Raw genomic sequence first — 57,671 nt, forward strand, 5'->3', positions numbered from 1 at the left:
CGTTTACGTCTGTCCAATCCAGCGTTTAAAACTGTTTGGGCGCTGCCCCATTCACTGGCGGAAGAGGGAACGCATATTAGCGAGATTGCCAAGTATTGTCGGGCCAAAACCAAAGATGACAACTGGCATGAATTTATTGAATGGGTAACCGGATTTTCCGAACAGCGTGATGCGGCATCCGGCCGTATCTATTTACAGGATGATCATATTCTTGATTTTGCTTTTGCTCCTTTGCCGCAAGGACAGGTAATGCTGACCTTTGTCGATGTGACAGCAAATGTGCGCTATGCGCAAACACTGCGCCAGAATAATGAGCTGCTGTTGGCAACCGATATATTGCGCAATGATTTTATTCAACATGTCTCCTATGAACTGCGCACGCCGCTTACCAATATTATCGGGTTCAGCGATCTGATGAAAACGCCCTCTTTCGGAACGTTGAATGAGCGCCAGCGCGAATATCTTGACCATATTGGTTCGCAGTCGATGGAATTACTCAATATTGTCAATGATATTCTGGATTTGGCGACGGTTGATGCGGGTATCATGAAGCTGCATGTCGAAAAAATCGATATTAGTGATGTCATGAAGTCATCAATGGCACGTTTTGAAGAGCGGTTGGAAATGCGCGGCGTGCATATCAAGCGTAAAATGGCTCGTAATCTGCCGGAGTTTTACGCCGATAATGCGCGGTTGCGGCAGATTCTCAATAATGTACTTTCCAATGCCGCTGATTTTGCGCCACCCCAATCGACTATTGATTTTACCTGTGAAAAGGATGGGGACCAGATCCTGTTTTCGGTTCATGATAATGGTTGCGGTATTCCCGATGATATTTTGCAGCATGTGTTCAAGCGGTTTTCATCGCATAGCCATCACGGAACTCGGGCTGGCGCCGGATTGGGTCTTTCAATCGTCAAGAGTTTTGTTGAGTTGCATGGCGGAAGTGTAGATATAAAGACCGGTGAGGGACAAGGAACAACCGTTTGTTGTTGTTTTCCGCTTGTCCCTGTTGTGCATAGTGCATCGGATAGCCGTGGTGTGGAAAAATCGCATGAGGGTACAGAAGCTGATGAAGAGGTGCAGTCATGACGATGGATATATCTCTTTTTCTGGCGGATGAAGAGGCAACAAAACATTTAGGAGAGGATATTGCCCTTGTCTTAAAAGCCGGTGATGGCGTGGCACTGGTTGGTGATTTGGGCGCAGGCAAGAGTACGTTGGCGCGTGCCATTATCCGCACTTTGGCCGATGATGATAGTTATGAGGTGCCTAGCCCGACTTTTACATTGGTACAACATTATGACGAATTGTATTTGCCGGTCGCTCATGTTGATCTTTATCGCATCACCGATGCGGTTGAAGTGCGTGAACTTGCTTTGCAGGAATATCTGGCGGATGGTGTTGTATTGATTGAATGGCCGCAAAAGGGAGATGGCTTTTTGCCGACTCTTTCCTTGCGCATTGAGATTAATCATGAGAAGGCAGGGCGTCAGGTCATAATTAGCGGTCATGACGATGCTATCAAACGCGTGCAACGCAGTTTTGAAAAACGTCGTTTTTTAGAAATAAATGGACGCTGTCATGCGAAGCGGCGTTATTTGACGGGCGATGCGTCGGCGCGTTCCTATGAGACCATCTGGCAGGGTGATTTTTGTGAAATTCTGATGGATGCACCTAAGGTTGTGCTGCAGGCGAATGGTCAGGGTGACTATGCACGGACAGTCCATCTTTCAACCGATATCGGGCAATTTGTTGCCATAGATCGTCTGCTGTTGGATCAAGGTTTCAAGGCACCGGAAATCCATGCGGTTGATTATGATGCCGGTTTGTTATTATGCGAAGATCTGGGACAGACCGGCATTCGCGATGAAGGTGGTGCGCCGATTGTTGAGCGCTATCTTGAAAGCGCTGCTTTTTTAAGTGTTCTGCATCAAAAAGAATGGCCGCAAACAAAGAAGTGGGATGATCTGGAATGCCGGCTGTTTGTTTTTGATGAAAAGGCGATGGCTGCTGAATTGGCGCTGTTGATGGATTGGTATAAGCCTTATCAAGGCGGAAAAGATGCAAGCGAGGCTGAAAAGGTTTTTTTCTTCTCGGCATGGGCTCCCTATTTCAAACAGATGTCTATGGCTGAGCAAAGTCTTATTTTACGTGATTTCCATTCACCTAATATTTTATGGCAGGATGCCAAGACGGGTGTTGACCAGATTGGTGTTATCGATTTTCAGGATGCGATGATTGGTACAACGGCGTATGATATGGTTTCATTGGCGCAGGATGCACGTGTGACCATAGATGAAAAGACCGAGAATGAACTTGTCGCCCATTATGGGGCTTTGCGCCAAGCCGGTACGCCTGATTTTAATATGGAAGCGTTCCGTTACCAATATGCGATTGCCGGTGCGCAGAGAGCATCAAAAATAATGGGAGGATTTGTTCGTTTGAAAATACGCGATAATAAACCTGTTTATATGAACCATCTACCGCGTATTATTGACTATCTCAAACGTAATCTTTCACATCCCCGGCTTGCATCTTTGCGCCATACCTATCAGGAATTGGGGGTGATTGACTGATGTCGATCTATCCACCCAAACAGGCGATGGTTCTTGCTGCCGGTCTTGGCACACGCATGCGGCCATTGACGGATCGTATCCCCAAGCCATTGGTTGAGATTGCCAGTCGCAGCCTGCTTGATCGCGGGCTGGATAATCTCAAGAAAGCTGGTGTTGAGAAGCTTATTGTCAATATCCATCATCTGGGACAGCAGATTGTCGAGCATCTTGAAAAGCGTAATGATTTTTCAATTACCATATCGGATGAACGTAGCGAATTGCTCGATTCTGCCGGTGGGGTTGTCAAAGCGCTTCCCTATCTTGATGATGCACCTTTTTATATTCTCAATGCCGATACATTCTGGATTGACGGATATCGCTCGACGTTGTTGGCAATGGCCGATTTTTTTGACGGTGACGGCATGGATATGCTGTTGATGACGGTACGGCGTGATCAGGCGGCGGGGCCGGAGCGTGGCGATTTTCTGATGGATGACATGAGACATCTTGTCAGAGCGGCAGAAAATATACCGGAGGCCGTTATTTATGCCGGTGTTATCTTGACGCATAAGGCTGTTTTTGCCGGTGCACGGGCTGAAAAACATTCGCTTAATCTCTATTTCGACCGTGCTATTGGTCGAAACCGGCTTTATGGTTTTCCGCTTGAAGGACATTGGTATACAGTCGGGAACATGGAAATGATTACCCATGTTGAAGGGTTGCTTGCCGAAAGGCAGGAAGCATGACAAAAACACGCCTTTTTTCAATCCCGCCGGGTGCAGCATTTCTACCGACTTTTATCGAAGCATTGCTGGCGGGGGAAATTATAGAAGATTTTATACCGGCACAGGATAATCCGCTTGCTTTGGCAAATATGACAATCTATGTGCCGACACAACGTGCGGCCCGTGCACTGCGCTCAGGTTTTGTTGAACGTCATCCGTTACAATCAAGCTTTTTACCGACAATTCGTGCGCTTGGTGATGTTGATGAGGATGAGAATTTTTTTTCGTTCCATAGCGATATCGGTTTGCAATTGGCGCCGCCCATTGATGTTTTTGAACGGCAGTTGATTCTGGCACGATTGATCCAGCCATGGCGCGAAAATCTCCCCCATCATGTGCGTTCGGTTTTTGGCTCGGAAGATGTGACCATTCCGGCAAGTGCGGCTGATGCGGTCTGGTTGGCTGCTGATCTTGCCCATCTGATTGACGAGATGGATCGTGAAGAAGCGGATTGGAAAAAGCTTGTCGATATTGCCCCCGATGATGTTGCCGAATGGTGGCAGGTGACATTGGATTTTCTGACCATTGTCGGCAATGTCTGGCCTGGTATATTGAAAGAAAAGAAACAGAGCAATCCGGCAGCATGGAAAACCCGTGCGTTGCATTTGGCGGCAAAACGGATTGCAGAAAATCCGCCGCGTGGGCCGGTTATTGCACTTGGTTCAACCGGTTCTGTACCGGCAACAGCGCTTTTGTTGAAAGCGATTGCTGATAGTCCTCGGGGTGCAGTTATTCTGCCTGGTCTTGATCGTGATATGGATGGCAGTGCGTGGCAGATATTGGGTTTTGCTGATCGGGATCCTGCCCTTTTTGGACATCCGCAATACGGCCTTAAAAAATTGTTGGATATTATCGGTGTCGGGCGTGATGATGTTATTCATCTGGGCCATGTATCGAAACCAAAGCGCCAGCGTGAAAAATTGATTAGTGAAGCCTTGCGTCCAGCCGATGCCACCGATCAATGGGCAGCATTAGGGCATGCGGATGATGAAGGTGCTTTTGACCATATTGCCTTGGTCGAGGCTGCCAGTGAGCGGGAGGAAGCATTGGCGATTGCTTTGGCACTGCGTCAGGCAATTGAGATGCCGGATAAAACAGCGGCTCTTATTACCAGTGACCGGACATTGGCGCGCCGTGTTTCGTCAGAGTTGAAACGTTTTGGAATCGAGGCTGATGATTCAGGTGGGCAGCCATTGTTGGAATCATCGCCATTAATATTAATGCGGCTTTTATTGTCGGTGGTTTTTCAGCCCGGTGATCCGGTTGCTTTTCTATCACTACTCAAACATCCTTTGGTAACATTGGGGCTGGAAAGAGCGGATTTGCGTGAAAAGGCAGAACGTTTCGAACGGGTTTTCCTGCGTGGTGGTACAGGAAATATATCAGTGCTTGAGCTGCATGACTTTATTAAAAAACGGCTTGAGCGTATCATGGCGGATTCTCGTCTGGCAGCCCATGCAGAATTGCCACAGGCCGTTGAGGAAGCGCAGGAACTGGTTGGTTTGTTGATCGTTGCTTTGGCGCCGTTGATTGATTTTGCTAATAAAAAGGCTGTTGTCAGTGTCAATGAAGCTGTCACATCAACCGTTGCAACGCTTGAAAATGTCAGCCGCAGTCATAGCGGGTCATTGGATATACTTTATCATGGTGAAGCCGGACAGGCCTTGATTGCGTTGATGCGAAAATTATTGGTCCAGCAATCGCAATTTACATTTAATACCGATGAATGGCCTGATATAATAACCGCGTTATTGGCAGGGCAAGCCATACAAAAGCGTGGCCGCGGCCATCCGCGATTGTTTATATGGGGCGGCCTGGAAGCGCGTTTGCAAACTGTTGATACGGTGGTTATCGGGGCTCTTAATGAAGGCCGCTCACCAGCGAGTGGGCGTAATGACCCGTTCATGTCGCGAATGATGAAAATGTCCATGGGGTTGGAACCGCCCGAACGGCGTATTGGTCTTGCCGCCCATGACTTTCAGATGGCAATGGGCGCCGACAGGCTTATCTTGTCTCGGGCTTTGCGTATGGATAATGCGCCAGCCGTTGCATCACGCTGGCTGCAGCGTATTGAGACGGTTTTGGGATCGGTTGCAAGTGCTGCTTTGCGCCAAAGGGGGCGTATCTATCTTGATTGGGCGCGACAGATCGATCAGGCTGCTGATCGCCCCTTTGCCCTCCAGCCTTGTCCGCGTCCGCCGCTTGCCAGCCGTCCGTCGCATTTTTCAGTGACCGAAATTGAAACCTTACGGCGTGATCCTTATGCTATTTATGCCCGTCGCATTTTAGGGCTCAAGCCTTTGGATGATCTGATTCGTGCGCCATCGGCTGCCGAGCGTGGTACGCTCTATCATGACATTATCGCCCATTATGTCACGTCGCAGGATCAAAAAGGCACGCGCAGCGACTACGATTATTTGATCGAGATTGCCCGCGCGCAATTTGATAATATGCAACTTCCACTGGATATCGAGGCTATATGGTGGCCACGCTTCAGTGTTTTGGCCAAGAATTATCTGATATGGGAAAATGCCCGTTCGGTTAAAACGAAATATGCTGAAATTGGTGCTTCTCCTGTCATGATTGGTGCAACGGATATCACGCTTTCAGGGCGGGCCGACCGTATTGATGCATTATCAGGCGGCGGGGCCGATATTATCGACTTCAAGACCGGATCATCGCCTTCATTACCACAGGCGGCCCATCTTCTTGCGCCACAATTGGCGCTTGAAGGCGCACTTTTGCAGCGCGGCGGCTTTGCCGATTGCGGCGCAATGACACCGGACGATCTCCTCTATGTCCGGTTGACATCGCGTGGAGAGGTCTATCAACAAAGTGTGCCGAAGGCGGCAAAGAAGTCAGCCGCCGAGCTTAGTGAAGAATCATGGCGACGTCTGGAAGAGCTAATCACACTTTATAGCGATGAAAGTCAGGGTTATCTGTCGCGGGCTTTGCCGATGGTTGTTTCTTATGAAGATGATTACGAACATCTGGCGCGTGTTCTGGAGTGGTCATCGGCGGCCAATGCGGAGGTAGATCAATGAATAGCCGCATCATTCCTGAACGGGCATTGATGGCTCAAGCACAAGCTGCTGACCCTGAGCGCAGCGTCTGGGTGTCTGCTAATGCCGGATCGGGTAAAACCCATGTTTTGACCGAGCGTGTTATCCGTTTGTTGATGGCCGGTACGCCACCGGCGCGCATTCTTTGTCTTACCTATACCAAAGCGGCGGCGGCTGTTATGCAGGCGCGAATTTTTGATCGTCTGTCACAATGGACATCAATGGATGATGAAAATCTTGGACGCGCGCTTAAGAAATTGGAAAATAGCCAACCTTCACCGGAACGGTTGAAGCAGGCACGGCGTCTTTTTGCCCATGCATTGGAAACGCCGGGTGGACTGAAGATACAGACCATACACGCTTTTTGTGAAGCTTTGCTTCATCAGTTTCCGCTGGAAGCCAATATTGCAGGCCATTTTGAATTGATGGATGACCGCATGGCGCAAGCCATGATGGACGAAACACGTCGTGCCTTGATTATACGTGCTTATCAAGGTGAGGATGAAAAGCTCAATCGTGCATTTTCGATACTGATTGAAACTGTTGGCGAGACGGGTTTGACGGCTTTGTTCGATGCCGCTGTTGCCAATCGGCAGGCGCTTAAGAAGTTTTTGGCGGCTTGCAGCAACAGAGTGGATACTTTGCGTACACTCTTTGGTCTTGGTGATAGTGTTGATAGGCAGAGTCTGATTGGGTCTATTCAGACAGAGGCGTTATTATCTGCTGATCAGTGTGCATTATTTATGACGCATGGCGGGGCTAAAAGTCGTGAACTGGTCGCGCTGCTGGATAGCGTTAAAAATGCGCAAGACAATGATATGATTATCGCTCTTGCCCAGAAAGCCTATTTTACGGCGGCCGGTGAACGGCGCGGCTTAGCCCAGATTGTACCGAAAGCCTTGCGGGAGGCATTCCCGGATGCTTCTGTTTTGTTGGAAGAAAAACAGCAACGGCTTGAAACCTTGTTCGATCAGCTTAAAACCATTGAGCTGATTACCCTTAACGATCATGCCTATACACTGATTGATAATCTGCTTTTCCATTATGAACAGCAGAAGAAATATAAAGGGTTGCTGGATTTTGATGATTTAATCTATTCCACTTTGCGGCTCTTGAAACGGCGTGGTGCCGGTCAATGGGTACAATATAAGCTTGATCGCGGCATTGATCATATTCTGGTAGATGAGGCGCAGGATACAAGTCCGGCGCAATGGGAAATTGTCCAACTGCTTTCAGGCGAATTTTTTGTCGGCAGTGGACAGCGTGATGTCGAGCGCACAGTCTTTGCCGTTGGTGACGAAAAACAGTCGATCTATTCTTTTCAGGGGGCTGCTCCTGAAGATTTTGCGGCCAATGGGCGGGCTATTAGAAAGCGTGTTGATGCGGCCGGGCGTATTTTCAGTAATATCAGGCTCGATTTTTCTTTCCGCTCGACCCATGAGGTGCTGTCGGCTGTCGATCAGGTTTTTTCATGTGAGGAAAATTATAAGGGACTTTCTGCGGAGCCTGAAAAAACGGTGCATGAGGCTATTCGCAAGAATGAGCCGGGAGAGGTCGATATATGGGAAGCTTTTTCACCCGAAATAGTGGAAGAGCCTGAAGATTGGCGCGTACCGGTTGACCAGTTGCGCGCACCGGCTGTGCGTCTGGCTGAGACGATTGCCGCAACTATTGCAGGTTGGCTGGAAAAGGGTGAACCCTTGCCGGGACAAAATCGGTGTATGCGGGCCGGTGATATTATGATTCTAGTGCGCAAGCGCGACCAGTTTGTGCCTGCACTTAACCGTGCACTTAAAAATAGGGGCATTCCGGTTGCTGGTGCCGACCGGTTGCAGTTAACACGACATATTGCGGTTCGTGATCTTATGGCTTTAGGGCAGTTCGTTTTGCAGCCACAGGATGATCTGGCGCTTGCCGGTCTTTTCAAAAGTCCGCTTTTTGATTTGACTGAAGATGATCTTTTCAAGCTTGCCTATAAACGTAACGGCACATTATGGCAAAGTGTGCAGGCGGCAGCATTAAAAGGAGAAACCGCTTATCAGTCTTTTGTTGATTGCCTGACCCATTATCGGAAAATAGCCGATCAGATGCCGGTATTCGAATTTTACAGCAATATTTTGAGTGCAGATGGTGGACGACAGAAATTCTTGGCGCGTCTTGGTTCGGAAGCCAGCGATGTATTGGATGCTTTTCTTGATTATACATTGAGCGTACAACAAAACGGTCTGCCCGGGTTACAGAATTTTTTACAGGTATTGCAGTCGGAAAATCCTGAAATTAAGCGTGAACTTGACCAGAATCGTGAAGAAGTGCGCATTATGACAGTGCATGCGGCCAAGGGTCTTGAGGGCGCAGTTGTTTTTCTGGTCGATTCTGGAAGCCGTATATGGAATAGCCAGCATGAGCCGAAAATGGTGATGATCGGCGCATCATCGCAGGCCGTACCGGTATGGATACCCAATAGCCGGTTGAAGGTACAAAAATGTGCGCTTGTGATTGACGCGCTGAAAGAGCGTGCGCAAGAAGAATATCGCCGCCTACTTTATGTCGGTATGACCCGTGCCGAAGACCGCCTTATTGTTTGTGGCTATCGTGGGCAAAGACCGCAGGAGGAGACATGGGCGCCGATGGTGCGGACAGCACTTGAGCCGATCTTGCAGGATGCTGTGTCACCTGATCCGGCAATTGCCGCATGGCGTTATCAGCGTGCCGATATGCCGCCTTTTAAGGATGAAATGGCGGTTGTTGAAAAATCCGCAGCATTTTCTTCTCTACCTGATTATTTTCTTCATCCGATGCAACGTGAAGATGCACTGCCGCGTCCGCTTAATCCGTCAAAGACCTCTGTTTCTATCGAAGCGGATGCGGAAGAAATAACAGATCGATTATTGATATCACCGGTTTTATATGATGTGGCCCCTGCATCATCAAAAGCAATGGAGAAGGGTAATGTAATCCATGCGCTTTTACAATATTTGCCGGATATTGCGCCTGATCAACGTCGTGTACGTTTGCGCCAATATGTCGGGCAGGTATGGCCGCATGCTGATATTGCGGTGATAGATGATATAGAAAACCATGTTATGCGGCTCTTGGATGATGAGCAGTTGCAGCCTCTTTTTGTGGATGGAGCTCGTGCAGAAGTCTCTATTATGGGGGTTATTGACTGGGCTGGGCGAAAAATTCCGGTTTCGGGGCAGATCGATCGGCTTGGTGTCACGGATGACCGGTTGATTATTGCTGATTTCAAAACCGGTTATATGCCAAACAATAAGAATGAGGTTCCTTTCGTCTATCGGGCACAATTGGCACTTTATGCAGCTTTATTGAAACCGCTTTATCCAGACAAACATATAGAGGCTATGTTGATTTATAGCCGTGGCCCACGTTTCTTCTGTTATGATGATGCCGCTTTACAGACTGAACTGGATCAATTGGCGTTGCCAATAGGCCGGTCTTGATACGTTTCTTATTAAGACAGGACTTGACGAAAGCACTGATGATCGCCACATACAGGGGCAGATTAAATATATTTCAAGGCCGCTTGCTGGCAAGTGATTGAGAATGTGTTATAGAATGATCAGGTGATGGAAGCATGTGTATATGTTATCTGTGACTTGAAAACGTAAAGGATGAGGGTTTATGGCTACCATCAAAGTGGATACGAATAATTTCGAGAGCGATGTTTTGAAAAGCGCTGAACCGGTTGTCGTGGATTTCTGGGCAGAATGGTGTGGTCCGTGCAAAATGATTGCACCTTCATTGGATGAAATCGCCACGGAAATGCAGGGGCAGATCAAGATCGCCAAGATCAACATTGATGAGAATCCTGAACTGGCTACCCAGTTTGGTGTGCGTTCCATCCCGACATTGCTGCTGTTCAAGGATGGGGAAGTTGCATCCAATATGGTGGGTGCGGCGCCTAAGAGCCGCTTAGCGGACTGGATTAAAGGCGCTCTTTAAATAAATATATTGCAAATGCGTAAATGATAGACAGCCGGTTATTGACCGGCTGTTTTTATGCGCGCCTTACTTTAAAGCCAATCGTAGATTTGTTGATGGAGGTTAAAAACCTTCGTCGCTTTTGATGTTGTTGGTTTATTGTGGCAGTGTGCCATTTTCGAATAGAATAGTACCTGCCAGATAGAGCGAACCGGAAATCAGCAAGCGTGCATCGGGTGTATTTTTGGCGATTTGTTGCAGTGCCTGATCGATTGTATCAAATGATGCGGCTTTTAAACCTGATTTATTGATTGTTTCTGCCAATTCTTGCGGGGGAATGCCTGCATCGCTTGAATTGACCGGAACGGTATAGACGGCTTCAGCCATGCCTTTGAAGGAGCTAAAATAGCCACCGGCATCTTTGGTGTTGATCATGCCGGATAAGAGGATGAGCGGCTTGGGATCGCGTTGATTAAGCAAGCGCATAGTTTCAGCGATCATCATGCCAGCATCGGGATTATGCCCGCCATCCAACCAGATATCCATAGTTTGGGGTAATCGTTTAACTAATTTTCCGGTTGTGAGATGTTGCATACGGGCAGGCCAGCTCACGGTATCCATTGCTTGTGCAATGGATTCTTCATTGATATTAAAGCCCGCTTTTAACACGGCTTCTATAGCGGTTGCAGCATTGCTGATTTGATGGTGGCCAATCAAATGCGGTAATGGCAGATCCATCAGCCCGCTGTCATTTTGGAACGCCATGCGGCCATGTTCTATAAAGCCGGTGAAATCTTGCCCATAAATGGAGACCGGCGCTTTGACACTTTCCGCTTTTTGGCACAAGACAGCAATTGCGGCATCTGTGCGTTGTTGGCCGATAACAACAGGGCATCGTTCTTTAATGATTCCGGCTTTTTCGAAAGCTATTTTTTCGATTGTATCGCCAAGAAAAGCAATATGGTCGAGTGAAACGGGCGTGATGACACTGACAGCACTTTTATTGATAACATTGGTGGCATCAAATCGCCCCCCCAGTCCCACTTCCAAGATGACCGCATCTGCGGGCTGTTCGGAAAACAGTAAAAAGGCAACGGCACTTAAAATTTCAAAAACAGTGATTTTTTGACCTTGGTTGGCAGTTGCAACGCGGCGAATAGCATCAGCAAAGAGGGTGTCGTCAACGAGTTTTCCGCCGCCTTTTTGGCCGATACGATAACGCTCATGCCAATGAACGAGATGTGGTGATGTATGAACATGGACATTATAGCCCGCTGCTTCCAGAATAGCCCGACAGAAAGCCGATGTGGATCCTTTGCCGTTGGTTCCGGCAATATGGATGACGGGCGGCAAACGGTCTTGTGGGCGACCGAGTCTTTCCAGAAGCGCGTATATGCGTGTTAGCGAAAGATCAAACCCCTTGGGATGAAGGGTCATTAGATCATTGATGAGCGTTTCAGCTTTGCTTGCCGTCACAGTCTATTTTGCTCTTTCACGCAGCCTTTTGTGTGGCCGGTTTTTTCATCATGATTTTCAAAAGCCGCGCAATGGTCTCTTTCATTTCAAGACGTGAAACCACCATATCGACCATGCCATGTTCCTGTAGATATTCTGCGCTCTGGAAACCCTCCGGCAATGTTTCACGGATAGTCTGCTGGATTACGCGTGGACCGGCAAAGCCGATCATTGCGCCGGGTTCTGCAATATGGATGTCACCCAGCATGGCATAGGAAGCCGTTACGCCGCCGGTGGTCGGGTTGGTTAGCACCACAATATAGGGAAGTCCGGCTTCTTTCATCATTTCAACAGCAACAGTGGTTCGTGGCATCTGCATGAGTGACAAAATACCTTCCTGCATGCGTGCGCCACCTGAAGCAACAAAAAACACCAATGGGCGTTTTTCGGCAATAGCTGTTTCAAATCCTTTGATAATTGCCTCACCGGCAGCCATGCCAAGCGAGCCGCCCATAAAGGCGAAGTCTTGCACGGTGGCAATGATCGGCAGGCCTTCAATTGTGCCGCGAGCATTGGTAATATCGTCATCGACTCCTAATTTTGCACGATAGTCTTTCAGGCGGTCGATGTATTTCTTTTCATCGCGGAATTTCAGCGGATCGGTCGTAACTTTCGGATTTTCGAGAATTTCATAAGTGCCATTATCGAAAAAATGCTTCAGCCTGTCTTTAGTAGGAATGCGCATGTGATAGCCGGAACCGGGAACGACAAACTGGTTATTCTCCAGATCCTTGTGGAATACCATCTCGCCGCTAACTGGATCTTTGATCCAGAGATTTTCCGGCATATCACGCTTTCCCAGCATCGAATTGATCTTCGGGCGGACATAATTGGTAATCCAGTTCATGTCGTTTCTCTCTTTTTAACTGTTAATCGCGTGCCTGTGAGACACCGCGTGCAAGGGCTTTGACAATATTGGTCGCTGCTAGAACCGCATCGCCTGTGCTTTGTCCCTTTTCGTCAAGGGTTGAGGCAATGGCACTAACAATGGCCGAGCCGACGACAACGCCATCGGCATTTTTAGCGATTGTCTTGGCTTGTTCTTCCGTTTTGATACCAAATCCAACCGCAATTGGCAAAGTGGTATGTTCTTTGATGCGTTTTACTGCGTCACCGATTGTGTCGGTATTGGTAAGTGCTGTACCGGTGATACCTGTCATCGATATATAATAGACAAAACCGGATGTGTTTTTTAACACAGTGGGCAGACGTTTTGCATCTGTGGTCGGGGTTGCCAGACGAATGAAATTAAGTCCTGCGGCCAGTGTCGGTAGGCAAAGTTCCTCATCCATTTCCGGCGGCAGGTCGACGATCAGCAGAGCATCGATACCGGCAGCTTTGGCATCTTTCAGAAACTGTTCAACGCCATACACATAGATGGGGTTGTAATAGCCCATTAAAACGATGGGTGTTGTGTCATTGGATTGGCGGAAATCAGCGACCATAGACAATGTTTTTTTCAGGGTCTGGCCGCCTTTGAGCGCACGCAGACCTGCTGCCTGAATGGCTGGGCCGTCAGCCATGGGATCAGAAAAAGGCATGCCGACTTCGATGATGTCACTGCCAGCTTGTGGTAATGCTTTCAGGATGGAAAGCGCTGTTTGATAATCCGGATCACCGGCCATCATATAGGTGACAAGCGCAGGGCGGTTTTGGGTTTTGAGGTTTTTAAAAGTAGTATCGATACGTGTTGTCATTTTGTCACCTTACATTTCCATGCCGAGCAGACTGCCAACGGTGTGGACATCCTTGTCGCCACGTCCGGAAAGATTGACAATAATGATCTTGTCCTTGGCCATTTTGGGTGCGAGTTTCATTGCTTGTGCCAGCGCATGCGAAGATTCAAGAGCAGGCATAATACCTTCTATCCGTGTTAGATATTGGAAGGCTTCAAGCGCTTCATCATCCATAATCGGTACATATTTAACGCGGCCTGTATCCTTGAGCCAGGAATGTTCAGGTCCGACACCAGGGTAGTCAAGGCCGGCAGAAACCGAATGGCCTTCGATAATCTGGCCATCAGAATCTTGCAGCAGATAGGTGCGGTTGCCATGTAGAACGCCGGGTGAACCTGCCGTCATTGAGGCACAATGCTCAACGCCTTCAAGCCCGCGTCCGCCTGCTTCGACACCGATAATTTCGACCGATTTATCATCAAGGAAAGGATGAAATAGGCCGATAGAGTTTGAACCGCCACCGACAGCCGCAATAATCGTATCGGGAAGACGGCCTTCACGCTCCAGAATTTGTTCTCTGGCTTCTTGTCCAATGACAGACTGAAAATCACGTACGAGTTCCGGATAAGGGTGTGGGCCAGCGGCTGTGCCAATGAGATAATAGGTGTCATGGACATTGGATACCCAGTCGCGCAGGGCTTCGTTCATGGCGTCTTTTAACGTACCATGACCGGCGGCAACTGCGTTGACTGTGGCGCCGAGTAATTTCATACGGAAGACGTTGGGTTTTTGTCGCTCGACATCGGTTGCGCCCATATAGACGGTACAAGGTAGGCCAAAACGTGCCGAGACAGTGGCGGCGGCCACACCGTGTTGGCCAGCACCGGTTTCGGCGATGATGCGGGTTTTTCCCATGCGTTTGGCCAATAAAATCTGGCCTAGGCAGTTATTGACCTTGTGTGAGCCGGTATGGTTCAAATCTTCGCGTTTTAAATAGATTTTGGCGCCGCCCAGTTCCTGTGTCAGCCGTTCGGCAAAATAGAGTTTGGACGGGCGTCCAGCGTAATGGGTAGAAAGCTCGGCGAGTTCACGTTTGAAAGCGGGGTCGTTCTTGGCGTCATTATAGGCCTGCTGCAGCTCAAGAATAAGTGGCATTAGTGTTTCAGCAACAAAACGCCCGCCATAGATACCGAACATGCCTGTTTCATCAGGGCCCGTCCGGTAGGAATTTAGTTCAACCGCTTTTGTCACCCTTAATCTCCTAAATCTTGTTCCGCTTTGCGTACAGCCGCAAAAAATTCATCAATGCGCCTTTTATCTTTTATGCCTGGAGCCGTCTCGACACCAGAAGAAATATCAATGGCGCGCGTATGCGTTTTAATAAGCGCTTCACCGATATTGTTGGCATTTAATCCACCCGAAAGCATGTATGCTATCGTTTCGTCAAGATGACGCAGCACATTCCAGTCAAATGATATACCATTTCCACCGGGAAGATCGACTCCTTCCGGTGCTTTGGCATCAAAAAGAAATAGATCGGCAATACCCTGATAGGGTGTAATGGCGGTAAGATCAGCCTTCTCACGGATAGCAAAAGCCTTAATCGTGCCGACATTGTAGCGTTTTTTGATTTGCGTTACACGCTCAGGGCTTTCATGGCCATGAAATTGGATGATGTCGGGTGCCATTTCACGCATGATTTCGTCAAGAAAGGCATCATTTGCATCAACGGTTACCGCCACACTTTTAGCATGGTCCTTGGCAAGATGACGCAGAGGGGCAGCCTCTCTAGGAGAGATATTACGGGGACTTTTTTCAAAGAAAATAAAGCCGATATGGCTGGCACCATTATCAAGGGCTGCTTTGACACAGTCGTGTGTTTTCAGTCCGCATATTTTAACATCTGTTTTCATGAAAATTGTTCTTTCATAAAATGATGGCAAAGTCGAGTTCAACAATAAGTCAGACAGTTATGGGCGGCTTTGCGCTCAACTGTTTGTGCAGATGCGTCATAAGGGCTGCAGCAAAAAGTGGCGAGGCCAGATTAAGAACAGGAACAGAGACAAAGATTGCAATGACAAGGCCTGCACAAAAAACCGTAAAACTATGCTGTCGGTAAAAGGCGTAAGCTTCGTTTTCTTCACGTAGTCGCATGGCGGCAAAAGAAAAATATTCTCGCCCCAAAAGATAGCCATTGATTACATAAAAGGCGACCAGATTGATGCCGGGGACGAAAAAAAGCGCCAGTGCAATCGCGTTTCCGATGAGACTCAAGAGCAAAAATTTCAGTGAAATCACTGTGGAGCGGCCGAGTGATAGGGCTTTTCCTTTTGGATCTGTTGGATAATCTTCACATTCGATGACTTCGGCTGCATCATCAATAAAGAAGCCGCCGATGAGCGCTGTAATCGGGGCAATCAACAAAGCCATGACAAGGGCCAATCCGAAACTGAAAATAATGAGCCCTATGAAACCGATCCAGCCGACCCAATCCGGCATGCCGGGCAGAAAGGATAAAATCCATGGAAAGACAAAGCTTAAGAAAAAAGCGCGTACGGCAAACCATAATAGGGCCAGTACCAATAATGTCATGGCGAGCGATTTCCATAGCATGGAACGATAGGGTGGGGTGAAAAGGCGCTGAAAAGCCATGGAGACAGAATTTAAAATCATGTTGGAGTAAATAAGAAAGTCGCGTATAAGAAACAAGATGTTTTTACAGGTTCTAGCTATTCTGTTTCTTTGTCGCTAAAGGAAAGGCAGCGTGGTTAAAAAGGGAGCGCTGGAAGATATGGCAAAGTTTGATGTATTGGCGGTTGGCAATGCGATTGTTGATGTCCTTGCCCGGGTGGAAGAGGATTTTCTGGTACAAAATGGCATTATCAAGGGTGCCATGAATCTGATTGATGCGCAGCGTGCCGATTTCCTTTATAGCCGTATGGGACAGGCTGTCGAAATGTCAGGCGGTAGTGCAGCTAATACGGCTGCTGGTGTGGCCAATCTCGGTGGTAAAGCCGCCTATATGGGCAAGGTTGCTGCTGATCATTTAGGGCAGGTTTTTGCCCATGATCTGCGTGGCCAAGGGGTTGTCTATGATACGCGGCCGCTTGAAAGCGGGGCTTCAACAGCTCGTTGTATGATTTTCAATACACCCGATGGCGAACGTTCGATGAATACCTATCTTGGGGCCTGTGTCGAGTTTGGGCCTGAAGATGTCGAAGCATCAAAAGTAGCTGAATCGAAAGTAATCTATTTTGAAGGTTATTTGTGGGATCCACCACGCGCCAAGGAAGCGATGCGTTTGGCTGCAAAAATTGCGCATGAAAATATGAATGAAGTAGCGATTACGCTTTCTGATTCCTTTTGTGTCGATCGTTATCGGAATGAGTTCCTTGAACTGATTCGGAGTGGTACCGTGGATATTGTTTTTGCCAATGAGGCTGAGCTTCTATCGCTTTATGAAATGTCGTCTTTTGATACGGCAATGACAGCAATACGTAATGATGTGCGCAATTTTGCCTGTATCACGCGTGCTGAAAAAGGGTCTGTCATTATGAAACGTGAAGAGACCTTTGCAGTCAAGGCCTATCCGGTCGAGAAGGTAGTCGATGCAACAGGTGCCGGTGATCTTTATGCGGCTGCTGTCCTTTATGGTTATACCAACGGTATATCGTTTGAGGATAGTGCCCGGCTCGGTTCATTGGCCGCTGGTGCCATTATCCAGCAGATTGGTCCGCGCGCACAATTTTCGCTGCGGGATATGGCGGTTCAAGAAGGTCTTATCAAGGCCTGATCAAGGGTTCAGTACGCTGGTCAGATAGGTCATCATTTCAGAAAATTCGGGAAAGATATTATCGGAACCTTCGGCTGAAAATTCGCGGATGGTCATGACGCTATCTTTCTCATGATAAACTTCATAAGAGGTCGAGAAGACTTCCACTTCGATGCTGTTATTCGTGTCAATTTCCCAGAAGAAGCATAATGTTGGAAAATAGCCGCGTTCCAAGGCGTCTGGCGGGCGAATGGTTTTGCCAGCTGCAAAGACGAAATGGGCCGTATTGTGCAAGGCTTCCTGATCAATTGGTTCGCTTGATTGGTTATCAATTTCTTTTAAACGTTCAGGGATATCGGACCAGTCTATCATGATGGAATATTTTTTCCGTTCAGTATGGTGGCAATTTTTTGTGCCAGTTTTTCGGCAAGTTGAACTTTATCCATTTCTGGCCATTTTTCAATGCCGTTACGGCTTAAAATGTGCACCTTGTTTTTATCGCCACCCATAATGCTGGAGCCATCTGGATTGAAGGAAACATCATTGGCAATGATAAAATCGGCGCCTTTTTTATCAAGTTTCTTGCGGGCATTTTCTTCAACATCAAAAGTCTCCGCAGCAAACCCGATTACTAGTTTCGGGCGGTTTTCGGCATGACCGATGGAGCCGAGAATGTCGGGGTTTTCAACCATTTGCAAAGTAGGGGGAGCCTCGCCTGAGCTTTTCTTGATCTTGTTGGGGGCTTGTTTTGCTGTGCGCCAATCGGCAACGGCTGCCACAAAAATACCGGCATCGGCAGGCAGTGCGGCGTCAACAGCGCGTTTCATCTGCTCGGCTGTTTCAACGTGAATGGTCGTTGTCCCTATTGGATCGGCAATAGAAACAGGGCCGGAAACAAGGGTGACGTTTGCACCCAGTTTAGCCAATGCCGCGGCGATTGCATGGCCTTGTTTGCCGGAAGAACGGTTAGCAAGGTAACGTACCGGATCAATGGGCTCATATGTCGGGCCGGATGTGACAACGATATGTTTGCCTGCAAGAGGCCTATTATGGACGCCCAAAATATGTTCTACCGCGGCAACGATAGTAGATGGTTCACTCATGCGCCCACGTCCGGCTTCATTTTTTTCAGCCATTTCACCACTTTCGGGGCCGATAAAGTGATAACCATCCTGTTGAAGTGTCTTGAGGTTGCGCTGTGTTGCTACGTTCATCCACATGGCCGGATTCATCGCCGGTGCCAATAAGACCAGAGCTTTTGTTGCTAGCAGAATGGCGCCTGCCAGATCATCGCCAATTCCATGGGTGATCTTGGCCATACGGTCGGCCGTAGCGGGTGCGACTATAATCAGATCATGGTCACGGGCCAACCGGATATGGCCGATATCCTGTTCGTCCGTGCGTGAGAAGAGATCGGTAAAAACATGGTTGCCTGAAAGGGCACCAGCCGCCAAAGGGGTGATAAATTTTTGCGCTGCCTGTGTCATGACAATGGTTACTTTGGCTCCACGTTCACGCAGGCGACGGATGAGATCAAGGCTTTTATAGGCGGCAATACCGCCGCCAATGATCAAAAGAATATTTGTTGATTTCAATGATTGCGCCTGAGATGGTGTCGCAACATATGATGCTAATAGTGATGAAGGCGGCTTGGATAAGAGGATTCGTACTTCTTCTTCCATGGATCGACCATTTTTTGCTGCTCGAACACGTAGGGATTCCTTGACATCTTCCGGTAGGTTACGAATAGTGATACTAGCCATAATTGAACTCAATTGATTGCAATGCAATCAATATAATTCATTTGTTGCTTTTGTAAAAGAAGGATCAGAGAATAATTTTGATCGTAACGGCAATGATACACAGAGTGACAATCATTAAGGCAATGCGTTGCAAACGTTGATTCTTTTTATTGATTGCCGCTAGTTTCTTGATGGTGTCATCATCAAGGCGCCATCCATTTTGCGCCTGATCATGTAAATCTTGGGCTATGTGTTCAAGACCTTGCACCATTTCTGGTGTTTTGCGAGCCAAGGTAATAAGTGCCTGTGCCCCGTCGCGCATATCTTTGGCAAAGCCGACTGGCCCCATATTCTTGATCATCCATTCTGATACAACGGGCTCTGCGGCTTTCCACATGTTGAATTGTGGATCAAGGGTACGGGCGACGCCTTCCACCACGACCATGGTTTTTTGCAATAGTAGCAGTTCCGGCCGCGTTTGCATGTCAAAAAGTTCGGTGACTTCAAATAGCAATGTTAAAAGCTTAGCCATAGAGATGGTCTGTGCGGATTGGCCGTGAATCGGTTCGCCAATGGCGCGATTGGCTTGGGCAAAGCTTGCTACATCATGAAAGCGCGGTACATAACCGGCATCGAAATGGACGCGGGCTACACGCATATAGTCGCGATTTATAAAGCCGTAGAGAATCTCGGCGAGAAAGTATTTTTCCTTTTTGCCAAGTCGTCCGGTGATGCCGAGGTCAACAGCAACAATACAGCCCTTTTCATCAATGAAAAGATTGCCCGGATGCATGTCGGCATGGAAAAAACCATCACGTAATGTATGGCGTAAAAAAGATTGCATCAGTGTAACAGCCAAAGCATCAAGATCGAAACCGGCATCTTTGATAGCCTGTGTTTCTGACATTTTGATGCCGTCGATCCATTCCATGGTTAGCACATCGCGGCCTGTGCGTTCCCAATCAACTTCCGGTACCCGAAAACCTGGATCGTCCTTGATGTTTTCATCCAATTCGGAAAGGGCTGCCGCTTCAAGGCGTAAATCCATTTCGATTTTTGTGGTCTGGGCGAGATTTTCAACAACTGATACGGGTCGTAGGCGACGGGTAAAGGGAACGTAGCGCTCTTGCGCTTCAGCCACCATAAAGAATCCTTCAAGATCTTTGGCAAAACGTTGTCTGACACCCGGCCGCATTACCTTGACGGCTACTTTACGTAAAGAACCATCAGACTCGCGTACCGTTGCCGGATGTACTTGTGCCATAGAGGCGGCAGCAATCGGCTCACCGAATTCAACAAAGAGATCGTCGATTTTGCGGCCTAATGAATTTTCAATCTGGGCAATGGCGGCATTTTGTGGAAAAGTGGCGACACTATCTTGCAGAAGCGCTAGATCATCAGCCACATCCCGTCCGACAATATCGGGGCGGGTGGCCAGAAATTGGCCAAGCTTGATATAGGATGGACCAAGCTTGTTCATTGCCCGTGACATATTTTCTGATCGCTGGGACTGTTTGGCGCGACGACGTGCGACAAGACCTGCCATTTTATGGCCCAGTGCGGGTAATCCGCTCAGGCCATCGGCAGGTAGCGCACTCAACACCCCTTCACGCGCCAGTATCCAGCCGGCACGTATGAGGCGCCATGAAGCGGTCAGTTTCGACATGTCAGATTTTCCAGCCTGAGTGCATGGCGGCAATGCCACCGGTAAGGTTGCGATAGGACGTGCGCGAGAAACCGGCTTTCTCGATCATGGCCTTGAAATTATCCTGACTTGGAAATTTACGGATTGATTCGACCAGATAGCGATAGGAATCGGCATCTCCCGCAATCATCTGTCCGACACGCGGGATACCGTGGAAGGACCATAGATCATAGACCTTGTCGAGAATTGGTAATTCTACTTCTGAAAATTCCAGACACATAAAACGTCCGCCCGGTTTTAAGACGCGGAAAGCCTCTGCAAGTGCCTTGTCGATATGTGGCACATTGCGGATACCGAAAGCGATGGTATAGGCGTCGAAGACTGCATCATCGAAAGGTAATTTTTCAGCATTGGCTTCGACAAAACTAACATAAGGATCAAGCCCTTTTTTGATGGCGCGTTCCTTGCCGACTTCCAACATCGAACCATTGATATCAAGAACAGTAGCGTTAGCATGACGGTTTGATGTTTCAATAATCTTGAAGGCAATATCACCGGTGCCACCGGCAACATCCAGTACTTTCCAACCATTGATATGGGGTGGTGAAAGCCATGCGACAAAGGCATCTTTCCAAAGGCGATGCATGCCGCCCGACATGATATCATTCATAATGTCATATTTTTTGGCAACAGAATGAAAAACCTCGTTGACGAGGGTTTGCTTTTCGTTCTCGTCGACTTGTTTGAAGCCGAAAGAATTTTCCATACCACCTTTTGCGCCGACGCGCTCGGATTGCGCTGACATTTTATCTGCCTTTCAATATTTTCTTATTTATTCCCTAAACCAACTTTGCTCTTTAGGGAATGACAAATGGTGAAAAAGGTAAATCCATGTCGCTTCTTTCTTCACCTGAGACGTGGTTTCTGTCTTAATAGGCGTATAAGGAGACCAATTATGACTGTGAACGTCGTTACCCACCCTTTGGTTCAGCATAAATTGACAATGATGCGGCGCAAGGAAACGTCAACCGCTGAATTTCGCCAGTTAGTGCGTGAGACCGCCCTGCTTCTGGGATATGAAGTGACACGTGACCTTGAATTGGAAGAGGTGCGGATTGAGACGCCGATGGAAAAAATGGCCGCGCCGGCCTTGAAAGGCAAGAAACTGGTGCTGGCATCCATTCTGCGTGCCGGCGAAGGTCTGTTAATGGGAATGCTTGATCTGCTACCATCGGCGCGGGTCTGCCATATCGGTCTTTATCGTAATCATGATACATTGGAAGCGGTCGAGTATTATTTCAAGGCACCTGAAGATATTGCCGAGCGGCTAACCATTGTTGTTGATCCGATGTTGGCAACAGGTAATTCGGCGATTGCTGCCATTTCTAAATTGAAGGCACATGGTGCCAAGAATATCCGTTTTGTTTCTATTTTATCGGTACCACAGGGGATTGCGCATTTACAGGATGTCCATCCCGATGTTGATATTTATACGGCTTCCGTTGATCGTGGACTGGATGAAAACAGTTATATATTGCCCGGCTTAGGAGATGCAGGAGACCGTATGTTCGGGACAAAATAAAAAGAGGTTCTATGAACACTTTTTGCTGTTTGTTATGTTTTTTGAAAAATGAGTATGGCTTGAGCCTAATATGTTGTCTGCATCAGGCTTAATGAGTGAGCTGCATCTATATACGTCATTATTTTTTGAGGTTGATACAAAGCGGATTGGGTAATGGTTGATTGGATTTTTACAGCCGGAAAGATTTCCTGTGCGTTATCTATATTCTGATGGCTTTATCTTATATGGCTATGATTGTTTGAAAGGTTTGACGGTTTATAGCTGTGATAAAATAACACGCAAACCACCAAGTGGGCTGGTATCCAATTTTAAAGTCCAGTTGTAGGGGGTAAGTACATCCTGTGCAATGGCAAGGCCCAGACCGGTCGATGATGAGCGTTCATCATAACGTACGCCGCGTTTGAGTGCATTTTTGCGTTGTTCCTCATTCATGCCGATACCATCATCATCAATAATGAGCTGTCCTTTTTCCATGCTGATTTTAACGCATGATCTGGCATATCGTGCGGCATTCTCTAGAACCGGACCTAAGGCTTCGGCCATATCGGAACCATCAAGCGGTAATATTGCATTTTTATCAATTTGCATTTCCCATTCCAGCAATTCGCCATGCGCTGTATTGTGTAGGACACGGATAAGTTGTTGGGCCAGATCATGGATATTGCAGGAGACAGCATTTTTTTGTGCGGCAATTTCTGCGCGGGTGCGTGTCAGTTCACGATTGATCTGCTGTTCAAGTGCATGGCCGAGATCACGTAAATGGCTAGCTTCTGTGCAATGGCCGTTTTTTTCCAATCGTGCTGCCTGATTGCGCAGGGCAGCCAAGGGAGATTTCAGGCCGTGGGCTAGATCAGCGGCGCGCTTTTCTGCTTTTGTAATGGCATCGCTGCGGACATCAAGCAGGTGGTTGATGGTGGTAGTCAGCGGTTCCAGCTCTTCATAATTCTCAACTTCCATCCGTTTGTCGGGTGTGTTGAAAAGCTTTTCGACATTGCATCGTAATGATTTTAACGGTTTTAGCCCAAACTCGATTTGAGTTATAAGCAAAATGATAAGAACAAGCCCCAGAAGCGTAAGGTAAAGGCCGAGATCATAGGCAAAATCGTTACGGGCATTGTCTAGAATCCGGTCGGCCAAGGCGGCTTCAATTTCGATAGGCCGGTTCTCATCATGTGATCCAAGATTGATATGGCGGGTGACGATATAATAACCATCGTGCCGTCCTGATCTACTTTGTTGGGGTAAATCCATATCCCAGAGTGAGCGTGACCGTAGGGTATCATGATTGGCCCCGTCTTTTATCCGCCAGTAATAGCCGCTAAGCGGTATATCAAATTGTGGCGACAGACGGTTGGCTGCAAGATGAAGTCGACCTTCTTCATTGACGAGTAGTCCGGCCGCAATGGCATTGATGTGGGCGTGAAGTTCATCGTTATAACGCCGTTCAATATGGCGTTCGAACAAAAATGTAAAACCGGTCCATGACAGTATAAGAGCGATGACAATGGCAAGAACGCCGAGGCTGATTTGTCGTAGACGAAGTGAACGAGTGTGCTTCATGAGCCGCTGCACAGTCGATAGCCGAAGCCGCGCCGTGTCTCTATATTGTTGGCACCGATCTTGCGGCGTAAGCGCGTGATCAGGGCTTCTAGTGCATTGGGATCACGCGAATCGACATCGCCATAAATATGTTCGACAAGTTCGAAAGGGGTTACAATGCGATCATGATTGAGGGCAAGAAAATGGATGAGACGATATTCGAGTGCCGATAAATCCACTATACGCCCTTTGAGCAAAACCCGCATCATTCTTGTATCAATAAGCAGATCGCCCAGTAGAATTTGTGGATTGGCTTTACCTGCGGCCCGACGGATCAAGGCGCGCAACCTTGCTATAAGTTCGGTCATCTCAAAAGGCTTGGGGAGATAGTCATCGGCGCCAGCATCAATACCTTCGACGCGTTCCATCCATGTGCCGCGTGCAGAAAGAATAATGACCGGCACGGTGATGCCGGCTTTGCGCCAGAGTTTCAAAACGCTAAGGCCATCCTTGACCGGCAGTCCGAGATCCAGAATAATGCCATCATAGTTTTCAGTTTCCCCCATAAACCATGCTGTGTCACCGTCACCTGCTTCATCGGTTGTAAAGCCGGCTTCTGCCAGAGCCATCACCAGATCATGGCGCAAGGTTGTGTCATCTTCGACAATAAGAAGTTTCAATCATCCACCTCGATTTCCAGAATTTTACCGGTTTTAGCATCTATTTCGACTTCACGGATGGTGCCGCCAGCGTCAATAACCTTGAATTCATAGATATAGAGGCCGTCATCACGATCAAATTTGACCTTTATTACATTGTTGCCGGGAAGCCTTTTTTCAAGAATGGCAATCATATCCTTGAGTGGACGTATCTCGCCGCGTGCCAAAGCGCGCCTTGCCGCTTCCTGATCGTTGTCGGCAATGGCTGCGAAAGATAAAAGCCAGACGATTGATAAAGTAATAGAAGAAACAATAAGAATACGCATATATGCATTATGCCGGTTTTAAGCTGACAGAATGCTGACAGGACATATCCGATTGCTGTCAGGAATAATCTGCCATAAAGGATTTATTGAAAACTGCAAAGGAGACAATCATGTCGATGAAAACAATTCGTATTCTGGGTTTGGCCATTACAACGGCTGCCGTTAGCCTTCCTGTTCTTGCCGGCACGGCTTTTGCCCAGTCGAATGATCGTATTTCATGGTCGCAATTGACTAAAAAGCTCGAGGAAAAAGGTTATCATATTCGCGAACTTGATCAGAAAAACGAAGGCTGGAAAGCAGAGGTGATCAAGGATAACCAGAAACTGGATCTGCGTATTGATCGACAAGGCAACATTGTTCGTGAACAGAATGATGACTAGGTCTAGAGCCTAGACATCTGGCCGATTTTTTGTTTGATAAGGCGGTTGATGATGGCATTTTGTGACCACATATCTTGATCGTTTCTGGGACGGCTTTTATGATTATTTTTGATGATGGTTTCATCTATGCTGGCTGGATAATATACAGAATAGCATATAAATCATGAAAGCTGTCATCAGCTTGTTGGCAAGTGCCACCCTCTTCTATAAAGAAAAAGAAGCAGGATCAGATTATGAAGCTTTATGTTATCAATCTCGAGCGGTCAAAAGACAGGCTTGCCCATATTACCCAGACTTTTTATGAATGCGGTCTGGTGTTTGAACGCGTCGATGCTGTTGACGGGCGGGCACTGGACGATGAAGAGTTTGCCCGTCTTACTTCTGAGCGACGTTGGGAAAAAAAACTGACCCGTTCAGAAGTCGGCTGTTTTTTAAGCCATCGTGAGTGCTTGCGCCGGATCATGGAAGGGAATGAGCCTTATGGGGCTATTTTTGAAGATGACATCAAGTTGTCACCCAATGCCAGTCGATATCTCAAGCAGTCTGACTGGATTGCCGGTGGTACGGATATGGTCAAGCTGGATACAGCACAGACTCGTTGTCTGGTCAGCCGTATAGGAAAAATAGCCCCAGATGGTCGCAAGCTGGTTAAAATCTTGAGCAAACATTACTGTGCCGGCGCTTATATTATTTCAAAACAATGTGCGCAAAAATTATATGCGCTTACCGAATATGCATGGGCACCGATTGACGAGATATATTTCAATCCCGATTGCAACGTGATGAATGATTTGTATATTGAGCAATTATATCCTGCATTGGCTGTGCAAGTGGGCTTGACCAGTACGATTCGTGCCGATGAACAGCAAAAACTAGAACGTGTTTCATCGTCTTTACCCTTTTATAAAAAAGTAGGCCGTGAGATTAGACGGGCGAATAAAAAACAACAATTGGTTAAAAGATTTTCTGGTTTTGGCCGTTTCAAATGGGGAGAAGTCCCGTTTCGTTGAGTTTTTGTTGGCTACAAACCTCTGCGCGTAGGTTGCATATCAGCTATGCAATATTGTTGATTGTTGTCGGTGAGGGTCTCCTATAGAAAGACAATCACTGAGCCACTCCTCCTCCCAGGCTCAGTAGTTGAATGCAGCACTCCTCCTCCCAAAGCTGCATTCGGAATTGAAAGGCTGCGCACCTCCTCCCGCGCAGCCTTTTTTCTTTTCTGCCTTTAAAAATTGAATAAAACCAAACTATGCAGTTTTTATTCGTTCGGCATTAGCGGTTTTATAGGAGATACATCAAGAAATGCGTTCAACGCAGACATTGGTGTGGCCGGCATTGATAAAGCCGAGTCGGCTAGCGGCTCCCTTTGAAAGATCAAGAATACGTCCGCGAATAAACGGGCCGCGGTCATTGATTCGCACAATGATACTTTTACCGTTGAGTTTGTTTGTGACTTTTATTTTTGTACCGAATGGCAGAGAACGATGGGCGGCCGTCATGGCTTGTGGGTTCATCACTTCTCCGGATGCGGTTTTGGAATGTAACGAGTACCACGAGGCTTTTCCACATTGGGCATTGGCGAAGGTGGTTGAAGTAATCATTGTGACAACGGTGAAAATAATGATGGCATAATTTTTGGGTTTTAAAAAAATCATCTGTCTTCCGGTATTGTTTCCTTTGTAAATAGGGCAGGAGCTAGCTAAGTGAAGTGACCATGATGGGGCAAGAATGGGGTATTTTTGCCTTATTTGATTGAAAATGACGAAAAAACGCACAAATGTATGGGGAACAATGTGCGTTAGCAGCGAAAATGAGTTTAAACGCAATGAAAGAATTTAATACGCCTCGACCTTTGAGACTGATCTATTATATTTTGGGCTGTGTGATGGTAGCACTTGGCATAATTGGTGCATTTTTACCAATTATGCCAACAGTGCCGTTTCTACTCGTGGCTGCCTGGTGTTTTGCACGTTCATCCCCGCGGTTCCATCATTGGTTACATAATCATCCGACGTTCGGACCACCTATTAGACAGTGGCAGGAAAAGGGAGCGATCAGCCCTCTGGCCAAATGCTGGGCTGTTGGCGGTATGATATGTGGGTATGGGGTGTTTTTAGGTATGTCGTTCTATTTTGATTATTTCATATGGTGGTTGGCTATTGTAATTGCAGCGATTTTGTTATCGATTTCAGTTTTTATCCTGACACGGCCGTCTGCATAAAAGAAGAAATAATAAAAATGCGGGCGCAGGGCCCGCATCTATTTAAATGTTCAGATGCAGCCTATTTTAGCGTACAATCACCTTGGCACCAACCTTGGCGCGGCTATAGAGATCGATAACATCCTGATTGACCAGACGGACACAGCCAGATGAAACATTGGTGCCTATGGTCCACCATTCAGGCGTTCCATGCAACCGATAGAGTGTGTCGGTGCCATCGCGATAGAGATAGAGGGCACGGGCACCCAGTGGATTGGTTAGGCCCGGTTTCATGCCGCCTGCATATTGGCGTGTTGCGGGCTGGCGCTTCATCATGGCTGTTGTCGGTGTCCAGTTAGGCCATTCGGCCTTGCGTCCGATATAGGCATTGCCTGACCAGCGGAAGCCGTCACGGCCAACACCGATGCCATAACGCATGGCCTTGCCGTCTTCCATGATGAAATAAAGATGCCGTTCTTTCGTTTCGACAATAATTGTTCCGGGTTTTTCCGATGTTTTGTAGTTGACAACCTGACGACGATATTCCGGTTTGATTTTGTTTTGCGCAATAGCCGGAATGGAATAGCCGGCATCACGCACCATTGGATAGGTTGAGGTCATGGCGCTAGGGCCGCCTGTTGTCGTACAACCAGTCAGCGCTATGCTTGCCACTATACCGGCAGATATGAAGAGTGATTTGAAACGCATATTGTCCTCTTAAAACAGCTGGAATGAAAATCAGTAAAACATTTATGTTTTTTAGCGTTATAATGTTAAAAGGCTATTAACCATAATAGGACAGAGCTGATTTTCCCATATTATGCTAGATTGATTTATTGGCTTGTTTTTGAGCGGATGCGTTAAAGATATAGTTAGCGTGGTGCACGTTTGGCTAATATGCGTTGCAATGTTCTACGATGCATATTGAGCCGTCGGGCTGTTTCTGAAACATTGCGATCACACATTTCATAAACACGTTGGATATGTTCCCAGCGTACGCGGTCAGCCGACATCGGATTTTCTGGAACTACTGGTTTTTCTGTTGCTGTACGCGTAAGGGCTGCAAAGATATCATCAGCATCTGCTGGCTTTGAAAGGTAATCAATTGCTCCCAGTTTGACTGCATTAACAGCGGATGCGATATTGCCGTAGCCTGTCAACACAATCATATGTGTATCATCGCGCCGGTTTTTTATTTCTTGGATAACGGCCATACCATTACCGTCTTCTAATTTCAGGTCGATCACGGCATAGGCGGGTGGTGATAGGCGGACGGATGCAATACCATCTTGAACAGTTTCGGCTGTTGTCACCGTAAAGCCACGTGTTTCCATGGCGCGTGCAAGGCGCTGCAAAAATGGACGATCATCATCGACCAGAAGCAATGACGGGTCTGTTCCGATTAACGTGCGATTGTTGTTTTCTTCTGTCACGTCCTCTCCAGTTCGTGCATCAATAGCAAGCGAAAATTCTGTATATGATTCACGTGAAATCATATTTTTGTTACTTAGGATAGGCTGCGACAACTTGTCAAATTTTGTCTTGATATTCAATGATATTTTTTCGTTCCCAGACAAGCTTTACTTCGGCACCCAAATGTTTTTCACGATGATTTTGAAAACGCACGGATGCGCCGGAGCGTTCAAGCAGGGTTTTGGCGATAAATAGCCCTAGTCCCAATCCGCCGCCACGGCTTTCCGCATTGCGGTGTGACACATAAGGCTCACCGATCCGGTCAAGAACTTGCGGATCATAGCCGTCCCCATCATCAATAATGGAAATTTCAATGATTTTGTCGTTCCAGCGATAATGGATTTGGATTTGTTTACGAGCAAAATCAATAGCGTTTTCAAGCAGATTTCCTAAGCCGTATAAAACACCGCTATTGCGCATAAGCTCCGGTTCATTACCTTCGCATTTTTCCGCTACAGTTATAATATCGATATCGAAATCGCGATGCGGGGCAATAACCTCTTCAAGCAAGGAGGTCAGCGTATAATGTGCCATATAGCTGTTATTATCTGTGTCAAGGCTGGTTAAACGCTTTAGGATATCACGACAACGTTCGGTCTGGCTGCGTAACAGTTCTATATCTTCGCTATAGGCAGGATTATTTTTAAGGGCGTGCTGCATTTCTTTTACAACAAGCTGAATCGTGGCCAGTGGTGTACCTAATTCATGGGCTGCTGCGGCAGCGAGGCCATCAAGGGCAGAGAGATGTTTTTCCCGTTCGAGTATGAGATCTGTTGCAGTTAATGCATCGGCAAGGCGCCGCGCTTCTTCAGCCACACGATAGATATAGGCGGTTGTAAATAAGAGCGAAGATATAATACCGGCCCACATGGCATCGATGAGAAGGCGCGGCATGACAATGATCTGTCCTGAATACCACGGTAGAGGACAAGCGATAAAGGCAAGAAGCGTTGTCGTACTGATTACCAGCAGGTTGAGAATGATAATATGCGGTAATGGAAGGGAGGAAGCCGAAATGACTGCCGGCGCAATGAGCAGAATAGAAAAGGGGTTTTGTAGCCCTCCGGTAAGAAAGAGCAAAGCAGCAAGCTGCAGAATATCAAAAGCCAGAACAAGTGTGGTTGCCCATGGCGTTAATCGGTCATTATAGGAATAATGAAAAGCGAGATAGAGATTAACTGAAGCCGATAGTCCTACCAGAATAAAACAACTGGTCATCGGCAATGGGAAGCCCATATAAATCGCGACAAACAGGATAGTAATAGGTTGCGCGATCAGTCCGATCCATCGGATACGCACCAATGTGAGTGAGCGCATACGGCGGGAAAAAAAGGAACTGCGTTTATTGAGGTCCGGATACATTGATAGGTTCCATGCCAGAGCGCTTGAAAAATTTTATAGTGCGCAGATTAAGCCGATCGATCAAGGTTTTCAACTGCCTCGAGGTTTTGCACGTCTTGTGGCTTGTGCTTCCAACGGATTTTCCGGCCATGGATGTTTGGGATAGCGCCCACGCATATCAGCGCGGACATCTTTCCATGAGCCTGACCAGAAAGCAGGAAGATCACGTGTAATCTGGATCGGTCGGTGTGCCGGTGAGAGAAGCTCCAATACCAGTTTTATTGTGCCATCGGCAATTGAGGGATGGGTGGCAAGGCCAAATAATTCTTGTACTTTGACCGATAAAAGCGGAGCATCGCCTTCATAACAGATGGCAATATTGGAGCCGGTCGGAACGGTGAAATGGGTTGGGGCCAACTTGTCTATACGATTTTGCCTATCAAAGGGCACCAGCGAAACGAGTGCATCCATCAATGTTTTTGCTTTGATATCATGAATTCGCGTTGCACCGTTTAAAAAGGGGAGCAGCCATGTTTCCAGTTTTGCTATGAGATTTTCATCGCTCATATCCGGCCACGGCTCACCAAGTCCACGGTAAAGCCATTGCAAACGTTGCCGTAACTGGCGGCTTTCATTGTTCCATGGCAAAAGATCAAGGCCGTAATTGCGAATGGCGCTGATCAGTGCATTGTCAGCGTCTGCACCTTTTGGTGCTGGTAGATTACGGGTGGAGAGTGTGATTGCGCCGAGTTTTTCTTGCGCAATTCCTTTTAACGCGCCACTTTGGGGATCAAAGAAATAATCGTTATTTTGTATAATATCATTTTGAAGGGCGGTGCGGATGGTTTCCTCGTCAATTTCCGCCGCTGATAGAATACGTGCTTCTGTTGCCTTGCCTGTAAGGTCGGCAACCACGAGATAGTTATGTCCGGCAAGCGGTGATGTTTCTTCGATAAAGGCACCACGGCCATTGGCCAGCACAAATTTGCCTTTTTGTCCACGCGCTTTGGCAATACGATCGGGATAAGCATGTAACAGTAAGGTTCCAATCTGAGGTGTGTCCTGATCTTTATTGCTGCGGACTATTTTTTGTACCAGAAGGTGTGCTTGTTTTGCCCTTGGCGTGGAATCACGACGGAAATTATGCAACCTTCGTTCCAGATCGATGTCATAGCCACCAAGGCCACGTTCTGATAAAAGAACGGCAAGTTCGGCGGCTGTTTTTTCACCACCCTTTTCCTTGGCTTTGATCATCATATGCGACAGATGGACAGGCAAGGCCATTTGGCGCATTGCCTCTCCCTCTTTTGTCAGGCGTCCTTGCCCGTCAAGGGCATGAAGTTTTTGAAGTAAAAGTATTGCTTCCTTTAAGGATATTTCGGTTGGTGGATCAAGAAATTTGAGTGTTTTGGGATCATGGATGCCGAAGGCTGCACATTCAAGAACCATAGTGGAAAGATCGGCAGCCAATATTTCGGGCGTGGCAAATGCCGGCAAGGCATTGTTTTGTCCCTCATGCCAGAGCCGGATTGCAATGCCGGCTTGTGTGCGACCCGCCCGGCCGGCGCGTTGGTCAATAGAAGCGCGGGAAGAACGCACGGTTTCAAGTCGGGCAATGCCGCTGGCAGCATCATAGACGGGTGCACGAGATAGACCGCTATCGATAACAATACGTACACCATCAATGGTTAGTGAGGATTCGGCGATGGATGTTGCCAATACGATCTTGCGCATGCCGTTATCCGCAGGCCGAACGGCCTGATCTTGTGCTGTTTTATCCATTGTGCCGTATAGTGGGGCAAGGATGATATGGTCCGGCAGTTGTCCCTCAAGTTGTTTTTTGACACGCTCAATTTCGCCTTGCCCCGGTAAAAAGGCAAGAATGCTGCCTTCTTCTTGTGAAATGGCGGTACGAATGGCATGTGCCATTGCTTCCTCAATCCGCTGATCCGGTTTGCGGGGTTGATATCGGATGTCGACTGGAAAGGCACGGCCTTCACTTGTGATGACCGATGCATTATCAAGTAGTTCTGCCACACGTGCACCGTCGAGTGTTGCCGACATAACCAACAGGCGCAAGTCGGAGCGTAAGGCTGCTTGGATATCTAGCGTCAGTGCAAGGCCGAAATCGGCATCAAGCGAGCGCTCGTGATATTCGTCAAAAATGACGGCGGCAATGTTCGGTAATTCGGGATTGTCGACAATCATGCGGGCAAAAACGCCTTCGGTGACAACAAGAATGCGGGTTTTGGTCGAGACGGCACTGTCCATACGCATACGGTAACCAACGGTCTCTCCGGTTTTCTCGCCAAGAAGATCGGCCATACGGTTGGCGGCAGCACGCGCAGCCAGTCTACGTGGCTCCAGCAGGATGATTATGCCGTCTTTGCGCCAATCAGCCTTTAAAAGATGGAGCGGGACAAGTGTTGTTTTGCCGGCTCCCGGCGGCGCCACAAGAACCGCCTTACCGATATCATTCAAGGCTTGATTGAGTTGAGATAGTATTGCGGTGACGGGAAGATCCATGGTTTTTATCAGTTACATTGCGTTACAGCCTGATTGATGTTTTCAGCATGTTCCTGCAGCTTGTTCAGTTGATCCTGCCAATATTGCGCTTTGTCGGGTAAGTTCTTTTGTTTGTAATAGTTTATGAGTGTAACAATAGCTGTATACTTATTGTTATGAGCTGCCTTCTCAAGATAGATCAAGCCTTTCTTTTCATTCTTTTCATAGGTCGAACGCTTTAGAACAGTATCCCGCATGTTTTGTGAAGGGCCGTAAAGATAGATATAGCCCATTTTAGCTAGAGCGTCAGTATCACCTATATCTGCAATTTGTTGGCACAAGTCTAACGCTTTCAACGGGTCGTAAACTAGTCTTAGTCTTCCATCAATCCTCTCTATTTTGCGTCCTGATGCATATTCTTCGGCAATTATGTATATTGTATAGGGGTCTTTGAGTTGAAGCGCTTTCTCAATATAGGCTTCGGTTTTTTCATAACCGCTTTCCATAATGAATTGGCTTTCATTGTAATAGGCCGACGGCACATTGAGGGCGAGCGCTTTCGAGTTCCATTCCCGTGCTTCGCGCAAGGTCGCCGCATTGATATCTTGTATTTGTCTATAGTGAGGTTCTACTAGTGTGCGGGCATAGCCTGCCATCGCCTGACCGTTGCCGCTTTCAGCAGCAATTTTATAGAATTTCAAGGACTTGTCTTTATCAAAATTGAACGGGTAAAGACGGTTGGCGAAAAATTTGCCCAATTGCAACGCTGTATCCACATCACCTTGCTCTGCTTTTTTGATCATTGTACAAATATTATCAGCCGTTATTTCTTCAGCGGCCAATGGCCCTGTAAAAAATGTACATATCAAACTGGTTAAAAGAAATCTGCGTAATGTCATGATAATAATCTTTGTCTGTGTTATTGAAATTTAGCGTTTATTCCGCAAGCATAAAGTAAAAAATGAATTGATCTTTGATAATACAATCGGGATAGTATCGCAAATATTGAAATCGGGATTCCAAGTTGAACGGGTGTCGATTGAAATTATAAATATAACGCTTTTTTATTGGGCGTAGTTTTCGATTGTACCTATTTTTGTCAGATTTTCCAGCTATTCTGTTTTAGCAACATGAAAGCCGTATGAATGTGCTTTGTATTTTGCTATAGCGGTAGGAATTATAGTAGATGTAGGGCTTTTATCATGATGATCGGAATTGATCTTGGCACAACCAATAGTGCCGCTTCTTATTGGAAGGATGGAAAAGCGCATCTTATTCCCAATGCGCTTGGTGATTTTCTCACACCCTCGGTTGTTAGCCTTGATCATGATGATAATTTGCTCATCGGTATGGCCGCGCGTGAGCGTAAATCTGTGGACCCTGAACGCACTCAATCGGTATTTAAGCGTCATATGGGTAAGGGTATTAAGCTGGGACTGGGAAAAAAAACGTACAGTCCGGAGGAGCTTTCAGCGCTCGTTTTGCGTGCATTGAAACATGATGCCGAGGTTCATCTTGGACAGATTGTTGACGAGGCTGTGATTACTGTGCCGGCCTATTTTAATGATCGTCAGCGTAAGGCGACCAAACGTGCTGGTGAGCTGGCCGGTTTTAAAGTACGTCGTTTGATAAATGAACCGACGGCTGCCGCTCTTGCCTATGGTATTATTGAGCGTGATGATAAAGAGCCCTTTTTGGTTTTCGACCTTGGCGGCGGAACATTTGATGTATCTATTGTCGAAGTGTTTGAAGGCATTGTTGAAGTGCGGGCAACAGCAGGCGATAATTTTCTTGGTGGCGAAGATTTTAATGATGTCGTGATCGCTCTTGCACTGCAAAAGATGAAGTTTGGTAAGGGCGAACACAGTATTGCTTTGGTTGAGCGGTTGAAACAGGCTGCTGAAAAAACCCGCCGGTTGTTAAGCCGCCAAAAAAAGGCATTGTTCTCATTTGTATGGCGAGATAAGGTCTATGAGGTTGAGATTAGTGAGGATGAATTCGAGCACGGTGCTCAAGAACTGATCGAGCATTTGCGTTCACCGGTTCTTCGTTCTTTGCGGGACGCCTCTATTAAGGCTATGGATTTAAGCGAACTGGTGCTGGTCGGAGGTTCGACTCGTATGCCGGTTGTGCGCAAAGCGGTGGCTAAAATGTTTGGCCGTTTTGCCAATCATCTTATTGATCCTGATCATGCTGTGGCGTTGGGGGCTGCTACCGTTTGTGGTTTGATTGAAAAAGATGTCGAACTCAACGAGGTGCGTTTGACGGATGTCAGTCCCTTTACTATGGGCGTCGGTGCAGTTGATGATGACCATCATGGTAATTGGCACGAAGTTTATGTGCCGATGATTAATCGCAACACGGTGTTACCAGCGAGCCGTAGCCATGTTTTTTCGACGATTAAGGATCGGCAGAGCAAGATCAATTTTGTTATTTATCAAGGTGAGGCACGTAAGCTTGAAGATAATCTCAAACTGGGGGAAATTTCCACTACAATACCACGTCGTCCAGCAGGCGAAGTGGTTGTTGAATGTCGTTTCAGTTATGACATTAGCGGGCTTCTGGAAGTTGATATTTCAGTGCCTGGTACAGATATTCAGAAACAGCTGGTTATTGTTGACCGCGAAGATGTGCTTGATGAAAAGGAACTTGAAAACCGCCGTAGTGTGCTGGCGGCACTAAAGTTTCACCCACGTGAAAACGCGGTTAATACCGCTTTGTTGGCACGTGGCGCCAAATGTTATGAAGCCTTGCTCGGGATTGAACGCGATAGGGTTGATAATGCTTTGCGCGAATTCGAGAGCATATTGGAAGGCCAGAATCCGCGAGAAATTTTGGATGCTCAAAAGAGTCTTAAAGAGTTGCTCGACCATATTGAAGGTGATCGGTTTTTGTAATGGACAAATCGTGTTGGCAGATACTGGGTATTGAGCAAACTGCCGATAAACGAGAAATTCGGCGTGCTTATGCCAAAAAATTAAAAATGATTGATCCTGAGATTGATCCTAAGGCTTTTATTACTTTGCGTGAGGCATTGGGAGAAGCGCTGGACAGCATGTCTGATCGTTTGTTTAATGCCGATGTTAAGTCTATCAATTTTGTAAATATTTTTGCCAGCAATAACGAGGCTCAAAGTCACGATTGTTTATCAAAGCAAAACTTAAATGTTCAAGATATAGATAATGAACAAAATATAGATAACGAAAATGAACAGTTAATCTCAAGACAGGATGATGACCTACTTCTTGAATTTGAACGGATGTTGAGTGATCCGGCTCTCCGTAATGTCTTGCTGCTTCCCGATTCGACATCTTTTAATGTTGGAAAGCCGGCAACATTGCCTGATTCTATATGGTGTAAGATATGTAATTTGGATGATGAGCTGAAAGCATGTGATCTTGATCGGCAGGATGAACGGCTGGAACGATTAGGGGCCATTTTATTGGAGCATCACGTCAATACAGGTCCTCTATTGCAACTCTATAATCATTATCGTGCGGTAGATAATGGCGCTCCATATACAAGCATGATTCACCAGATGATTGTACAGCGCCGTTTAGACTTAGCCTTATATAGGCGTATTATTTCTCTAACGGAGTTTAGCTATTTGCATAAAAAGTTGCAAACGGCGGAGCCGGGTGAGTTTTGCAGTCATGATATGGTATATGGGGAATATCTGCTTTTATGGTTGCAGGAGTTTTATCCTTCGGGATTGCTCATCTATAATAAGGAGAGTGTTGCCCGGTTGCGGCAGGCTATAAAAGCTTGGCTTGATAAGGGTATAAAGACTAGCTTTTGGTATCGAGCCGTCCGTAACCGATTGTGGAAAAATGGCTTTTTAGGTTTACCAAAGCTTAGTTATGATCTCACCGAGAAAGCACCAGGCCGTTGGTCGCCCGGAATTATACAGCTTATTGCCTTCCTGCTGATCCCTTATGTTTTGTTTTTTATGTTTTATGGCAGTTATTATTCTATCAAGCGTCCGTATCATTCTGAAGCAATAGAGGCATTGATTCAACACGAAGTAACAGATAGCCGTATGCCGATACGGATATTGCCTGATCTTTATAAAAGGTTTGATAACGAAGACGTCCGGCAATTGATGAAAGCCCGTTTGGCGGTGCAAAATGATAATAAGCAAAAGATTGCACAGATCACATCCTATGCGTTGATATTTTATGCTCTTTTTGCAGGGCGCTTCATGCTGAGAGGGCGGCGATGGTATTTTTATGGCCTGAGCGGCCTCTGGCTTATTTTCACCTTTATTGTTTTTATGACCATTGCTTTATAATGGGATTATAGGGTTGATATCTAGATATATGCATAATTGAAGTGACGACAATGTTATCATGCGAAGCTTCAAATGGATAAAGATGATGGGAAAAATATTTGACCTTTGGGGATCTAATCGGGATAGTGGCGTAATGTTGAAATCGGGAGAAACATTATGAAAACACGCGCTGCTGTTGCCTGGGAAGCTAATAAGCCTTTGACGATCGAGACCATTGAAATCGGTGGCCCCAAGGCTGGGGAAGTTCTGGTCGAGATTATGGCGACCGGTGTGTGCCATACGGATGCCTATACATTGTCTGGCCTTGATTCGGAAGGCAAATTCCCTGCTATTCTTGGCCATGAGGGTGCCGGTATTGTGCGTGAAGTTGGTGCCGGTGTAACCTCGGTCAAAGTTGGCGATCATGTTATTCCGCTCTATACGCCGGAATGTCGTGGTTGTAAGACCTGTCTGTCGCAACGTTCCAATCTCTGTACTGCCATTCGTGCAACACAGGGCCAAGGGTTGATGCCGGATAATACAACCCGTTTTTCCTGTGATGGCGGTGAAATTTTCCATTATATGGGATGCTCAACTTTTTCTAATTTTACTGTTTTGCCAGAAATTGCTGTCGCCAAAGTGCGTGAGGATGCGCCTTTTGATAAAATCTGTTATATCGGCTGCGGTGTGACGACTGGTATCGGTGCGGTAGTTTATACGGCAAAAGTCTGGCCGGGAGCCAATGTTGTTGTCTTTGGTCTGGGCGGTATCGGCTTGAATGTCATTCAAGGCGCACGTATGGTCGGAGCCGATAAAATTATCGGCGTGGATTTAAATCCCGGTCGTGTTGAAATGGCCAAGAAATTCGGCATGACACATTTTATCAATCCTAATGATGTTGGGCAGGATAAAGTCGTTCAGGCTATTCAGGATCTGACCGATGGCGGGGCTGATTTTACTTTTGAATGTATCGGTAATGTCAATGTCATGCGCCAGGCTTTGGAAGCTGCCCATCGTGGTTGGGGTGAATCAATTGTGATTGGTGTTGCTCCGGCAGGTGCCGAAATTGCCACTCGCCCGTTTCAATTGGTGACGGGCCGCGTTTGGCGTGGGTCGGCTTTTGGTGGAGCCCGTGGGCGGACCGATGTGCCAAAAATTGTTGATTGGTATATGGAAGGCAAGATCGATATTGATAGCCTGATTACCCACACAATGCCATTGGATGAGATCAATACGGCATTCGATCTCATGCATGAGGGCAAATCGATACGTTCCGTAGTTCTTTATTAAAACGATGGTTCGTTTTGTCATTTTATTGGTAAGGTTGTGTTGAGATGAAAATCGTTTCGGAAAATAAATCTTTTGAGGGGGTACAGGGTGTTTACACCCATGTTTCACATGAAACACAATGTGAAATGACCTTTGCTTTGTTTATGCCACCCCGCATGGAGCGGACAAAAGAGGAAAAATCGGGTAAAGTACCGCTTTTGTGGTATCTTTCTGGCCTCACCTGTAGCCATCAAAATGTCATGGATAAGGGCGAATATCGCCGTATGGCAGCAGAGCTTGGTATTGCGGTTATCTGCCCCGATACCAGCCCGCGTGGGGTTGATGTACCGGATGAAAAGGATAATTGGCAGTTTGGTCAGGGGGCAGGTTTTTATCTTGATGCTACGCAAGAACCCTTTGCCAAGAATTATCGTATGTATTCCTATCTCTTGCATGAGTTGCCGGCACTTCTAACAAAAGAATTTCCTGTTCTTGATCTGTCGCGCCAGTCGATTTTCGGTCATTCTATGGGGGGGCATGGTGCCATTACCATGGCGTTGAAAAATCCTGACCGTTTCAAGTCGGTCTCTGCTTTTGCGCCAATTTGTCATCCTGTACAGGCCAAGTGGTCAAAGCCGGCATTTGAAAAATATCTGGGTGATAATCGCGTGTCGTGGCGCGCTTATGATGCGGTAGAGCTCATTGAGGATGGCCATAGATTCTGTGAAATTCTCGTTGATCAGGGTATGGCAGATGAGTTTCTAGAAGGTCTACAGCCCCATACGTTGCAGGAGGCTTGCGCGAAAGCGGATATTCAACTGATATTTAATCGTCGTGAAGGTTATAACCATTCATATTATTTTGTATCGACATTTATGGATGATCATTTGAAATATCACGCTAGAGCGCTGAATGTGCTTTAGTTCATTTCATATATTTGACGAGTGAACGGATGGAATCCGCGCTATCGTGAGATAGCTTGTCGATATAGATTTGTTTTTGCGGTAAGCTTTTATAATGCTGCAGAATATAATCGGCAGCAACATAGCGCAATGTTACATATTTCTGATCGAGTGCAGACATGATCAGATTATGTTTGTCGATACCGTCTGTATTAATTTGACGGGTAGTATAACAAGGAACACGACGTTTCAGATTATAGACTTTATCGGCCCATTCTTCACGATAGCTTGTTCTCTGCTGTGCTTGGCCAAATAAGAGTGCTCTTCAGGCGACAGCACGCACAGAGACTTGTTGTGATTCGGTTGCAAGAAAAAGAAGGTGATCATCAAGTGTTGCTGCTGTTAATATGCTTTTCAATATTTGGCATAAAGGCCCTTTATTGTGTGTCGACAACCATTTTGCCAATTGTTTGCTGATGTCGGCCCTAGCGCTGAATTGCCATAATGTATTGCGTTCACTTGGTGACCACCTTCCCCATGATGAAAATTGTAAAGCGGCTTCAAAAAGCAAATTCCCGACAATTGAAGTATCGGTATGATCGAACAATTGGGGCAATTTTATCTGCGCCTTTTTTCGGATGGAAGGCACCCAGTCGTTAAGCCGAGATACCAATGCATAATTATGAAAAAGCAGTGGGCTGGGGGCTTTGAGGTAATCCAATGCAAGTTCGCGAATATATCCATTTGGGCTATAAAGATACCACTATGCTAGCAAAGGTGTTTGCTTGATCAGCCTTTTAGCCTTTTTCGTATGAGGCAAAGTGCTGGATTTAATGTGAAAAAATCTCGAGAGCCATGATAGGTTCGGGTTGATTGTATTCACTTCATCATAACCAAAAAGATGTGACTGTATAAATAAATAGGTCTTTATGCTCTCTTTGCAGTCAAGGGTTTGCAGGTGTCTTTCAGCTGCATTGAGCGTTTCTTGTTGAACTTCACCGTTTCTCATCTCAATTTGGAGATCGCGCAATTGTTCGCCAAATTCATGGGACAGGGAATTGGTTTTGCTTTGTGGCATCGGACTATTCGTTTGCCTCTTCAAGTACTTTGGCGGCTTTGGCTTTTTTTGCCCATTCGCGGGCTTTTCCAGTATTACGTTCTACGCCTTTTCCCTGCTGATAAAATTCGGCAATGGCTTCCATGGCGTCGACGTCACCACCATCAGCGGCCTTTTTGTACCATTCAAAGGCTTTGGTCAGATCCTTATCAACGCCTTCCCCATATTCATAGAATGTTGCGAGGCTGAACATAGCGCTGACATTGCCGAGCTTAGTTGCTTTTTCATACCAATCTCGCGCTTTTTTATAGTCAATCTGCTCTTTATGATTGTCATCGGAGTAGAGGAAACCAAGATTGAGCATGGCACTGCTATTGTTTTGGGCGGCCGCTTTTTCGTACCATGTGATTGCTTTATCAATATTGCGCTCAACGCCATCACCGCTGTCATAAGTATCACCTAACGAGAACATCGCTTCATCATCCCCGGCATTGGCGGCTTTTTCATACCATTCAATGGCTTTGTTGATGTCCTCTTCAACGCCATAGCCGGAATCATAATTGACGCCGGTCTCATACATTGCCGCGACATTGCCGTTTTCAGCAAGCTTCAAGACTTCTTCAAAAGACTTGTTATCCAAGGATTGTGGTGCGTCTTGTGCGGATGAAACACTTGTAAAAAGGCCTGCCACCATCCAAAAACAAACAAAAAAAGTAAGAGCTTTTTTTACTTTGTAAATCGTCATGTTCATATTCCTCGAATACCATAAGATCATTCTTTCTATTCTGTTTTTGGGGCGACTTCAATTCTTGGTATTGTTTCATAGATTCAGTGCTGTGTATCCTTTTCTATCCACGATTAAATTACCTTGAGAATTTGGAAAATTGGGGCTGATAGCGTATAAAGGACCGGAGTTTTCAGGTGATTCGGAAAAGTCTTTCAAGTACCTGTTTTTATTGCAATATTGGATAGATTTCATGACAGACGAAACAGTGGCTGAGGCAGGCGGCGAATATGGTGCCGATTCGATCAAGGTTCTGAAAGGCCTTGATGCGGTACGCAAGCGCCCCGGTATGTATATTGGCGATACTGATGATGGTTCGGGTCTCCATCATATGGTCTATGAAGCCGTTGATAATGCTATTGATGAAACCTTAGCCGGTTATGCGACATTGGTAACCGTTACATTGAATGCCGATGGCTCCTGTACAGTGACCGATAATGGACGTGGTATTCCAACAGATATCCATCCGACCGAAGGTGTGTCTGCTGCTGAAGTGATCATGACGCAGTTGCATGCAGGTGGTAAATTCGACCAGAATTCTTATAAGGTTTCTGGCGGCTTGCATGGTGTGGGTGTTTCGGTGGTTAATGCTTTGTCGGTCTGGCTTAAGCTACGTATTAAACGTGCCGGCAAAATTCATGAAATTTCTTTTACCCATGGTGCAACCGATGCGCCGTTGAAAGTGGTTGGTGATGCCGGTGACGAGACTGGTACGGAAGTCAGCTTCCTGCCCAGTTCTGAAACTTTTACCATGACGGAATTCGATTTCGAGACGCTGGAACGGCGCTTGCGCGAGCTTGCTTTCCTTAATTCTGGTGTGCGTATTCTGTTGACCGACAAGCGTCACGCCGATGTTAAACAGGTTGAGCTGCATTATGACGGCGGCTTGATTGAGTTTGTTAAATATATCGATCAGTCAAAAAAACCTTTGATTGAAGAGCCGATTTATATCACCAACGAGAAAGACGGTATGACCGTTGAAGTCGCCATGTGGTGGAATGATAGCTATCATGAAAAGGTGCTGTGCTTTACCAATAATATTCCCCAGCGCGATGGGGGCACCCATTTGGCCGGCTTTCGCGGTGCATTGACCCGTCAGGTCAATGGTTATGCGGAAAGCTCCGGTATTGCTAAAAAGGAAAAGGTCAGCCTGACTGGGGATGATTGTCGTGAAGGGTTGACGGCTATTTTGTCAGTCAAGGTACCTGATCCGAAATTTTCATCTCAAACCAAGGACAAGCTGGTCTCGTCTGAGGTGCGTCCGGTGGTGGAAAGTTGCGTCAATGAAGCATTGGCTACCTGGTTGGAGGAGCATCCGACCGAAGCCAAGATTCTCGTTGGCAAGGTGGTGGAAGCTGCGGCTGCTCGTGAAGCTGCCCGCAAAGCGCGTGAATTGACACGCCGCAAAGGCGCTCTGGATATTTCATCCTTGCCGGGCAAACTGGCTGATTGTCAGGAACGTGATCCGGCTAAATCCGAAATCTTTATCGTCGAGGGTGATTCGGCTGGTGGTTCGGCCAAATCCGGCCGTTCACGGCAAAATCAGGCTATTTTGCCTTTGCGTGGTAAAATTCTCAATGTCGAGCGCGCCCGTTTTGATCGTATGTTGTCATCCGATATGATCGGGACGCTGATTACGGCATTGGGTACATCCATTGGTAAGGATGAATTCAACCCAGATAAATTGCGTTATCACAAGATCATCATTATGACCGATGCCGATGTTGACGGTGCCCATATCCGTACCTTGTTGCTGACGTTCTTTTTCCGTCAAATGCCGGAATTGATAGAACGTGGGCATCTCTATATTGCCCAGCCGCCGCTTTATAAGGTAACACGTGGTAAATCCTCCCAATATATCAAGAATGAACAGGCTTTCGAAGAGTTTCTGATTGATACGGGTTTGGATGAAACGGTTCTCGAATTGAATACAGGTGAAGCGCGTGCTGGTGCTGATTTGCGGGAATTGGCAGAAGATGCGCGTCTTTTACGCCAGCTTTTGAATAATTTGCATACACGCTATGATCGTGTTGTGGTCGAGCAGGCTGCTATTGCCGGTGTCTTTAATCCAGAAGCCCTGTCAACACCAGAAAAGGCGCAGGCTGCTGCCGATAAAGTCGCCGCGCGACTTGATCTGATTGCCGAAGATATGGAGCGCGGTTGGAGCGGCCACTTGCTGGATGATGGTGGTCTGCGGTTTGAACGTACATTACGCGGGGTCAAGGATGTGCGGACTCTTGATATGGCTTTGATCGGTTCGGCCGATGCTCGCCAAATTGATCGCCTGTCAAAACGCCTTGGCGATGTTTATGGTACGCCGCCGGTTTTGCGTCGTAAAGATAAAAGTGAGCTGATCTCAGGCCCTGTTGCATTGCTTGAAAGCATTTTTGCCAGCGGTAAAAAAGGTCTTGCCTTACAGCGCTATAAAGGTTTGGGTGAAATGAATGCCGAACAGCTTTGGGAAACCACACTTGATCCCAATGCGCGTTCATTGTTGCAGGTCAAGGTTACCGATGCGACCAATGCGGATTCGCTCTTTGCACGTCTGATGGGGGATGAGGTCGAGCCGCGTCGTGAGTTTATTCAGGATAATGCATTGTCGGTTGCCAATCTTGATGTTTAAGCCTGCTAATTTTTTGTCAGCTTGATACAAGAACAAATATTGCCGGTTTTAAGTAAAACCGGCATAGACTGTTGGTTGTTAGATCGGTCTTTTTTGATATGGGCCTATTGATTGCACAATTATCGAGGTAAAGGTGCAATGTAAGATGGCGGGCAAGGTTTTTGAGCGCACCATAAGGGATATGGAAAAGGGGCGTTCAAAATATTTCAGGCGATCACATCGACATATTGGATTGAATTTGGTTCTTAAGCTTATACCTTGACCGGTTTGGCAATCCGTTCTTCATTGCCGAAGAATTTGAGATACCGCTCGATGACTTTTGGATCTCCGGTCATTTTTTCTGGATTGTCGGCGAGCTTGACAGCCGGCCGGCCATTGGCTTCACTGACTTTGCAGACAAGTGAAATGGCTTCCAGATTTTTGGCCGGTCTTGTCGCGCATCCAGCAAAATCGTTGGTAAGATTTGTGCCCCAGCCAAAGCTCATGCGTACGCGATCTTTGAAATGGTGATAGGTTTCTTCAATGGAATCGACATCCAGCGCATCGGAAAAAACCAGCAGTTTGTCACGCGGATCTTTGCCGTGTTCTTGCCACCATTTGATAATGCGTTCACCACCTTCAATCGGCGGCGCGCTGTCAGGGCGAAATCCTGTCCAATCTGCGACCCAGTCGGGTGCATTGCGTAAAAATGAGGCCGTTCCGAAAGCATCGGGAAGGGCAACAAGAAGGTTGCCACCATAATAGCGGTTCCAGTCTTGCATTACCTGATAGGGAGCGTTTTGCAATTCTTCGTCTGTATTGGAAAGGGCGGCCAGCACCATGGGCAGTTCATGCGCATTGGTGCCGATGGCGGGTAGATCTGAATCCATGGCGAGAAAGACATTGGATGTACCTGAGAGACGCTCTCCGATTCCTTCTTTTAGAGCATCAACGCACCAGCGTTGCCAAAGAAAAGAATGGCGTCGCCGGGTGCCAAAATCGGAAATACGGATATCATCGAGTTTTTGCAGTCTTTCAACTTTACTCCACATTTTGGCTTTGGCGCGTGCATAAAGCACATCAAGCTCGAACTGACCGAATTTTTTGAGTGTAGAACGCGAGCGCAATTCATTGACGATAGAAAGTGCAGGAATTTCCCACATGGTTGTGTGTGTCCATGGTCCGTGGAAGTGCAGTTCATATTGGCCGTCTTTTTTGTTGAGTTCGTATTCGGGCAGCTGGAATTTTTCCAGCCATGCCAGAAATTCCGGTTGGAAAATCTGCTTGCGACCGTAAAATGTATTACCGGCAAGCCAGATCATTTCTCTTTTTGTAAAACGTAATTCCCGAGCGTGGTCAAGTTGAGCACGCAATTCATGCTCGTCGATTTCATCTGCCAGCCTTACCGATCTGGAGCGGTTAATCATCGAAAAGGTTGCGTTGACTTGGGGGTATAACCCCCAGATCATTTGCAACATCAATAATTTATAGAAATCCGTATCAAGCAGGGTCCGTAAGATCGGATCAAGCTTGAACGTATGATTATAGACACGACGGGCAATATCGGTATAAGCCATTGATCTGCTATTCCTTTGTTTTATCGGTCTTTTTCGATTTGCGATTGGCCGTAGAGGAGCTGGTGGGTTTTAAAGCGGTTTTCGATTTTGTCGCTTTCTTCTTTATAGCAGTTGTTGTTTGTAAAGTACGCGTACTTTTTTGAGCCAGTGTAAGCAAGATTTCATGGCGTCCGGTTTTTTGCAATGTAATGCCGTTCGCATCATGTTTCGTTACCTTGCCATCAATCATTAGATGGTCATGGGGACCACGATCAACCTTGATTGTATAGACAGCCTTGCCATGATGTAGCTCGATCTCGAACTGGTCCCATTGTGATGGTGGTGTCGGATTGATGAAAAGTTTTTCATCCTTACGCGACAGACCCAGAATGGCTTCAGTTGCAGCACGGTAATACCAGCCTGCAGAGCCTGTATACCACGTCCAGCCTCCCATGCCACGGCGTGGCTCGACGGAATAGATATCGGCTGCAATAACATAGGGTTCTACGCGGTAGACATCTGGTGTTTTGCCATGATGGATCGGATTGATCATCGAGAAGACATCATAGGCTCTATCCGCTTGGCCGAGTTTGGCCAGCGCCAAAATACTCCATAATGCACCATGGGTATATTGACCACCATTTTCACGGATACCCGGTGGATAGCCTTTGATATAGCCGGGTTCATGTTTGGTCTTGTTGAAAGGTGGCCAAAATAGACGGATAAGACCGCCTTTTTCATCGAGCAAATGGTCAAGCATGGATTGCATGGCCTGTTGCTGATGTTCGGGTGTCCCCATATCCGATATGACTGCCCAGCTTTGTGCAATTGTATCGATCTGGCATTCATCGCTGAGATGCGAACCAAGCGGTGTACCGTCATCAAAATAACCACGCCGGTACCAAGCACCATCCCATCCATCTTTTTCAAGGGCGATGCGTAATTTATCGACATGGATTTTCCATGCTTTAGCACGGGTTGTATCACCGCGTTCTTGTGCTAGCGGAATAAAGGCGTTGAGTGCATTGGCAAGGAACCATCCGAGCCAGACACTTTCACCTTTACCCTTGACGCCGACCAGATTCATACCGTCATTCCAGTCACCGCCTAGAATGAGCGGCAAACCATGTTGACCTGTCCTCTTGATAGCGAGGTCAAGTGCCAAGGCGCAATGCTCGTAAAGGGATACTTTATCGGTTGAGACCGATGGTTGGAAATAACTGTCATGCTGGTCTTCTGCCAGCTTGTCACCTTCAATAAAGGCAATCGGTGTATCCAGAAAGTCCTTGTTGCCTGTTGTGTTTACATAAAGGGCTGTACCATAGCCTAGCCATGCGACATCGTCGGAAATGAGCGTGCGGACACCGGCACCACTTGCCGGTAGCCACCAGTGTTGAACATCGCCTTCCTTGAATTGACGCGAGGCAGCATTGATCAGTTGTTCACGTGCCAATTCCGGTTCTAGTAGCAACATTGACAATGTATCTTGCAACTGGTCGCGGAAGCCGAAAGCACCGCTGGCCTGATAGAAGGCTGCACGGGCCATGATACGACAAGCATAGGCCTGATAGGGTAGCCACTGATTGACCATAAGATCAAAAGATTTATCCGGTGTTTTGACCTGTAGAGGTGCAACAAAGCTCTGCCATTTGGTTTTTTGTGCTTCCAGAATACTGTCAAATTCACTTTGACGCATTTGGTCGATTAGCTTGTCGGCATCCTTTTGGCTTTCGCTGTTGCCGAGATAGAAGACGATCGTACGGCTTTCACCCGGCTTGAGATCGATATCATAGGAGAGTGCCGAGCATGGATCACGTCCGGCTTCAACTGTATTGGACAATAGTTTGGCCTGACGGATCGCAAGTGGATGTTTGACGGTGCCGGTTGCGCCGATAAATTCTGATCTGTCGGTTGTCACGCTAGATGGTAATTGCGAGGCGGCCAGAAAACTCAATTGCGTTGATTTATCAACATGATATGGGTTTCGGGCAAACAAGACGCCGCGGCGATTGTCATAGGTCGGTACGATAAAGGGCGCATTTTGCAATCGTACATTGCCTAAAACCCACTCTGCATAATTATAGAGGCGCAGGTTCTTGTCTTGCTTACCGTGGTTATGCAGGACAAGACGTGAAAGTTTTATGGGTTCATTTGTATGAATGGTCTGGGTCAGTTCCAGCTTTATATCGCCATGACGGGATGTAAAGGTGGAATAACCCATGCCGTGGCGGGCTTCATAAAGCACGCTTTCATCACGCTCCAGCGTTGCAACCGGTGAGAAGCAGGCACCGCTTTGACGGTCAACCACATAAAGTCCTTCACCCGGTCGATTGGAGACCGGATCATTGGCCCATGGGGTCAGCTGATAATCACGGCTATTGCCTGCCCATGTGAAAGCAGCGCCTTCAGCAGAAACATGGAAGCCAAAATTTTCATTAGCAATGACATTGATCCATGGATGCGGGGTGGATGTCTGGCCGGAAAGACGTATGACATAGCTGCCATCTTTGTCGAAACCGCCATAGCCGTTCCAATAGGCCAGATCGTCACCTTTGACCTGTTGTTGCATTGTGTTGGCAACATTGCCAATCAGGCCGATCGATGTCGATTGCAGGATTTCCTGCTGCTGTTCTTCCTGTTGGTCTTTTTTGCGCTTGGTCTTGGATTTGGCTTCTTTTCCACCGTTCTCATTGCTGTTTTTGGCATTAAGATCGGAATCGATATTTTCCATACGTTGCAACTGTTCAGCCAGTTGTCCGTTTTGTGCATGCATGACGACGCGGGCAGAGGCCAGCAAAGTATTGAAACTTTCATCATTCATCTGGTCACGTCGTACAGCAAAAATATGCGGCTTTCCATCGGCTTCCATTGAGCGGTTGCGATAACTCTCGCAGATCCATTCAATGGCGCGCTGGGTGTCTTGCGCATAAGAAAAAGCCCGTTCGTTCAGTACGACAATATCCGCTATCAAGCCACGATTACGCCAATATTCATGGGCTTTCAGCAGATCACGCAAAACATCGATATCGGCTTCATTGTCGATACGCAGTAGAAAGATCGGATAATCGCCGGAGATCGACATCGGCCATAGATCGGATTGTTTGCCCAGACCTTCGCTGATTGCTTCAGGCGAGATACGCCATTGGCGATCGGGATAGATCAGCGGCGTTGCTATTTTTTGGTATTCAACCGCCTGTTTCGGTTTGATGCCGATCTGATACATGGATACCTGACTGTGGGTCCATGCCATGGAATATTCGCGCGGGAAAATATTGGGTTGTCGATAATGACGGATATTTTCGAGCAATGCTTCCTTATTGTCGGCAGCCATAGTCCAGAAGATGAGATCAGCCTTTTTGCGAGCCGGTACACGAATACGGCATCGGATTGCAGCAACCGGATCCAGTACACATCCCTGACTGCCGTTAAATGATGAATTGCGATCCAAAGCAGTGGGACGACGGATAGAGCGACCGCGGCCGATAAATACACGTCGATCGGTTTCCGCTTCCGCTTCACGAATGATACCTGATGTATCGGTTACGAAATGGGCCACATGGATATCAGGATCATTGGGTGCACGTTTACGCCGATTGGCAAAAATCGTAGCACCATTATCGGCAATTTCGGTCTCGACAAACATGCGTGAGAAAACCGGATGGGCTGCATCTGTATCCGATGTGGTGAGAACCAGTTCGGCATAGGATGTTATTTCGATAATACGGTCTTTGGCCGTGGTGTTGATCAGTTCGATACGGCGGCCTTCGCCACAGCCTTCATTGGCAACAATACATTCAACCGTCGACTTGATCCCGTCGACTGTTTTCATGAATTCGGCTTTTTCATCGGTAAAGACGGTTACCGCTTCTTCTGCACTGACACGTGTCGGTTCTCCGGTTGCCGACCACCAACGGCCGGTAGCCACATCACGCAGGAAGAAGAAGGTGCCTTGTTGGTCTTCACTGGCATCAGGCAGGAAACGTGTAATATTGATATTATTCCAACGGCTGTATCCTGAGCCTTTTGCTGACAACATGACTGAATAGCCATTGTTGGCTAGTAGCAGGGTGGAGCAGGGTTTGGTTAAAGGTGCGTTCACAACACGTAATGGTGCATCGTCAAAGCCACCGGTATCATTACGCATTGGATTGGCTGTTTTGGCGTGAACCATCGGGATTTCACGGGGGGCTTTTTCTTGCAGCAGCAATTCTGCAGCTTCAATGACCGGATCACGGTGGAAGCGTTCACGCATACGGCCTTCGAAGATGACATTATTGACGGCTAGAATCGACATGCCGTGGTGATGGGCATAGTAGTTCTTGATGACGGCACATTTTTCACCTTCCGGCAGACGGGCCGGTGTGAAGTCGATCGAATCGTGATAGCCATACTCACCCAGTGCACCCAAATCGCGCAGGCGTTTGAGGTTGGCAACGGCTTCTGCTGGCATATATTGGGCTGCTAGAATACTGGCATAGGGGGCAATAACCGCGTTACGTGACAGACCACGCTGAAGACCAAGGCTTGGTACCCCGAAATTGGAATACTGATAATTCATCAATTGGTCGCGGGCATTGAAAGCCGCTTCCGATATACCCCACGGCAGTCCCCGCTCGCTGGCATATTTGATCTGGCGGCGCACAATTAGCCGGTTGGTCTGGTCAAGGAGCGACCCTAAAGGTTCACGCATGACGAGCGGCGGCATCAGATATTCAAACATTGAACCTGACCATGACAGCAGGGCGCCTTTCCAGCCTACAGGTACCAGAAGACGGCCAAGACGGAACCAATGCTCAACTTTGATATCGCCCTTGGCGATGGCAAAAAGGCTCGACAGACGAGCTTCGGAAGCCAGCAGATCATAGCAGCTTTCGTCTAGTTCGTTTTCCTGTACCCGATATCCGATGGACAATAGGCGACGTTCGGGGCGTTCGAGGAAGTCGAATTTCATATCGAAGGCATATTGACGTGCTTGATCGGCCAGTTTGATCAGGGTCTTACGGAGGCTTTCCGTATCATGATCATCGGTAGCATCCTGTGTATGTGCCTCGCATGTTTCAATCAGTCTGTGGGCCCATTGCAATGCATGACGGGTTTCTGCCGAGCCGATTTCATCAAAGAGTTCACGGATCAGTCGTTCAATGTCATGGGCGACAAGCGACAGGTTGATACTGCGGAAGGTTGCCGTTTCGGGTTCGTCCATAACGGTGCGTACCGTGCGGCGGAAATTAGCGATCCGTTCTTCAATCCGTCGGCGCAATGGGCGCAGGATGCGGCGATCATCGGGAATATTGTCGAGTATTTCTTTGAGAATATCATTGACATCAAGCAGACCTTCGAGATCTCCTTGAAGATAGACAGAAGGTGCCTCGGCCCATTCACGCAATGCCGATGAGAGCGTTACAAGATGGCCGGCAAGATTGCCGGAATCAACTGTCGAGACATAGGTCGGGAAAAGTGGCCGCAATGTGTGTGTTTCATACCAGTTATAGAGATGACCACGGTATTTTTCCATTTTGCCCAATGTATCGAGCGTTTTGGCGATGCGATCAATCGTATGGGTAAAGCTGATCCAGCCGAAGTCGCGGGCAGCAACCGTTGATAGAAGATAGACACCGATATTGGTTGGCGAGGTGCGTTGGGCGACAATCGGCTCTGGATCCTCCTGAAAATTATCAGGTGGTAGATGATTGTTTTCTGCATTGGCAAAAGTTTCATAAAATAGCCATGTACGACGCGCGATACGGCGTAAATCGCCTTTGTCGGATGAGCGGACTTCGAGCGAATCCTGTACGGCTGCCGAACGGCTGACGAGCCATGCGATAAAAGGCGAGAAGAACCAGATGATAGAGAAAGGCAGTGCAATAAGAGCAGCTGGTGACATTAAAAAGGCTGGCAGGGCAATGCCGACCAGACCGATAACCGAGGCAGGCCACATCATCGCGATATAGTGCTTGAGTGAATCGGGTGCTGATTTGCTGGCAGCAGAAGTACGCCATTCAAGCAGGTTTTCATGCGAGATGGCCATGCGATAGAGGGTGCGTATGATCGCATCGACCATATAATAGCCGGAATGGGCAATAAAGGTGGTGCGCAGCGCTACATCTGCGGTAGAAAAGGCAATATTGGTCATAACGGCCTGAATATGGCCACGAATGGAATTATCCATGCTAACCGGCAATATATTGCGAATGACGCCCAGCGTTGGTGCCATGAACATGCCGAGTAACAGGAAGAGCTGCCAGAATGCGGCAATGCCCAATGGCAGCAGGCACCAGCCGGCAATTGAGGCAATAATCCAGCAAAGCGGGGTTAGGGAACGTCGTAGATTATCCTGCATTTTCCAGCGGGTAATCAGGCTGATATTATTGCGGATAAAGAGATAGGGCAAAAGCTGCCAGTCGCCGCGTATCCAGCGGTGATGGCGCGCGACGTCAACATGGTAGGCCGTTGGATAGTCTTCAACCACTTCGACATCGGTTACCAGTGCGCAACGGGCGTAGCCGCCTTCAAGAAGATCATGGCTAAGGACGGCGTTTTCTTTGACGCGTCCTTCCAATGCCGCTTCAAAAGCATCAATATCATAGAGGCCTTTACCGGTGAAGGTGCCTTCTTTCAATAGATCCTGATAGGTGTCAGAAACAGCGAAGACATAAGGATCAATACCACGATTGACTGAAAAGACGCGTTGTAGAAAAGAGGCTTCATCTCCGGTTGTCAGCGATGGTGTTACGCGTGGCTGTAAAATTGCATAGCCGCTGGTGATACGGCGTGTGACCGGATCGAAGCTTGGACGGTTTAATGGATGATCAAGTTTGCCGACAAGTTTTGTGACGGCTTCTGGCGTCAGTCTGGTGTCGGAATCCAGTGTCATACAATAGCGAAAATCCATCGGTAGCCGTGGATCAGCCGGATAGAAAGTGGTGTCTTTATCGCCGCGTAGCAAAAGATTCAATTCATGCAGCTTGCCACGTTTGCGTTCCCATCCCATCCAGCACTTTTGGCTGGCATTAAAAAGCCGGCGTCGATGTAGCAGGTAGAAAAGAGGTTGGCCATCACCACGATAATGATGATTGAGATCGGCTATTGCCTTTTGGGCATAGTCATAAAGATCGAGATCATCATCACTTTCTTCGACTTTTGAATCAGCCCAGTCGGTTGCCAAAGCAAAATTGACAGCACCTTGCGGATTGGAAAGGTAATGGACTTCCAGATTGCGCACCTGTTCATCAATACTGTCGCGCGAGGTGATCATTGTTGGAACGACAACCAGAGTGCGGGCTTGTTCAGGGATACCATCCTTGTATTCATAACCGATTAGACGGTCTGGTGGAATGAACCATGCAACGATAGTATTGAATAGTGCAAAGGCGGTATCCATGGTTGGAAACAGCGATAGTGCAGTAAAGAGCAATGACAATCGGGGTGTGACACCAGCGTAGCGCAAAAGCATGTAGACGCTGGCAATGATTATCAAAGTCAGGACCGAAACAGGGATGGCAATAGAGCCGATTTTCCATGCACGATAAGCGCGCATGAAGCGTGTGTGTATCGGTCTTTCATAAGAACAGGCATCTTCCAGCAAAGGCCGTCCGGCACCGATTAGATACCATGATACGGATGCTTGGGTTGAAGAACCAAAATTGGTGTGACCTTCATGTGCCAGATCGAGTGCTTTTTGTGTGACTTCTAATTCGCTATAGGGTGACCGGCGTGCAATTTTTTCAATGACGACGCGGTAGGTATTACGCGAATGGAAATCAATTGCGGAAAAGTCACTATTATCGCGTAGCAGAAAATCGACATGGCTGACAGTCTCGAACCATGTCGTCCAGTCGACATCGTCAATGGCTTTAAGTGCACGGATAATATTACCCATTGTAACCCCGCCGGTTGATTGGCGGGTATGTTCTTCGGCTGTGGCGGTATCTGGATTGCTGCCATGGCGGGCAAGTCCGTCTTCAACCCATGCAATAGCGGCTGTTGCATCACTAGAGGTTGCGCGCAAGCGGTAGATCAAGTGGGTTGCAAATGTCGGATCGGCGACAAGGTCCTGATATTTTTTAAAAAGTGCTTTTTGTTCTTCATCATTATTTGCCAGAGCAATACGATCGGCAACATCATTGGCAAATTGGCGCATACGGCGTGCACGTACGACACGCAATGATAGACGGCGAGCATTTTCGATGAGGATCAGGCGTACAGCGGAAGGCAATGCCCATAATTCACCAATCTGCAACACTTCATTTTGTTGAAATCCATTAACCAGAGATGTCAGGCTGGAAACAGAAAAACTGCTGTCAGTATGGGCAACATAAAGCCAGGCTAGTGCAAAGATGCGTGGCAATTTATATTGGCCTTCAAAAGGGGGCAGCTGGTCGATGAATTTACGTGGAAAGTCACGTCGGACCTGCTGGATGGTTTTATCAATCGTATAATGGTTGTCCAGCAGCCATTGGGCAGCCGGTGTAATGGTTTCATTATTGCGTGCGGCTGCATCGGTTGCGCGAAAGGCATGCAGAATAAAACGGGCATTTTCACTGAGACGGCGGGTAAAATCGAAATTGCTGTATTCAGGAAGTTCGATGGATTGTCGTGCGCTCATGGAAGCGGCAAGTGTACTGAGCTCGTCTTCCGACATATAGGTGTCGCGGATAGGAATGGCGGTTTCGGAGAGATAGCGGATATCCGTTTGCTGCGCGACAAAGGATTTAATGAGTTCTGCCGTTTCAGCCATGGCGTCCTACCTATTTTTACATGCCTTTGAAAACAAAATGCATAGTGATCGAGTCATATCTAAAACGTTTTTTTTTATTTTTTATTAAAATGACATTTATATGAAATGAAGAGTCTTGACGAACATATTCTATAACAGATGTGACATCTCGTTAGCTATGCCAGCCAAGCTCACAGCTAATTTCATTTGCGATTCTCTTAACGATAATGGCATAATCAGGCATATCCTCCATTGAAAGATATTGGATGGCACTCGACATGCTGACGGCGGCGATGATTTGGTTGGCGGCATTGTGGATCGGAACAGCTACGCATCGCACACCGTCTTCGTTTTCCTCGAGGTCAAACGTCACACCTTGTGTCTTATAGGTGCACATTTTTTTTTGCCATTGTGAATAGGCTTTGAGATTTCCCTTATATTCGCGGCTATAGATTTCGCGCCAACGCTTGTCATCAAAATCCATAATCAGGGCCTTGCCGAGGCCTGTTGAGCAAATAGGATGACGTTCGCCGATCTTGGAGCTGATCTCAAAGCGTCGTTGCCCTGCAATTTTGTCGAGATAAAGGGCGGTGTCTTCATCAAGGATGCCGAGATGGACGGTGTTTTGTGTTAGAGCGGCGAGTTTTTCGAGATATGGGTGGGCGATGGCGGTCAATGGCCATTGTTGTTGCACGAGGGCGCCGAGTTGAAACAGTTTGGGGCCGAGGCTGTAACCGCTGCTGGGTTCGAATTTAAGATAGCCGCGTAGGAAAAGCGTCGATGCCAGTCGGTGTGTCGTGCTGCGCGTCAGGTTCATTTTTTTTGCCAACTCATTGAGATCACAGGGGGCCTGGCTGATTTCGTCAATAATATTGAGCGCGCGCATGAGCGCCTGATTGCCCTGGGGCTTTGGTTTTTTATTCATTATTTTTTTATCCTTTTAACCAATTTTTCTTTTTAATCAGCAGCTTACATGTTTATCGCGCTGACGACATCCATCGTGGCCCTATGTATTGACGTCGATGTGATACATATCGCGTCTTGACAGATGTTCATAGGCTAAATAATAATATTTCATATTATGAAAGATAATACCATAATATGGTATTAGTTTTGGGAGGAGCTTTCATGAACCCGAGTAAATTGGATTCGGCTTTGTCACGTGCACGCTGGCGTCTCGTGCCATTTTTGCTTTTAATGTATGTCTTGTCGTTTCTTGACCGTGCCAATATCGGTTTTGCCAAAGAAACGTTTCAAGTCTCTGCCGGTATATCAGATGCGGCTTATGCACTGGGTGCTGGGCTTTTCTTTTTATCATATGCCTTGCTTGAAGTACCAAGCAATTTGATTATGCATAAGGTCGGCGCCAAGATTTGGATGTGTCGTATCATGGTAACATGGGGCCTCGTTTCGGCGGCTATGATGTTTGCCAATAGTGAGACGACCTTTTATCTGTTGCGCGTTTTATTGGGTGCTGCGGAGGCCGGTTTTTTCCCTGGCGTCATTTTGTATCTTACCTATTGGTTCCCTGACCGTTCGCGTGGCAGCATTATGGGGCTGTTTTATTTCGGTGCACCGCTTTCGTTCATTTTTGGCGGTCCGTTGAGCGGGTTGCTTCTGGATATGCACGATATGGCCGGTCTCGAAGGCTGGCAGTGGATGTTCATGATTGAAGGCCTGCTGGCTAGTGTTGTGGGTATCTGGGCTTATTGGTATCTCGATGATAAGCCGCAGGATGCGCGCTGGTTGCTTGATGATGAAAAGGCCGCATTGGTGGAAGAAATGCGCCGTCAGGAAATCAGTAGAACCCATCATGGTCTAAGTGACCTTAAAGCGGTATTTTTTAAGCCCGTTATCTTACAGCTGATCGTAATCTATTTCCTGATCCAGATGAGTGTCTATGGCGTCATTTTCTATTTTCCGCCCCAGGTCGCTGCATTGCTTGGAACAAAAGTCGGTCTGGAGGTTGGTCTGGTCTCGGCAATTCCTTGGGTTTTCGCTATTATGGCAACTTATTATCTGCCGCGAATTGCTGACCGTAAGGACGCCCATCGTCTGGTTGGTGGTTTGACTCTTCTGGTTTCTGGAATTGGCATCGCTGTTTCCGCGGGTTCATCTCCTTTGATCGCATTGATCGCGTTATGTTTTGCTGCAGCTGGCTTTATTGCCGTGCAGCCGACTTTTTGGGTTTTTCCAACAAGTTATCTTGTAGGCACTGCGGCGGCAGCTGGTATCGCCCTTATCAATTCGCTCGGTGCATTGGGGAGCTTTGTTGCACCCAATCTTAAAAACTGGGCCGATGGGCAATTTGGTGCGGGCAGCGGGCTATATACCATGGCGCTGGGAGCTGTTATCGGCGCACTGATTATTTTTATTATACCAAGATGGCGCAATGATAAAAGTGCCGATTAATGTGAGGAGTTAAGTTAAATGGCTATACCGACGATTAAGTCCGTCCGGGCCTATACGGTGCGCGGTGGCGGCGGTGATTATCACGACCAAAAGGGCAAACACTGGATTGATGATCATATTGCTACACCGATGTCAAAATACCCGCAATATCGCGAAAGCCGTCGAAGCTTCGGTATCAATGTGCTCGGCACATTGGTGGTCGAGGTGGAGGCTAACGACGGCACTATCGGTTTTGCGGTAACCACCGGTGGTGAACCGGCTGCTTGGATTGTTGAAAATCACCTTGCGCGCTTTATTGTAGGCGCGAAGGTAACCGATCTGGAACTGACGTGGGACCAGATGTATCAATCGACGCTTTATTATGGTCGTAAGGGTCTGGTCATCAATACGATTTCCGGTGTCGATCTGGCGCTTTGGGACCTGCTTGGTAAATACCGTAAAGAGCCAGTCTATCACATGCTCGGTGGTGCGGTCCGTGATGAATTGCAATTCTATGCGACCGGAGCGCGTCCGGATACAGCTAAAGCACTCGGCTTTATCGGGGGTAAAATGGCGCTTCATCATGGCCCCGCCGAAGGCGAGAAAGGATTACGCAAAAATATTGAGATATTGACAGATATGCGCGCCAAGGTCGGCCCCGATTTTTGGCTCATGCAGGATTGCTGGATGGCGCTTGATCTGGAATATGCTACGCGCTTTGCAACGCAGGCGTGGCATGAGGCTGGCCTGAAATGGATTGAAGAAGCATTGCCGCCAGATGATTATTGGGGTTATGCCGCATTACGCAACAATGTGCCGCGCGGACAACTTGTAACGACCGGCGAACATGAGGCAACCCGTTGGGGCTTTCGTCTGCTTCTTGATATGGAATGCTGTGATATCATCCAGCCGGATGTGGGTTGGTGCGGCGGTATTACCGAGTTGATTAAGATTACGTCTATGGCCGACGCCAAAGGTGTTTTGGTCGTTCCGCATGGTTCCAGCGTCTATAGTTATCATTTTGTGATTACGCGCCATAATAGTCCATTTGCAGAATTTTTGATGATGGATCCGGGGCCGGATAAAGTGGTTCCGATGTTTACCCCCTTGTTGTTGAATGAACCGGTTCCTGTCAACGGACGACTGAAGCTTGACGATAAGCCGGGTTTCGGTGTGGAGCTTAATCCCGAATGTAAGTTGCATCGCCCCTATCCGCAATAATTGCTTCTAGAGATTGAAAGGAAATTTTATGAAACTCGTTCGTTATGGTGATAGAGGCAAAGAAAAACCGGGTCTGCTAGACAAGGATGGAAAAATTCGCGATCTTTCTGGCACGATCAGTGATATTGACGCGCAGGCGCTTTCGCCAGATCAGTTGGTAAAACTTGGCGCGATTGATCCCGCTTCGTTGCCAGCGGTCTT

General features: G+C 47.4%; 45 protein-coding genes (2 of these 45 only partly in view). 19 read left to right on the forward strand and 26 right to left on the reverse strand.

Annotation, left to right across the window (positions count from 1 at the left end; all coding sequences use genetic code 11):
• The 6 genes from ACYZ97_RS11800 to trxA form a co-directional block, all read left to right on the forward strand.
• A protein-coding gene (locus ACYZ97_RS11800; RefSeq protein WP_473299098.1) for a PAS domain-containing sensor histidine kinase crosses the window boundary here: on the forward strand, positions 1-1,092 show its 3' end. 1,422 nt of this gene lie to the left of the window's left edge; only the last 1,092 of its 2,514 coding nucleotides appear in the window; its start codon lies beyond the left edge, outside the window; it ends in the stop codon at positions 1,090-1,092.
• Entirely contained in the window at positions 1,089-2,579 is a 1,491-nt protein-coding gene (tsaE, locus tag ACYZ97_RS11805; protein ID WP_473299099.1) for a tRNA (adenosine(37)-N6)-threonylcarbamoyltransferase complex ATPase subunit type 1 TsaE, read from the forward strand. Before ACYZ97_RS11800 ends, tsaE begins: the two co-directional genes overlap by 4 nt.
• Positions 2,579-3,304 carry a nucleotidyltransferase family protein gene (locus ACYZ97_RS11810; RefSeq protein ID WP_473299101.1) on the forward strand — a complete coding sequence of 242 codons (726 nt, stop codon included), beginning with the start codon at positions 2,579-2,581 and terminating at the stop codon, positions 3,302-3,304. The genes tsaE and ACYZ97_RS11810 overlap by 1 nt, the downstream gene beginning before the upstream one ends.
• Positions 3,301-6,387: a double-strand break repair protein AddB gene (addB, locus tag ACYZ97_RS11815; RefSeq protein ID WP_473299103.1), complete on the forward strand. Its 3,087-nt coding sequence runs from the start codon at positions 3,301-3,303 to the stop codon at positions 6,385-6,387. Before ACYZ97_RS11810 ends, addB begins: the two co-directional genes overlap by 4 nt.
• Positions 6,384-9,866, forward strand: coding sequence for a double-strand break repair helicase AddA (gene addA / locus ACYZ97_RS11820; protein WP_473299105.1), 3,483 nt, complete (start codon positions 6,384-6,386; stop codon positions 9,864-9,866). The genes addB and addA overlap by 4 nt, the downstream gene beginning before the upstream one ends.
• 181 nt (positions 9,867-10,047) lie before the next feature.
• A complete protein-coding gene (gene trxA, locus ACYZ97_RS11825; RefSeq protein WP_473299107.1) occupies positions 10,048-10,368 on the forward strand; it encodes a thioredoxin in 321 nt (106 codons plus the stop codon).
• A 135-nt stretch (positions 10,369-10,503) separates the two neighbouring features.
• On the opposite strand, the gene ACYZ97_RS11830 is transcribed toward trxA, so the two are convergent.
• From ACYZ97_RS11830 to ACYZ97_RS11855, 6 genes are read right to left on the reverse strand one after another with little or no spacing between them, the layout of a single operon-like run.
• Positions 10,504-11,784, reverse strand: a complete 1,281-nt coding sequence (locus ACYZ97_RS11830) for a bifunctional folylpolyglutamate synthase/dihydrofolate synthase (protein WP_473300703.1) — start codon at positions 11,782-11,784, stop codon at positions 10,504-10,506.
• 55 nt (positions 11,785-11,839) lie between these two features.
• On the reverse strand, positions 11,840-12,709 hold the full coding sequence (gene accD / locus ACYZ97_RS11835) for an acetyl-CoA carboxylase, carboxyltransferase subunit beta (RefSeq protein ID WP_473299109.1): 870 nt from the start codon (positions 12,707-12,709) through the stop codon (positions 11,840-11,842).
• Positions 12,710-12,731: 22 nt separating this feature from the next.
• Positions 12,732-13,559, reverse strand: a complete 828-nt coding sequence (gene trpA, locus ACYZ97_RS11840; RefSeq protein ID WP_473299110.1) for a tryptophan synthase subunit alpha — start codon at positions 13,557-13,559, stop codon at positions 12,732-12,734.
• Between the two features lie 9 nt (positions 13,560-13,568).
• Positions 13,569-14,735: a tryptophan synthase subunit beta gene (trpB, locus tag ACYZ97_RS11845; protein WP_473300704.1), complete on the reverse strand. Its 1,167-nt coding sequence runs from the start codon at positions 14,733-14,735 to the stop codon at positions 13,569-13,571.
• A 56-nt stretch (positions 14,736-14,791) separates the two neighbouring features.
• The gene (locus ACYZ97_RS11850; RefSeq protein WP_473299111.1) at positions 14,792-15,451 is read right to left on the reverse strand and encodes a phosphoribosylanthranilate isomerase; all 660 of its coding nucleotides are present in this window, start codon (positions 15,449-15,451) and stop codon (positions 14,792-14,794) included.
• A 49-nt stretch (positions 15,452-15,500) separates the two neighbouring features.
• Entirely contained in the window at positions 15,501-16,211 is a 711-nt protein-coding gene (locus tag ACYZ97_RS11855; RefSeq protein ID WP_473300705.1) for a sulfate transporter family protein, read from the reverse strand.
• A 118-nt stretch (positions 16,212-16,329) separates the two neighbouring features.
• Between ACYZ97_RS11855 and ACYZ97_RS11860 the strand changes: the two genes are divergently transcribed.
• Positions 16,330-17,331, forward strand: coding sequence for an adenosine kinase (locus ACYZ97_RS11860; protein WP_473300706.1), 1,002 nt, complete (start codon positions 16,330-16,332; stop codon positions 17,329-17,331).
• Here the strand turns inward: ACYZ97_RS11860 and ACYZ97_RS11865 are convergent, their stop codons facing one another.
• From ACYZ97_RS11865 to ubiE, 4 genes are all read right to left on the reverse strand, one after another.
• The gene (locus ACYZ97_RS11865) at positions 17,332-17,682 is read right to left on the reverse strand and encodes a hypothetical protein (protein ID WP_473299112.1); all 351 of its coding nucleotides are present in this window, start codon (positions 17,680-17,682) and stop codon (positions 17,332-17,334) included.
• Complete coding sequence (gene coaBC, locus ACYZ97_RS11870; protein ID WP_473299114.1) at positions 17,679-19,073, reverse strand: bifunctional phosphopantothenoylcysteine decarboxylase/phosphopantothenate--cysteine ligase CoaBC; 1,395 nt, start codon at positions 19,071-19,073, stop codon at positions 17,679-17,681. The genes ACYZ97_RS11865 and coaBC overlap by 4 nt, the downstream gene beginning before the upstream one ends.
• A gap of 64 nt (positions 19,074-19,137) precedes the next feature.
• The gene (gene ubiB / locus ACYZ97_RS11875) at positions 19,138-20,718 is read right to left on the reverse strand and encodes a 2-polyprenylphenol 6-hydroxylase (RefSeq protein WP_473299115.1); all 1,581 of its coding nucleotides are present in this window, start codon (positions 20,716-20,718) and stop codon (positions 19,138-19,140) included.
• A gap of 1 nt (position 20,719) precedes the next feature.
• Positions 20,720-21,502, reverse strand: a complete 783-nt coding sequence (gene ubiE, locus ACYZ97_RS11880) for a bifunctional demethylmenaquinone methyltransferase/2-methoxy-6-polyprenyl-1,4-benzoquinol methylase UbiE (protein ID WP_473299117.1) — start codon at positions 21,500-21,502, stop codon at positions 20,720-20,722.
• 150 nt (positions 21,503-21,652) lie between these two features.
• On the opposite strand from ubiE, the gene upp reads away from it, so the two are divergent.
• The gene (gene upp / locus ACYZ97_RS11885) at positions 21,653-22,279 is read left to right on the forward strand and encodes a uracil phosphoribosyltransferase (protein ID WP_473299118.1); all 627 of its coding nucleotides are present in this window, start codon (positions 21,653-21,655) and stop codon (positions 22,277-22,279) included.
• A gap of 255 nt (positions 22,280-22,534) precedes the next feature.
• Here the strand turns inward: upp and ACYZ97_RS11890 are convergent, their stop codons facing one another.
• The 3 genes from ACYZ97_RS11890 to ACYZ97_RS11900 are packed head-to-tail and all read right to left on the reverse strand — an operon-like array spanning position 22,535 to position 24,803.
• The gene (locus ACYZ97_RS11890; protein ID WP_473299119.1) at positions 22,535-23,839 is read right to left on the reverse strand and encodes an ATP-binding protein; all 1,305 of its coding nucleotides are present in this window, start codon (positions 23,837-23,839) and stop codon (positions 22,535-22,537) included.
• Positions 23,836-24,498, reverse strand: a complete 663-nt coding sequence (locus ACYZ97_RS11895) for a response regulator transcription factor (RefSeq protein WP_473299120.1) — start codon at positions 24,496-24,498, stop codon at positions 23,836-23,838. Before ACYZ97_RS11895 ends, ACYZ97_RS11890 begins: the two co-directional genes overlap by 4 nt.
• Positions 24,495-24,803 carry a PepSY domain-containing protein gene (locus tag ACYZ97_RS11900; RefSeq protein ID WP_473299121.1) on the reverse strand — a complete coding sequence of 103 codons (309 nt, stop codon included), beginning with the start codon at positions 24,801-24,803 and terminating at the stop codon, positions 24,495-24,497. Before ACYZ97_RS11900 ends, ACYZ97_RS11895 begins: the two co-directional genes overlap by 4 nt.
• 110 nt (positions 24,804-24,913) lie before the next feature.
• On the opposite strand from ACYZ97_RS11900, the gene ACYZ97_RS11905 reads away from it, so the two are divergent.
• Positions 24,914-25,183 (forward strand): PepSY domain-containing protein, encoded by a 270-nt coding sequence (locus tag ACYZ97_RS11905; RefSeq protein WP_473299123.1) that lies wholly within the window; start codon positions 24,914-24,916, stop codon positions 25,181-25,183.
• Positions 25,184-25,416: 233 nt separating this feature from the next.
• Complete coding sequence (locus tag ACYZ97_RS11910) at positions 25,417-26,193, forward strand: glycosyltransferase family 25 protein (RefSeq protein WP_473299125.1); 777 nt, start codon at positions 25,417-25,419, stop codon at positions 26,191-26,193.
• Positions 26,194-26,478: 285 nt separating this feature from the next.
• Here ACYZ97_RS11910 and ACYZ97_RS11915 read toward each other — a convergent pair whose 3' ends face one another.
• Positions 26,479-26,784, reverse strand: a complete 306-nt coding sequence (locus ACYZ97_RS11915; RefSeq protein WP_473300707.1) for a septal ring lytic transglycosylase RlpA family protein — start codon at positions 26,782-26,784, stop codon at positions 26,479-26,481.
• 209 nt (positions 26,785-26,993) lie between these two features.
• Here ACYZ97_RS11915 and ACYZ97_RS11920 point away from each other — a divergent pair, with 209 nt between their 5' ends.
• Positions 26,994-27,404 carry a YbaN family protein gene (locus tag ACYZ97_RS11920; RefSeq protein ID WP_473299127.1) on the forward strand — a complete coding sequence of 137 codons (411 nt, stop codon included), beginning with the start codon at positions 26,994-26,996 and terminating at the stop codon, positions 27,402-27,404.
• A gap of 66 nt (positions 27,405-27,470) precedes the next feature.
• On the opposite strand, the gene ACYZ97_RS11925 is transcribed toward ACYZ97_RS11920, so the two are convergent.
• The 5 genes from ACYZ97_RS11925 to ACYZ97_RS11945 all read right to left on the reverse strand — a co-directional run bounded on the left by ACYZ97_RS11925 (position 27,471) and on the right by ACYZ97_RS11945 (position 33,601).
• Complete coding sequence (locus ACYZ97_RS11925) at positions 27,471-28,091, reverse strand: L,D-transpeptidase (RefSeq protein WP_473299129.1); 621 nt, start codon at positions 28,089-28,091, stop codon at positions 27,471-27,473.
• A 164-nt stretch (positions 28,092-28,255) separates the two neighbouring features.
• On the reverse strand, positions 28,256-28,879 hold the full coding sequence (locus ACYZ97_RS11930) for an ActR/PrrA/RegA family redox response regulator transcription factor (RefSeq protein WP_473299131.1): 624 nt from the start codon (positions 28,877-28,879) through the stop codon (positions 28,256-28,258).
• A gap of 34 nt (positions 28,880-28,913) precedes the next feature.
• Complete coding sequence (locus tag ACYZ97_RS11935) at positions 28,914-30,218, reverse strand: ActS/PrrB/RegB family redox-sensitive histidine kinase (protein WP_473299133.1); 1,305 nt, start codon at positions 30,216-30,218, stop codon at positions 28,914-28,916.
• 69 nt (positions 30,219-30,287) lie between these two features.
• On the reverse strand, positions 30,288-32,735 hold the full coding sequence (gene hrpB / locus ACYZ97_RS11940; RefSeq protein WP_473300708.1) for an ATP-dependent helicase HrpB: 2,448 nt from the start codon (positions 32,733-32,735) through the stop codon (positions 30,288-30,290).
• The gene (locus ACYZ97_RS11945; protein ID WP_473299135.1) at positions 32,732-33,601 is read right to left on the reverse strand and encodes an SEL1-like repeat protein; all 870 of its coding nucleotides are present in this window, start codon (positions 33,599-33,601) and stop codon (positions 32,732-32,734) included. Before ACYZ97_RS11945 ends, hrpB begins: the two co-directional genes overlap by 4 nt.
• A 303-nt stretch (positions 33,602-33,904) precedes the next feature.
• Here ACYZ97_RS11945 and ACYZ97_RS11950 point away from each other — a divergent pair, with 303 nt between their 5' ends.
• The 4 genes from ACYZ97_RS11950 to fghA all read left to right on the forward strand — a co-directional run bounded on the left by ACYZ97_RS11950 (position 33,905) and on the right by fghA (position 39,164).
• A complete protein-coding gene (locus ACYZ97_RS11950; RefSeq protein ID WP_473299137.1) occupies positions 33,905-35,599 on the forward strand; it encodes an Hsp70 family protein in 1,695 nt (564 codons plus the stop codon).
• An 86-nt stretch (positions 35,600-35,685) separates the two neighbouring features.
• The gene (locus ACYZ97_RS11955) at positions 35,686-36,993 is read left to right on the forward strand and encodes a hypothetical protein (RefSeq protein ID WP_473299138.1); all 1,308 of its coding nucleotides are present in this window, start codon (positions 35,686-35,688) and stop codon (positions 36,991-36,993) included.
• A gap of 156 nt (positions 36,994-37,149) precedes the next feature.
• The gene (locus tag ACYZ97_RS11960; protein WP_473299139.1) at positions 37,150-38,262 is read left to right on the forward strand and encodes an S-(hydroxymethyl)glutathione dehydrogenase/class III alcohol dehydrogenase; all 1,113 of its coding nucleotides are present in this window, start codon (positions 37,150-37,152) and stop codon (positions 38,260-38,262) included.
• A 44-nt stretch (positions 38,263-38,306) separates the two neighbouring features.
• Positions 38,307-39,164, forward strand: a complete 858-nt coding sequence (gene fghA, locus ACYZ97_RS11965; protein WP_473299141.1) for an S-formylglutathione hydrolase — start codon at positions 38,307-38,309, stop codon at positions 39,162-39,164.
• A 1-nt stretch (position 39,165) separates the two neighbouring features.
• Here the strand turns inward: fghA and ACYZ97_RS11970 are convergent, their stop codons facing one another.
• The 4 genes from ACYZ97_RS11970 to ACYZ97_RS11985 form a co-directional block, all read right to left on the reverse strand.
• Positions 39,166-39,324 carry a hypothetical protein gene (locus ACYZ97_RS11970; protein ID WP_473299142.1) on the reverse strand — a complete coding sequence of 53 codons (159 nt, stop codon included), beginning with the start codon at positions 39,322-39,324 and terminating at the stop codon, positions 39,166-39,168.
• 144 nt (positions 39,325-39,468) lie between these two features.
• A complete protein-coding gene (locus ACYZ97_RS11975) occupies positions 39,469-39,759 on the reverse strand; it encodes a hypothetical protein (RefSeq protein ID WP_473299143.1) in 291 nt (96 codons plus the stop codon).
• Between the two features lie 147 nt (positions 39,760-39,906).
• Entirely contained in the window at positions 39,907-40,221 is a 315-nt protein-coding gene (locus tag ACYZ97_RS11980) for a hypothetical protein (RefSeq protein ID WP_473299144.1), read from the reverse strand.
• A gap of 4 nt (positions 40,222-40,225) precedes the next feature.
• Entirely contained in the window at positions 40,226-40,945 is a 720-nt protein-coding gene (locus ACYZ97_RS11985) for a tetratricopeptide repeat protein (RefSeq protein WP_473299145.1), read from the reverse strand.
• 232 nt (positions 40,946-41,177) lie between these two features.
• Here ACYZ97_RS11985 and gyrB point away from each other — a divergent pair, with 232 nt between their 5' ends.
• The gene (gyrB, locus tag ACYZ97_RS11990; protein WP_473299147.1) at positions 41,178-43,607 is read left to right on the forward strand and encodes a DNA topoisomerase (ATP-hydrolyzing) subunit B; all 2,430 of its coding nucleotides are present in this window, start codon (positions 41,178-41,180) and stop codon (positions 43,605-43,607) included.
• Between the two features lie 251 nt (positions 43,608-43,858).
• Here gyrB and pncB read toward each other — a convergent pair whose 3' ends face one another.
• From pncB to ACYZ97_RS12005, 3 genes are all read right to left on the reverse strand, one after another.
• Entirely contained in the window at positions 43,859-45,163 is a 1,305-nt protein-coding gene (gene pncB / locus ACYZ97_RS11995; RefSeq protein ID WP_473299148.1) for a nicotinate phosphoribosyltransferase, read from the reverse strand.
• A 7-nt stretch (positions 45,164-45,170) separates the two neighbouring features.
• Positions 45,171-53,879, reverse strand: a complete 8,709-nt coding sequence (locus ACYZ97_RS12000) for a GH36-type glycosyl hydrolase domain-containing protein (protein WP_473299150.1) — start codon at positions 53,877-53,879, stop codon at positions 45,171-45,173.
• Between the two features lie 151 nt (positions 53,880-54,030).
• Complete coding sequence (locus ACYZ97_RS12005; protein WP_473299152.1) at positions 54,031-54,783, reverse strand: IclR family transcriptional regulator; 753 nt, start codon at positions 54,781-54,783, stop codon at positions 54,031-54,033.
• A 203-nt stretch (positions 54,784-54,986) separates the two neighbouring features.
• Between ACYZ97_RS12005 and ACYZ97_RS12010 the strand changes: the two genes are divergently transcribed.
• The 3 genes in view from ACYZ97_RS12010 to ACYZ97_RS12020 are tightly spaced (at most 28 nt apart) and all read left to right on the forward strand, a layout consistent with a single transcriptional unit that may run on beyond the window.
• Positions 54,987-56,270: an MFS transporter gene (locus ACYZ97_RS12010; protein ID WP_473299153.1), complete on the forward strand. Its 1,284-nt coding sequence runs from the start codon at positions 54,987-54,989 to the stop codon at positions 56,268-56,270.
• Between the two features lie 18 nt (positions 56,271-56,288).
• Complete coding sequence (rhmD, locus tag ACYZ97_RS12015) at positions 56,289-57,470, forward strand: L-rhamnonate dehydratase (RefSeq protein WP_473299155.1); 1,182 nt, start codon at positions 56,289-56,291, stop codon at positions 57,468-57,470.
• Between the two features lie 28 nt (positions 57,471-57,498).
• On the forward strand, positions 57,499-57,671 hold the 5' portion of the coding sequence (locus ACYZ97_RS12020) for a fumarylacetoacetate hydrolase family protein (protein WP_473299156.1). The gene runs 679 nt beyond the window's last position; 173 of the gene's 852 nt are visible here — the first part of the coding sequence; the start codon lies at positions 57,499-57,501; its stop codon lies beyond the right edge, outside the window.

It is taken from the genome of Bartonella sp. bp_1 (assembly GCF_055808085.1).

Bases quoted from the DNA above. Each gene is read 5' to 3' on its own strand.
- ACYZ97_RS11950 (WP_473299137.1), top strand. From the start codon at position 33,905: ATGATGATCGGAATTGATCTTGGCACAACCAATAGTGCCGCTTCTTAT.
- coaBC (WP_473299114.1), bottom strand. From the start codon at position 19,073: ATGGCTAGTATCACTATTCGTAACCTACCGGAAGATGTCAAGGAATCC.
- ubiE (WP_473299117.1), bottom strand. From the start codon at position 21,502: ATGTCAGCGCAATCCGAGCGCGTCGGCGCAAAAGGTGGTATGGAAAAT.
- ACYZ97_RS11905 (WP_473299123.1), top strand. From the start codon at position 24,914: ATGTCGATGAAAACAATTCGTATTCTGGGTTTGGCCATTACAACGGCT.
- trpB (WP_473300704.1), bottom strand. From the start codon at position 14,735: ATGTTCGGTATCTATGGCGGGCGTTTTGTTGCTGAAACACTAATGCCA.
- ACYZ97_RS12000 (WP_473299150.1), bottom strand. From the start codon at position 53,879: ATGGCTGAAACGGCAGAACTCATTAAATCCTTTGTCGCGCAGCAAACG.
- ACYZ97_RS11980 (WP_473299144.1), bottom strand. From the start codon at position 40,221: ATGCCACAAAGCAAAACCAATTCCCTGTCCCATGAATTTGGCGAACAA.
- ACYZ97_RS11920 (WP_473299127.1), top strand. From the start codon at position 26,994: ATGAGTTTAAACGCAATGAAAGAATTTAATACGCCTCGACCTTTGAGA.
- trpA (WP_473299110.1), bottom strand. From the start codon at position 13,559: ATGACAACACGTATCGATACTACTTTTAAAAACCTCAAAACCCAAAAC.
- accD (WP_473299109.1), bottom strand. From the start codon at position 12,709: ATGAACTGGATTACCAATTATGTCCGCCCGAAGATCAATTCGATGCTG.
- ACYZ97_RS11900 (WP_473299121.1), bottom strand. From the start codon at position 24,803: ATGCGTATTCTTATTGTTTCTTCTATTACTTTATCAATCGTCTGGCTT.
- ACYZ97_RS11960 (WP_473299139.1), top strand. From the start codon at position 37,150: ATGAAAACACGCGCTGCTGTTGCCTGGGAAGCTAATAAGCCTTTGACG.
- ACYZ97_RS11865 (WP_473299112.1), bottom strand. From the start codon at position 17,682: ATGATAGACTGGTCCGATATCCCTGAACGTTTAAAAGAAATTGATAAC.
- ACYZ97_RS11955 (WP_473299138.1), top strand. From the start codon at position 35,686: ATGATTGATCCTGAGATTGATCCTAAGGCTTTTATTACTTTGCGTGAG.
- tsaE (WP_473299099.1), top strand. From the start codon at position 1,089: ATGACGATGGATATATCTCTTTTTCTGGCGGATGAAGAGGCAACAAAA.
- ACYZ97_RS11945 (WP_473299135.1), bottom strand. From the start codon at position 33,601: ATGACATTACGCAGATTTCTTTTAACCAGTTTGATATGTACATTTTTT.
- upp (WP_473299118.1), top strand. From the start codon at position 21,653: ATGACTGTGAACGTCGTTACCCACCCTTTGGTTCAGCATAAATTGACA.
- fghA (WP_473299141.1), top strand. From the start codon at position 38,307: ATGAAAATCGTTTCGGAAAATAAATCTTTTGAGGGGGTACAGGGTGTT.
- ACYZ97_RS11890 (WP_473299119.1), bottom strand. From the start codon at position 23,839: ATGAAGCACACTCGTTCACTTCGTCTACGACAAATCAGCCTCGGCGTT.
- ACYZ97_RS12005 (WP_473299152.1), bottom strand. From the start codon at position 54,783: ATGAATAAAAAACCAAAGCCCCAGGGCAATCAGGCGCTCATGCGCGCG.
- ACYZ97_RS11855 (WP_473300705.1), bottom strand. From the start codon at position 16,211: ATGATTTTAAATTCTGTCTCCATGGCTTTTCAGCGCCTTTTCACCCCA.
- rhmD (WP_473299155.1), top strand. From the start codon at position 56,289: ATGGCTATACCGACGATTAAGTCCGTCCGGGCCTATACGGTGCGCGGT.
- addA (WP_473299105.1), top strand. From the start codon at position 6,384: ATGAATAGCCGCATCATTCCTGAACGGGCATTGATGGCTCAAGCACAA.
- ACYZ97_RS11985 (WP_473299145.1), bottom strand. From the start codon at position 40,945: ATGACGATTTACAAAGTAAAAAAAGCTCTTACTTTTTTTGTTTGTTTT.
- addB (WP_473299103.1), top strand. From the start codon at position 3,301: ATGACAAAAACACGCCTTTTTTCAATCCCGCCGGGTGCAGCATTTCTA.
- ACYZ97_RS11935 (WP_473299133.1), bottom strand. From the start codon at position 30,218: ATGTATCCGGACCTCAATAAACGCAGTTCCTTTTTTTCCCGCCGTATG.
- ACYZ97_RS11830 (WP_473300703.1), bottom strand. From the start codon at position 11,784: ATGACCCTTCATCCCAAGGGGTTTGATCTTTCGCTAACACGCATATAC.
- gyrB (WP_473299147.1), top strand. From the start codon at position 41,178: ATGACAGACGAAACAGTGGCTGAGGCAGGCGGCGAATATGGTGCCGAT.
- ACYZ97_RS11930 (WP_473299131.1), bottom strand. From the start codon at position 28,879: ATGATTTCACGTGAATCATATACAGAATTTTCGCTTGCTATTGATGCA.
- ACYZ97_RS12010 (WP_473299153.1), top strand. From the start codon at position 54,987: ATGAACCCGAGTAAATTGGATTCGGCTTTGTCACGTGCACGCTGGCGT.
- ACYZ97_RS11850 (WP_473299111.1), bottom strand. From the start codon at position 15,451: ATGAAAACAGATGTTAAAATATGCGGACTGAAAACACACGACTGTGTC.
- ACYZ97_RS11970 (WP_473299142.1), bottom strand. From the start codon at position 39,324: ATGTCTGCACTCGATCAGAAATATGTAACATTGCGCTATGTTGCTGCC.
- ACYZ97_RS11915 (WP_473300707.1), bottom strand. From the start codon at position 26,784: ATGATTACTTCAACCACCTTCGCCAATGCCCAATGTGGAAAAGCCTCG.
- ACYZ97_RS11810 (WP_473299101.1), top strand. From the start codon at position 2,579: ATGTCGATCTATCCACCCAAACAGGCGATGGTTCTTGCTGCCGGTCTT.
- ACYZ97_RS11925 (WP_473299129.1), bottom strand. From the start codon at position 28,091: ATGCGTTTCAAATCACTCTTCATATCTGCCGGTATAGTGGCAAGCATA.
- pncB (WP_473299148.1), bottom strand. From the start codon at position 45,163: ATGGCTTATACCGATATTGCCCGTCGTGTCTATAATCATACGTTCAAG.
- ACYZ97_RS11860 (WP_473300706.1), top strand. From the start codon at position 16,330: ATGGCAAAGTTTGATGTATTGGCGGTTGGCAATGCGATTGTTGATGTC.
- ACYZ97_RS11910 (WP_473299125.1), top strand. From the start codon at position 25,417: ATGAAGCTTTATGTTATCAATCTCGAGCGGTCAAAAGACAGGCTTGCC.
- ubiB (WP_473299115.1), bottom strand. From the start codon at position 20,718: ATGTCGAAACTGACCGCTTCATGGCGCCTCATACGTGCCGGCTGGATA.
- trxA (WP_473299107.1), top strand. From the start codon at position 10,048: ATGGCTACCATCAAAGTGGATACGAATAATTTCGAGAGCGATGTTTTG.